The 43,079-nt window shown below is 66.1% G+C and carries 34 protein-coding genes and 1 riboswitch; of the genes, 16 read left to right on the forward strand and 18 right to left on the reverse strand.

The annotated features are described in order from the left end of the window. Window positions 1-331: 331 nt before the first annotated feature. Window positions 332-1,444, forward strand: a complete 1,113-nt coding sequence (gene gcvT / locus AB4Y98_RS18505) for a glycine cleavage system aminomethyltransferase GcvT (RefSeq protein ID WP_025877786.1) — start codon at window positions 332-334, stop codon at window positions 1,442-1,444. 94 nt (window positions 1,445-1,538) lie between these two features. Then, window positions 1,539-1,934 (forward strand): glycine cleavage system protein GcvH, encoded by a 396-nt coding sequence (gene gcvH / locus AB4Y98_RS18510; RefSeq protein ID WP_025877788.1) that lies wholly within the window; start codon window positions 1,539-1,541, stop codon window positions 1,932-1,934. A gap of 283 nt (window positions 1,935-2,217) precedes the next feature. Here the strand turns inward: gcvH and AB4Y98_RS18515 are convergent, their stop codons facing one another. After that, a complete protein-coding gene (locus tag AB4Y98_RS18515) occupies window positions 2,218-2,598 on the reverse strand; it encodes a hypothetical protein (RefSeq protein ID WP_363732084.1) in 381 nt (126 codons plus the stop codon). A 112-nt stretch (window positions 2,599-2,710) separates the two neighbouring features. Here AB4Y98_RS18515 and AB4Y98_RS18520 point away from each other — a divergent pair, with 112 nt between their 5' ends. After that, on the forward strand, window positions 2,711-3,238 hold the full coding sequence (locus tag AB4Y98_RS18520) for a hypothetical protein (protein ID WP_025877789.1): 528 nt from the start codon (window positions 2,711-2,713) through the stop codon (window positions 3,236-3,238). 63 nt (window positions 3,239-3,301) lie between these two features. Here the strand turns inward: AB4Y98_RS18520 and AB4Y98_RS18525 are convergent, their stop codons facing one another. Next, window positions 3,302-4,222, reverse strand: a complete 921-nt coding sequence (locus AB4Y98_RS18525; RefSeq protein WP_442244895.1) for a LysR family transcriptional regulator — start codon at window positions 4,220-4,222, stop codon at window positions 3,302-3,304. A gap of 112 nt (window positions 4,223-4,334) precedes the next feature. Between AB4Y98_RS18525 and AB4Y98_RS18530 the strand changes: the two genes are divergently transcribed. Further along, window positions 4,335-5,093, forward strand: a complete 759-nt coding sequence (locus tag AB4Y98_RS18530) for an SDR family NAD(P)-dependent oxidoreductase (RefSeq protein WP_442244896.1) — start codon at window positions 4,335-4,337, stop codon at window positions 5,091-5,093. A 106-nt stretch (window positions 5,094-5,199) separates the two neighbouring features. Here the strand turns inward: AB4Y98_RS18530 and AB4Y98_RS18535 are convergent, their stop codons facing one another. Beyond that, window positions 5,200-6,600, reverse strand: coding sequence for a serine hydrolase domain-containing protein (locus tag AB4Y98_RS18535; RefSeq protein ID WP_223496209.1), 1,401 nt, complete (start codon window positions 6,598-6,600; stop codon window positions 5,200-5,202). Between the two features lie 287 nt (window positions 6,601-6,887). Between AB4Y98_RS18535 and AB4Y98_RS18540 the strand changes: the two genes are divergently transcribed. Continuing rightward, on the forward strand, window positions 6,888-8,216 hold the full coding sequence (locus AB4Y98_RS18540; RefSeq protein ID WP_442244897.1) for an NTP/NDP exchange transporter: 1,329 nt from the start codon (window positions 6,888-6,890) through the stop codon (window positions 8,214-8,216). A gap of 76 nt (window positions 8,217-8,292) precedes the next feature. Further along, the gene (locus AB4Y98_RS18545) at window positions 8,293-8,643 is read left to right on the forward strand and encodes a DUF1304 domain-containing protein (protein ID WP_223496205.1); all 351 of its coding nucleotides are present in this window, start codon (window positions 8,293-8,295) and stop codon (window positions 8,641-8,643) included. Window positions 8,644-8,896: 253 nt separating this feature from the next. Here AB4Y98_RS18545 and AB4Y98_RS18550 read toward each other — a convergent pair whose 3' ends face one another. The 3 genes from AB4Y98_RS18550 to AB4Y98_RS18560 form a co-directional block, all read right to left on the reverse strand. Further along, window positions 8,897-9,364 carry a hotdog fold domain-containing protein gene (locus AB4Y98_RS18550; protein ID WP_394198017.1) on the reverse strand — a complete coding sequence of 156 codons (468 nt, stop codon included), beginning with the start codon at window positions 9,362-9,364 and terminating at the stop codon, window positions 8,897-8,899. A 64-nt stretch (window positions 9,365-9,428) separates the two neighbouring features. Continuing rightward, window positions 9,429-11,906: an acyl-CoA dehydrogenase gene (locus tag AB4Y98_RS18555; RefSeq protein WP_089236501.1), complete on the reverse strand. Its 2,478-nt coding sequence runs from the start codon at window positions 11,904-11,906 to the stop codon at window positions 9,429-9,431. Further along, window positions 11,903-12,820, reverse strand: coding sequence for an alpha/beta fold hydrolase (locus tag AB4Y98_RS18560; RefSeq protein ID WP_033831779.1), 918 nt, complete (start codon window positions 12,818-12,820; stop codon window positions 11,903-11,905). Before AB4Y98_RS18560 ends, AB4Y98_RS18555 begins: the two co-directional genes overlap by 4 nt. Before the next feature lie 142 nt (window positions 12,821-12,962). Between AB4Y98_RS18560 and AB4Y98_RS18565 the strand changes: the two genes are divergently transcribed. Further along, window positions 12,963-13,565, forward strand: coding sequence for a TetR/AcrR family transcriptional regulator (locus AB4Y98_RS18565; RefSeq protein ID WP_025877807.1), 603 nt, complete (start codon window positions 12,963-12,965; stop codon window positions 13,563-13,565). A gap of 138 nt (window positions 13,566-13,703) precedes the next feature. On the opposite strand, the gene AB4Y98_RS18570 is transcribed toward AB4Y98_RS18565, so the two are convergent. The 3 genes from AB4Y98_RS18570 to hslO all read right to left on the reverse strand — a co-directional run bounded on the left by AB4Y98_RS18570 (window position 13,704) and on the right by hslO (window position 18,704). Further along, the gene (locus AB4Y98_RS18570; RefSeq protein WP_363732100.1) at window positions 13,704-16,460 is read right to left on the reverse strand and encodes a TonB-dependent receptor plug domain-containing protein; all 2,757 of its coding nucleotides are present in this window, start codon (window positions 16,458-16,460) and stop codon (window positions 13,704-13,706) included. 375 nt (window positions 16,461-16,835) lie between these two features. Beyond that, a complete protein-coding gene (locus AB4Y98_RS18575; protein WP_230113202.1) occupies window positions 16,836-17,690 on the reverse strand; it encodes an XOO1806 family protein in 855 nt (284 codons plus the stop codon). 120 nt (window positions 17,691-17,810) lie between these two features. After that, the gene (gene hslO / locus AB4Y98_RS18580; protein ID WP_442244898.1) at window positions 17,811-18,704 is read right to left on the reverse strand and encodes an Hsp33 family molecular chaperone HslO; all 894 of its coding nucleotides are present in this window, start codon (window positions 18,702-18,704) and stop codon (window positions 17,811-17,813) included. Between the two features lie 77 nt (window positions 18,705-18,781). Here hslO and mtgA point away from each other — a divergent pair, with 77 nt between their 5' ends. The 3 genes from mtgA to AB4Y98_RS18595 all read left to right on the forward strand — a co-directional run bounded on the left by mtgA (window position 18,782) and on the right by AB4Y98_RS18595 (window position 21,047). Further along, the gene (gene mtgA, locus AB4Y98_RS18585; RefSeq protein ID WP_223496198.1) at window positions 18,782-19,531 is read left to right on the forward strand and encodes a monofunctional biosynthetic peptidoglycan transglycosylase; all 750 of its coding nucleotides are present in this window, start codon (window positions 18,782-18,784) and stop codon (window positions 19,529-19,531) included. A gap of 105 nt (window positions 19,532-19,636) precedes the next feature. Beyond that, window positions 19,637-20,656, forward strand: a complete 1,020-nt coding sequence (locus tag AB4Y98_RS18590; RefSeq protein WP_223496197.1) for a glycosyltransferase family 2 protein — start codon at window positions 19,637-19,639, stop codon at window positions 20,654-20,656. Further along, window positions 20,616-21,047, forward strand: coding sequence for a CBS domain-containing protein (locus tag AB4Y98_RS18595; protein WP_223496196.1), 432 nt, complete (start codon window positions 20,616-20,618; stop codon window positions 21,045-21,047). Before AB4Y98_RS18590 ends, AB4Y98_RS18595 begins: the two co-directional genes overlap by 41 nt. A 656-nt stretch (window positions 21,048-21,703) precedes the next feature. Here the strand turns inward: AB4Y98_RS18595 and AB4Y98_RS18600 are convergent. The 4 genes from AB4Y98_RS18600 to AB4Y98_RS18615 form a co-directional block, all read right to left on the reverse strand. After that, window positions 21,704-23,677: an AsmA family protein gene (locus AB4Y98_RS18600; RefSeq protein ID WP_442244899.1), complete on the reverse strand. Its 1,974-nt coding sequence runs from the start codon at window positions 23,675-23,677 to the stop codon at window positions 21,704-21,706. A 113-nt stretch (window positions 23,678-23,790) separates the two neighbouring features. Beyond that, window positions 23,791-24,429, reverse strand: a complete 639-nt coding sequence (gene trhA, locus AB4Y98_RS18605) for a PAQR family membrane homeostasis protein TrhA (RefSeq protein ID WP_312107132.1) — start codon at window positions 24,427-24,429, stop codon at window positions 23,791-23,793. Between the two features lie 96 nt (window positions 24,430-24,525). After that, a complete protein-coding gene (locus tag AB4Y98_RS18610) occupies window positions 24,526-26,130 on the reverse strand; it encodes a peptide chain release factor 3 (protein WP_089236493.1) in 1,605 nt (534 codons plus the stop codon). 74 nt (window positions 26,131-26,204) lie between these two features. Further along, a complete protein-coding gene (locus AB4Y98_RS18615) occupies window positions 26,205-27,089 on the reverse strand; it encodes a M23 family metallopeptidase (RefSeq protein ID WP_363732110.1) in 885 nt (294 codons plus the stop codon). Between the two features lie 137 nt (window positions 27,090-27,226). Beyond that, window positions 27,227-27,345, forward strand: a riboswitch (SAM riboswitch). Between the two features lie 76 nt (window positions 27,346-27,421). Here AB4Y98_RS18615 and metX point away from each other — a divergent pair. From metX to AB4Y98_RS18630, 3 genes are read left to right on the forward strand one after another with little or no spacing between them, the layout of a single operon-like run. Continuing rightward, complete coding sequence (gene metX, locus AB4Y98_RS18620) at window positions 27,422-28,453, forward strand: homoserine O-succinyltransferase MetX (RefSeq protein WP_312787834.1); 1,032 nt, start codon at window positions 27,422-27,424, stop codon at window positions 28,451-28,453. After that, complete coding sequence (locus tag AB4Y98_RS18625) at window positions 28,450-29,685, forward strand: O-succinylhomoserine (thiol)-lyase (RefSeq protein WP_442244900.1); 1,236 nt, start codon at window positions 28,450-28,452, stop codon at window positions 29,683-29,685. The genes metX and AB4Y98_RS18625 overlap by 4 nt, the downstream gene beginning before the upstream one ends. Then, window positions 29,682-30,749 (forward strand): homoserine dehydrogenase, encoded by a 1,068-nt coding sequence (locus AB4Y98_RS18630; RefSeq protein WP_442244901.1) that lies wholly within the window; start codon window positions 29,682-29,684, stop codon window positions 30,747-30,749. The genes AB4Y98_RS18625 and AB4Y98_RS18630 overlap by 4 nt, the downstream gene beginning before the upstream one ends. Window positions 30,750-30,837: 88 nt before the next feature. On the opposite strand, the gene AB4Y98_RS18635 is transcribed toward AB4Y98_RS18630, so the two are convergent. Together AB4Y98_RS18635 and AB4Y98_RS18640 are read right to left on the reverse strand one after the other, a co-directional pair. Further along, window positions 30,838-31,833, reverse strand: coding sequence for an alpha/beta fold hydrolase (locus AB4Y98_RS18635; RefSeq protein ID WP_442244902.1), 996 nt, complete (start codon window positions 31,831-31,833; stop codon window positions 30,838-30,840). Between the two features lie 137 nt (window positions 31,834-31,970). Further along, entirely contained in the window at window positions 31,971-33,353 is a 1,383-nt protein-coding gene (locus tag AB4Y98_RS18640) for an L-serine ammonia-lyase (RefSeq protein ID WP_100460060.1), read from the reverse strand. A 101-nt stretch (window positions 33,354-33,454) separates the two neighbouring features. On the opposite strand from AB4Y98_RS18640, the gene AB4Y98_RS18645 reads away from it, so the two are divergent. Continuing rightward, window positions 33,455-33,685, forward strand: a complete 231-nt coding sequence (locus AB4Y98_RS18645; RefSeq protein ID WP_312108388.1) for a glutaredoxin family protein — start codon at window positions 33,455-33,457, stop codon at window positions 33,683-33,685. 98 nt (window positions 33,686-33,783) lie between these two features. Here AB4Y98_RS18645 and AB4Y98_RS18650 read toward each other — a convergent pair whose 3' ends face one another. Genes AB4Y98_RS18650 through AB4Y98_RS18660 form a run of 3 tightly spaced genes read right to left on the reverse strand, consistent with a single transcriptional unit; the run spans window position 33,784 to window position 35,573 of the window. Beyond that, window positions 33,784-34,356 carry a YceI family protein gene (locus AB4Y98_RS18650; protein WP_223496185.1) on the reverse strand — a complete coding sequence of 191 codons (573 nt, stop codon included), beginning with the start codon at window positions 34,354-34,356 and terminating at the stop codon, window positions 33,784-33,786. Window positions 34,357-34,359: 3 nt separating this feature from the next. After that, window positions 34,360-34,932 carry a cytochrome b gene (locus AB4Y98_RS18655; RefSeq protein WP_312108391.1) on the reverse strand — a complete coding sequence of 191 codons (573 nt, stop codon included), beginning with the start codon at window positions 34,930-34,932 and terminating at the stop codon, window positions 34,360-34,362. Beyond that, the gene (locus tag AB4Y98_RS18660; RefSeq protein ID WP_394198030.1) at window positions 34,929-35,573 is read right to left on the reverse strand and encodes a YceI family protein; all 645 of its coding nucleotides are present in this window, start codon (window positions 35,571-35,573) and stop codon (window positions 34,929-34,931) included. The genes AB4Y98_RS18655 and AB4Y98_RS18660 overlap by 4 nt, the downstream gene beginning before the upstream one ends. Before the next feature lie 164 nt (window positions 35,574-35,737). On the opposite strand from AB4Y98_RS18660, the gene AB4Y98_RS18665 reads away from it, so the two are divergent. Both AB4Y98_RS18665 and AB4Y98_RS18670 read left to right on the forward strand, forming a co-directional pair. Beyond that, window positions 35,738-39,283 (forward strand): ATP-binding protein, encoded by a 3,546-nt coding sequence (locus AB4Y98_RS18665; protein WP_442244903.1) that lies wholly within the window; start codon window positions 35,738-35,740, stop codon window positions 39,281-39,283. Window positions 39,284-39,379: 96 nt separating this feature from the next. Next, window positions 39,380-42,910: a two-component regulator propeller domain-containing protein gene (locus tag AB4Y98_RS18670; protein WP_442244904.1), complete on the forward strand. Its 3,531-nt coding sequence runs from the start codon at window positions 39,380-39,382 to the stop codon at window positions 42,908-42,910. Window positions 42,911-43,079: the final 169 nt, after the last annotated feature.

The following is a 43,079-nucleotide window of genomic DNA, read 5'->3' on the forward strand; positions in this document are numbered from 1 at the left end:
ACATCCACAACCGCTCTTGCCTTCCGTCCCGTCACCGGGAACTCCGGAAGGGAGGGGCAGCGTGGGCGCGCGGGGGTGTCCGCCGCATGGATGCGGCGGCCAAGCCCCCAGGGATGGGTTTACGGCGTCCCCCGCGTGCCCACGCTGCTCCGACCAAGCCGAGAGAACCCAGAGCCGACACGCTTCGGCTTTGCGCTTTGCGCCCTGGCTTGTAGAAAGCGCCCGCCGGCCGCAGGCCGGCCAACATCCCCCCGCTGCGCTGCGGCGCGACCTGCGGCCGACCGATCTGGGATAATGCGCGTTCTTGTTTCCTCTGCTGCCGGACCCGGTCATGACCCAGAAGACGCTGCTCAACGATACCCACCGCGCCCTTGGCGCCAAGATGGTCGATTTCGGGGGTTGGGACATGCCCATCCACTACGGCTCGCAGCTGGACGAGCACCACCTGGTGCGTCGTGAGTCGGGCGTGTTCGACGTCAGCCACATGACCGTGGTCGACCTGCGCGGCGACCAGGTCAAGCCGTTCCTGCGCCGCCTGCTGGCCAACTCGGTCGACAAGCTCAAGGCCACCGGCAAGGCGTTGTACTCGTGCATGCTGAATCCGCAGGGCGGCGTCATCGACGACCTGATCGTCTATTACCTGGGCGAGGACTTCTTCCGCATGGTGGTCAACGCCTCCACCCGCGAGAAGGATCTGGCGTGGCTGCGCGAGCAGGCTGCGCCGTTCAACGTCTCGGTCGAGCAGCGTCCGGACCTGGCGATCCTCGCCGTGCAGGGGCCGCAGGCGCGCGACATCGTCATCGGCCTGGCCCGCGAAGCCGACCGTGAGTCGCTTGGCAAGCTCGGCCGTTTCGCCGCGCTGCAGGTGCAGTCCGACGACGGCGTTGAACTGTTCGTCGCCCGCACCGGCTACACCGGCGAAGACGGTTTCGAGATCCTGCTGCCGCAGGATGCCGTGGTCGCGTTCTGGAACCGCCTGCTTGCTGCCGGCGTGAAGCCGGCCGGTCTTGGCGCGCGCGATACCCTGCGCCTGGAAGCCGGCATGAATCTGTACGGCCAGGACATGGACGAAGCGATCAGCCCCTACGAAGCGGCGCTGGCCTGGACGGTGTCGCTGGACGAAGGTCGCGACTTCATCGGCCGCGACGTGCTGGAGGCGCAGAAGGCGGCTGGCAACGCGCGTCAGATGATCGGCCTGGTGATGGATGAGAAGGGCGTGCTGCGCCATGGCCAGGCGGTCACCACTGCCGGCGGCCAGGGCGAGATCCTGTCCGGCACCTTCTCGCCGACCCTGGCCAAGGGCATCGCATTCGCGCGCGTGCCGGCCGGTGAACTCGGTCAGGTCACCGTCGACATCCGCGGACGTCAGGTGCCGGTGCGGGTGGTCAAGTTCCCGTTCGTGCGCGAAGGCCAGGCCCAGCCCGGCGTGCTTGGCGACGCCTGATCCAATCATGCCGGTCGTCACTGCCAGCAGTGGCGGCCGGTTGGTTACACTAGCCCCGTTTTTTCCACCCCCTGCATATCTCTGGAGCAGTCCCATGAGCGAGATCCCCGGCGACCTCAAGTTCCTCAAGTCCCATGAGTGGGCCCGTGTCGAAGGCAATGGCCGCGTGACCGTCGGTATTTCCGACCACGCCCAGGGCCTGCTGGGTGACCTGGTCTACGTCGAGCTGCCCGAAGTCGGCGCGACCGCCAAGGCCAACGAGCAGATCGCGGTCGTCGAGTCGGTGAAGGCCGCCTCCGACGTCTACAGCCCGATCAGCGGCACCATCGTCGAGGTCAACTCGGCACTGGCCGACAAGCCGGAAACCATCAACGAAGACGCCTACGGCGATGGCTGGATGTTCGTCGTCGAAGTGTCCAACAGCGACGAGCTCAACGAGCTGCTGGACCCGGACGCGTACGCCGAAGGCCTGGAAGACGAAGAGCACTGAGTCGTCGTTTCCCCAAAACGAAAACGGCCACCCTCGGGTGGCCGTTTTCGTTTTGGGGGAGGCTTCGAACTTATGCCGGCCGGTTCGCCGCATGCCATCGCCATGGCATCAGTCGGTGTTGAGCGCGGCCAAAAGGCGTGCGCAGTTTTGCGCAAATCCGCGTTTCCACCCCCGCGGCGGCGCGCCCGGATGTGAAAAGTTTTTGGCCTTGTTGCAGGTCCGTTGTGCTGGCGTTGGCGCGTGCGTTGCCATGCATGGCTGCGTCGCCGGGTGGCGTTCCGCTTCAGACCCCTACATGACGCAGAGTGCTTATTTCAAGTGTTTTTTCTTCGCTGTTCGCGCGCAGTTGATGGCAGCGACGATGCGCGATGCAGTGTTTGCCGGCGCTCGCGGAGGAACATCGGCAGGCGCGGGAAGGGCTTCCGGGACGCGGCGGATGTGAAAATTTTTCGCGGGGGTTGTTGACAGTAAAAAAAACCGTGATTAGGTTTCGCCTCAGCAGACCTTGCCTGCCAAACCGAGTGCGCAGAATCAATCGTCCGATGCGAAGCAGCCCCTCGAAGACCACCGCGATCCTCAAGACGGTGGACATGGCCCCGCTTCCCCCGGAGAAATGCAAGGCGACCCCTGTTCCGATGCCTGCTCCGCCGATCGTGGCGGGCATCACCGCATCCGTAACGGCGCGCCCGACGCGCCGGCGGTCCCCGCACGCAGCATGGGCGGGTTTGATCCACCTGGGCGTTTCAACTCCCTATCACTGACGAGGAGCCATCACCATGGCAACCAAGAAAGCTGCGAAGAAAAAGCCCGCCGCCAAGAAAGCGGTGAAGAAAGTCGCCAAGAAGGCCGCTGCCAAGAAGGCAGTGAAGAAGGTCGCGAAGAAGGCGACCGCCAAGAAGGCAGTGAAGAAGGCTGCCAAGAAGGTCGCCAAGAAGGCCACGGCGAAGAAGACAGTGAAGAAGGCGGCCAAGAAGGTAGCCAAGAAGTCCGCTGCCAAGAAGGCCGTCAAGAAGACCGCGAAGAAGGCCGTCAAGAAGGTAGCCAAGAAGGCCACCAAGAAGACTGCCAAGAAAGCCGCCAAGAAGACCACTGCCCGCAAGCCGGCCAAGAAGGTCGCCAAGAAGGCAGTGAAGAAGGCGACAAAGAAGACCGCCAAGAAGGCAGTGAAGAAGACTGCGAAGAAGGCGACCAAGAAGGCTGCCCCGAAGAAGGCTGCCAAGAAGGTTGCCAAGCGCAAGCCGGCCGCCCGCAAGAAGAAGGCCGCTCCGGTGGCCCTTCCGGCAACTCCGGCACCGCTGATCTAAGTACTTCCCGATAGCCGCACCCTGAGACCCCTTCCCCGACTGCCCAGCGGGGAGGGGGTTTTTTTATGGGCCGTCTGCGCCTGGCCAGCTGCGATGGTCAGCTGCTTCACAGGGAAACCGCTCGACCAGGAAATCCACGAAGCTGCGCAGCCGGGTCGAGTGATAGCGGTCGTGCGCATAGACCACGTGCATGGGCCGACCGTGCCGGCCATGTTCCGGCAGCAACGGGACCAGGCTACCCGCATCGATGTCTGCTGCCAGCAGCAGGCTCGACTGCAGGATGATGCCCTGGCCTTGCAGCGCGGCCAGTCGCAACGCTTCGCCGTTGTTGATCTGCAACCGTCCCGAAGGCGGCGCTGGCAATGCCGCTTCGTTGCCCAGCCAGTGCGACAGCGCAGCCGGATCCAGCGACAGGCATTGATGCTGCTGCAGCTCCTGCGCGTTGTGCGGCGTGCCATGCCGTGTGAGATAGGCCGGTGATGCACACAGGGTCAGCCGGTAGGCGCTGAGCGGACGCGCTACGAGATGCGTGGCGTCGGCCAGCGTGCCGATGCGGATGGCGGCCTCGAATCCTTCATCGGCCAGTTCGACCACGCGATCGGTCAGGACCAGTTCGACACTGACCTCGGGGTAGCGGTCCATGTAGGTCGACAGTGCCGGCACCAGCGCATGCGTGCCGAAGATCACCGGTGCACTGATCCGCAGCTTGCCCGCCGGTGCCAGATGGTGATGCTGTGCCTGCGCATCGGTTTCCTCCACCAGACGCAGGATCTCTTTGCAGCGACCGTAGTAGGCCTCACCGAAAGCGGTCATGTGCTGCCGACGGGTCGTGCGGCTCAACAGCTGCATGCCCAGCCGTCCCTCCAGGGCGCGCAAGTGCTTGCCGGCCATCGTTGCGGAGATGTCCAGCGCCGATGCCGCGGCACTGAGGCTGCCCTTTTCCACGGCCAGCACATAGACCTGCATGCTCTCCAACAGGTTCATCTGACACCCCGGGTTCTGAATGTTGAAACCTCGCCGGAGTTTATCAATCGAGGGTGTTCAAAGAGCATGTCCGCACGGCCAGATGGGCCGGCAGAACCTGGCAGGGCAACACATGAAACTGGATCTTGAAGGACGTACCGCGCTGGTCACCGGCGCAGGCAGTGGCATCGGCGCAGGTGTTGCGCGGTTACTGGCGACGCAGGGTGTGCGCGTGGCGATCACCGCGCGGCGGCAGGCGCCGTTGAAATCGGTGGCGGCCGCAATCGAGGCGGCGGGTGGACCGGTACCCGTCGTGTTGATGGGCGATCTGACCGACGCCGACGATGTGCAGCGCATCGCCAGCGCTTCGCTGCAGGCGCTGCAGCACGTGGACATCCTGGTCAACGCGGCTGGTGGCGCACGGTTGGCCGGGGTGGCCGCAGCAGACGAGGTGTGGGACGAGGCGATGGCACTGAACTTCTCGGCGGCACGACGGCTGACGCAGGCGTTGCTGCCGTCGATGCGGGCCAATGGCTGGGGGCGTGTGATCAACCTCAGCGGGTCGATGGAGCCGCGTGCGGTGAATGCCGCGAGCCCGGCGAAGGCGGCGCTGCATCTGTGGAGCAAGGGATTATCCTGCGACGTAGCGGGCGAGGGCATCACCGTCAATTCGATCGCGCCGGGGCGGATCAACAGCGCGCAGATCCGGGATCGGCTGCATCCCACCGAAGAGAGCCGACGTGAGTTCATCGCCCGCAACATCCCGATGGGGCGTTTCGGCGAACCGGAGGAGGTGGCGCACCTGGTTGCCTTCCTGGCGTCGCCGTTGGCGGGGTACATCACCGGGGCGGTGATTCCGGTGGATGGGGGAATGCACTACTTCGCCCACTAGCCTCCGGCACGATCGGTCAGGGCGTGGCGCCACGTGGAGGACGCGCAGGCGCATACGAAAAGGGCGACCCCAGGGCCGCCCTTCCGCTCACGTCGAGCTCGCCAGCTCAGCGCGGCGAGGCCACCGCGCGGTTGCCCGAGGCACCCTTGCCCTTGCGCTTGTCCTGCTGCGCCGGGGCGGCGCCCTCGGCCATCAGGTTGTCGCTGCCGAAGTCGGTGTCCACGTCCAGCCAACGCTGCGACGGCAGGCCGAGGGCTGCGTCGAGCACGGTCGGCAGCAGGCCGCTGGGCAGGCCGCTTTCGCCGTTCCACATGATGGCGATGCCGAGGTCGCGCTCAGGCACCAGTGCAACAAGGCCACGGTAGCCCTGCACCGCGCCGGCATGGAACACGACATCGTGACCGGCGTAGTCGAAGGTGCGCCAGCCCAGCGCGTAGCCGGCCGAGTGCAGGCGTTCGCGGCGCCAGCCCGAACGCATCTCGCCCGGTGTGTTGATCAGGCTGGAGTGCAGCGTGGCCAGCAGCGGCGCCGGCAGCACGTCCGGACGGTGGCCGGTATGGGCCAGCAACCACTGCGCCATGTCACTGGCACTGGCGTTGACGCCTGCAGCCGGGGCCACGCGGTAATAGGTCGGCTTCGGCGTCAGCGACACCCAGCCGTTGCGGCTGCGCACGTGAGGGCGCGCCCAGCGCGAGCTGGCCTGGATACCGGCCAGACCGAGGCTGGCATCGTTCATGCCCAGCGGCTTGAAGATGCGGCGTTCGACCGACTGCTCGTAGAAGCTGCCGGAGGCGGCATACACGACGTCGCCGATCAGGCTGAAGGCCACGTTCTGGTAGGCGTAGCAGTCGCCCGGCAGGCACTTCAGGCCGGTGTTGGCCAATTTCTGGGTCAGCGCGTAGTACTCGGCGTTGCCTTCGATGTCGCGGTCGTAGGCGTTGTACGGCAGACCGACGCGGTGGCTGAGTACATCGGCCACGGTCAGGCGGTCGGTGGCCTCCGGCGAGTTCAGGCGGAAGCCCGGCACATAGTCGGTGACCTTGCTGTCCCAGCGCAGGGTGCCATCGTTGACCAGCAGGCCGGCCATGGTGCCGGCGAAGGCCTTGGACAGCGACGCCAGGCGAAACACGGTGTGGGCATCGACCGGCAACGGGTTGTTGACGTCGGTGACACCGTAGCCGCGCGCGCTGAGCACGCGGCCGCCCTGCACGATGGCCACTGCCATGCCCGGCACGCGCTCGCCATAGGTGAGCTGCTGCGCCATCGACTCGATGTTGGCGACGTTGAAACCGGCAGCGGGCAACTGCACCTGCGGCACCAGCCCGGTTCGGTAGGCCGCAGGCTGGGTGTGGGCGACGGCGCCACCGGCGGCGGTTTCGATGTTGGTCGGCATCGGCGGCAACGCCGGCGGGGTCTGCGCGGTGGTGGACAAGGCAAGGGGCATCAACATGCCCAGCAAACCGGTGGCCGCCGAACGGATCGGACGACGCAGGCTGTTCTTTTTCATCGGTTGGAACCCGTGCGCGACTGCTGGGGATGATTCTAGCGCCGCTTTTCGCCTGTGCACAAACAAAGCGAAGATGAATGCGCATCTCGTTGAAAAAGTTGGATTTTTGACGCCAGAAAAGCGTGTATCACAAGGTGTCTGCCGGGCCGGTCCGTGACACTGCGTTGCAGCCATCGGCGCCGCCTGCGCTGGCGATGTTGCAGTGCATTGGATAACGTACGCGCTTCACTGCCCCCGGAGCTTGCCATGCCGCTGTCCAACCGCCGTTTGCGGGCGAGGGGAGCCGCGTGAGCGCGGCGCGTGAAAGCGGGGCATTGAAGGGCCTGGTGGCCGCGCTGCGGGAGTCGCCGGCGCTGTGGTGGTCGTTCCTGTACTTCTTCTGCCTGCTCAGCGGCTACTACGTGCTGCGCCCGGTGCGCGAGGCGATGGCCGCTTCGGCCGACCTGGAGACGGTGTTCCCGGCGGCGTTGATCGCCTGGTTCGCCAGCCATGGCATCGCCCTGAAGGACTTCGTCCTGCAGTTCCTGTTCTCCTGCGTGTTCGTGATCATGCTGGTGCTGCAACCGGTCTATGGATGGCTGGTCAGCCGCTTCCCGCGGCGGGTGTTCCTGCCGGCGGTGTACGGCTTCTTCATCGCCACCCTGCTGGGCTTCTACGCGTTGTTCGACAGCGGCGTACCCGGGCGGGGCATGGCGTTCTTCTTCTGGATCACCGTGTTCAATCTGTTTGCGGTCGCGGTGTTCTGGAGCTTCATGGCGGATGTGTTCTCCAATGCGCAGGCGCGGGCCTACTACGGCTACATCGGTGCGGCCGGCACTGTTGGCGCCTTCCTCGGCCCGATCATCACCAGTGCGCTGGTGCAGCGGGTGGGCATCGCCAACCTGATGCTGGTTTCGGCCGGCTTCCTGGTCGTGTGCCTGTTGTGCATCTGGCGCCTGCGGCACTGGGCGGTGCTGCGCGAGCGTGAGCAGCAGCTGGTGTCGGGCGAGCAGCCGATGGGTGGCAGCGTGCTCGATGGCGTGAAGCTGATCGTGCGCGAGCCCCTGCTGGGCTGGCTGGCGATCATGGTGGTGTTCGGCGTGGGTGTCGGCACCTTGCTGTACAACCAGCAGGCCAGCATCGTACGTGCCTCGTTCAACGATGCAGGCGCTGCCACAGCCTTCTTCTCGCGCATCGACCTGGTGGTGAACGCGCTGGCGCTGTTGATGCAGCTCGGGCTGACCCGCTGGTTGCTGTCGCGCCACGGCATCGCCCCGGCGTTGCTGATTCCCGGTTTTGCGATCCTGATCGGCTTCTCGGTGCTGGCCGCATCGCCGATGCCGCTGATGGTGGCGGTGGTGCAGGTGATGACCCGCGCCAGCGAGTTCGCCCTGGCCAAGCCGGCCCGCGAAACCATCTACACCCGCGTGGACCGGCAGTGGCGCTACAAGGCCGGCGCAGCGATCGACACGGTGGTGTACCGCGGCGCCGACCTGACCTTCGCCTGGCTGCACAAGGGGCTGTCCTTGTTCGGTTCGCACGTGGTGTTCATCGGTGGTGTAGCCGTCGCCGGGTTGATGACCCTGGCGGCGTTCGGCGTGCTGCGCGAAGAGAAGAAGCTGCCGCGCGACCGTTGATTTTCCAGGGGCGGATCCCTGTCCCGCAGGGGAAGGGATCCGACCCCATTCTCCATCCTTGTCCAAGGAACTGCCCATGTACTGGATCGCGCTCGTCCTGACCCTGCTGGTCGCCCTGCTGCACGTTTATTTCCTGGTGCTGGAGATGTTCCTGTGGACCCGGCCGCTGGGCCTGAAGACGTTCCGCAATTCACCGGAGAAGGCGGAGACCACGCGCGTGCTGGCGGCCAACCAGGGCCTGTATAACGGCTTCCTGGCGGCGGGCATCGTGGTGGGGCTGATGCTGGCGCAGCCGGTGCTGGTGACGTTCTCGCTGGTGTGCGTGGTGGTGGCGGGGTGCTATGGCGCCTACAGCGTGAGCCGGCGCATTTTCATGATCCAGGCGGTGCCGGCGATCCTGGCGTTGGTGTTTCGCGCACTGGCGTGATTTCCGGCCAACGGCGCAGCCCCTCGTGGGTTGGTCGCGTAGAGCTTGTCATGGGGTTGGTCGGGCGGGTTGGGTTCGCGGGGGACGCCGCAAGTACGTCCCTGTAGGCTTGGCCGCGGCATCCATGCCGCGGACACCCCCGCGAACCCCACCACGTACTTGCGGCGTCCCCGCCTGGCCCCAGCCCTCCGGCCCAACCCATGACCCGCATCCAGCGACCAACCCACGAGGGGCTGCGCCGTTCGCGGGAACACTACTTCGCCGGCGACACCCACATGTCGATGACCGCGCTGAACACCTCCGTTCCCGCGCGGTCGCGGACACTCACCGTCACCGGCAACGCATAGCCTTCGGTCGCCACCACGATCGGCTGCGCCGGCAATGCCGTCGCCTGCAGCGTGCCGCGCGCCTTGGCCAGGTACTGCACCTGCATGCCCTTAGGGATCCAGCGCATGCCCTTCGGCAGCGACGCGTCGACCATCAGCCCGGCGGTCAGCTCGGCCAGGTTGCACATCGCGATCGCGTGCACCGTGCCGATGTGGTTGCGCACCCTGCGGCGGTCGGCCAGCGTGCCCTCGCAACGGCCGTTCTCCAGGCGCGTGATGCGCGGGGCGATGCTGGCGAAGTAGGGTGCCTTGAAGCACACCGCGCGCGAGAACAACCAGTTGCCGGCAGGCCAGCGCTGCAGGCGGTGGTAAAGCGTAAGCAGTGGAGCAGACATCGGGTGTCTCCCTAAAGAAACGGCGGACCGAAGTCCGCCGTTGTCGTTCACATGGTGGCTGTGATCACGCGGCCTGCGACTGCGCGCCCTTCTGTTCGCGCTTGTAGTAGCCCGCCGAGCGCAGCTCTTCCGGATCGAAGTCGTCCACGGTGATGGTTTCCAGGGTGAGCGTGCGCAGCTCCTCGAGCAGGGTGCGTTCGTCCTGGGTGATCACGCCTTCGGCCACGGCCTCGTCCAACTGGGTGACGAAATCCAGCGCTTCGATGCCCTTGGTCTTGAGCGCCTTGATGAACTTGCGCTCCACCGGCTCGGCCATGATCGCCTTGCTCAGGTAGCTGTTGATGCGGCCACCCGGGTTGTTCTCGCACGGGGTGAGGAACACGCCGCTGGCGAGGCGGTCGCGGGCTTCGTTCGGTGCCATCAGCAGCGCAGCCACGCGACGGCTCAGGCGGTCGCCCGGGGCCTCGGCACGACGGCCCAGCGGGAAGATCAGCGCCCACATCAGCCAGCCGATCGGACGGATCGGGAAGTTGCGCAGGGCCGCCGACAGCGATTCCTCGATCTTGTGCACGCTGTCATGGAAGGCCCAGGCCAGCAGCGGCTGGTCGGCCTGCGGCGCACCTTCGTCGTGGTAGCGCTTGAGCATGGCGCTGGTCATGTAGACGTGGCTCAGCACGTCGCCCAGGCGACCAGACAGCGATTCCTTGAACTTCAGCTTGCCGCCCAGCGTCATCATCGAGATGTCGGCCATCAGCGCCAGGTTGGCCGAGTAGCGGTCCAGCTTGCGGAAGTAGCGGCGGGTGTAGGCATCGCCCGGGGCAGCGCCGAAGCGCGCGCCGGTCAGGCCGAACCAGAACGAACGCACGGCGTTTGAGATGCCGTAGCGGATGTGGCCGAACAGGCTGCGGTCGAAGTCCTGCAGGCCGGCACGGGTGTCCGGATCCTGCGCAGCCTTCATTTCCTTCAGCACCCACGGGTGGCAGAGGATCGCACCCTGGCCGAAGATCAGCAGGCTGCGGGTCATGATGTTGGCGCCTTCCACCGTGATGGCGATCGGCGCGGCCTGCCAGCTGCGGCCGGCGAAGTTGCGCGGCCCCAGGATGATGCCCTTGCCGCCGATCACGTCCATCACGTCCGAGATCACTTCACGGCTCATGTTGGTGCAGTGGTACTTGGCGATCGCCGACGGCACCGACGGCACGTCACCGCGGTCCACAGCGGCAGCGGTGGCCTGCGACAGCGCGCTGATCTTGTACGCCTTGCCACCAATGCGGGCCAGCGCTTCTTCCACGCCTTCGAAGCGGCCGACCGAGAGGCCGAACTGCTTGCGGATACGCGCGTAGGCACCGGTCACCACCGCGCCGGCCTTGGCACCGCCACTGGCGGTGGAGGGCAGGGTGATCGAGCGGCCGACGGCCAGGCACTCGTTGAGCATGTTCCAGCCCTTGCCGGCCTTCTCGGCGCCGCCGATCAGCTGGGTCAGCGGGATGAAGACATCCTTGCCACGGATCGGGCCGTTCTGGAAGGTCGAGTTGAGCGGGAAATGGCGACGGCCGATTTCCACACCGGCGGTGTCACGCGGCAACAGGGCCAAGGTGATGCCGATATCGCGGGTGGTGCCGATCAAGCCATCCGGGTCGTACATGCGGAAGGCCAGGCCGATCAGCGTGGCCACCGGGGCCAGCGTGATGTAGCGCTTGTCGAAGGTGAGCTTGACGCCGAGGACCTGCTCGCCGTTCCACTCGCCCTTGCAGACGATGCCGTAATCGGGGATCGAGGTGGCGTCCGAGCCGGCGAACGGGCCGGTCAGGCCGAAGCAGGGCACTTCGCGGCCATCGGCCAGGCGCGGCAGGTACTGGTCTTTCTGTTCCTGGGTGCCGTAATGGTTGAGCAGCTCACCCGGGCCCAACGAGTTCGGTACGCCAACGGTGGAGCTGACCACGCTCGACACTGATGCCAGCTTCTGGATCACCTTGTGGTGGGCCAGCGCGCTGAAGCCCAGGCCGCCGTATTCCTTCGGAATGATCATGCCGAAGAACTTGTTCTTCTTGATGAAGCTCCACAGCTCCGGCGGCAGGTCGGCATGGACGTGGGTGATCTCCCAGTCGTTGACCATTTTGCACAGCTCTTCGACCGGGCCATCGAGGAAGGCCTGCTCTTCAGCAGTCAGCTGCGGCTTGGGGTAGTTCAGCAGGATGTTCCAGTCCGGGTCACCGGTGAACAGTTCGCCTTCGAAGCCGACCGAGCCGGTTTCCAGGGCGATCCGCTCGGTCTGCGACAGCGGCGGCAGCACTTTGCGGAACACCTTCATCATCGGGCCGGTCAGCAGCGGCTTGCGGATGAACGGCAGCAGCAGCGGCACGACGATCACGGCCAGTACGGCGGCAGCGACGATCGTGGCGGTCTGGTTGACGTAAGGAATGAACCAGCAGGCGACCAACAGGGCCACGCTGATCAGCGTCCAGGTCAGCAGGCGCATGCGGTGGTAGGCAACGAACGCGCCTGCCAGCAGCAGGGCGAGGAAGGGAATGACGAGGCTCATGAGCGTGCTCCGGTGACGTGCTCGTTTATGGCGGACGAAGCTGCAGCATCCGCTGCGGGCAACACGTCCAGATAGTCCAACACAGTAGCGGTAAAGGCGTCGTTGTCATCACCGGCGACCATGTGCGTGGCCTGCGGCAACTGTACGTGGCGTGCGTGTGGCGCCAATGCCAGGAATTCGGCCACCGTCTGCGGGGTGACCAGGTCGCTGCGGCCACCGCTGACCAGCAGCAGGGGGCACTTCACCTGGCGCGCGGCCTCGGCCAGTGCATCCTGGTGCTGCTCGCTGTCGCGGGCCAGCTCGGCCACCAGGCGGGGGTCCCAATGCCAGCGCCAGCGGCCATGGCCATCTTCGCGCAGCAGGGCGCGCAGTGAATCCTCGGATTTGCGCGGGCGGTGCGGCACATAGGCCGAAATCACATCGGCAGCCTGCGACAGCGAGGCGAATCCTTCCGGGTGCGCGGTCATGAAGGCGAGGATGCGTTCGACGCCAGCGGTATCCCAGCGCGGGGTGATGTCCACCAGCACCATGGCCGAGAACAGCCCGGGCCAGCGCGATTCGGCCAACAGGCCGAACAGGCCCCCCATCGAGGCCGCCACCAGCACCGGCGGTCGCGGCTGCTCGCCGGCAAGCACGATCAGGTCATCGGCGAACTGCTCGCCGTGATAGGCCAGATCGGCTGCATTCCAATCGGAATCGCCATGACCGCGGGCGTCGTAGGCCAGCGTCTGCAGGCCAGCGGCCGACAGTGCTTTGGCCGTGGTTGTCCAAGCATGGCGGGTCTGGCCAAAGCCGTGTGCGAACAGCACGCGCCCGCGACGGCCGGAGGTGCTGGCAGTTGCAGCCAGCGAGGCGCCGTGGGCAGCCTCCAGGCGCAGGTCATGGAATGCAGCGGGAGTAGGGGACATAACCATACTCGTTAGTATGGATTGCTTCTGCAGGAAGTCAATACTGCACGGTATGGTGCGCTGCAGGAATCCCTTCTGGCCCGGTTGTCGACGGTTTCGGCCGCAACCGCGTACTGCAACGAACCCCGGCGTATGGTTAAATCAGCAAATGAATCAACCTGACGCTTCCGCCGGCGAACCGCGTGCCGGCCGCAACAGCCGCCTGAGTGCCGAAGACTGGGCCCAGGCGGCCCTCGATTTGATTGCCGAGCAAGGTGTCAGCGCCGTCGCGGTGGAGCCGCTGGCGCGCCGCCTTGGCGTGACCAAAGGCAGTTTCTACTGGCACTTCCCCTCGCGTGATGCGCTGCTGCAGGCCGCGCTGGAACGCTGGGAACTGTTCGAGCAGGAACAGGTGTTCGGCAGCCTGGAAGACGTGCCGGACCCGCGCGTGCGCCTGCGCCAGCTGTTCCAGATGGTGGCGCACGAAGTACAGCCGCACATCATCTACAGCGAGTTGCTGAAGGCGCTGGACCATCCGATGGTGCGGCCGGTGATCGACCGCGTGTCGCAGCGGCGGCTCGATTACCTGATCGCCTCGTTCCGCCAGGCGGGCCTGAGCTCGACCGATGCACGCCATCGCGCACGCCTGGCCTATGCGGCGTATGTGGGCTTCCTGCAGTTGTCGTTGCAGCTGCAGCAGCCCAAGCAGGCGCGCGAGGACTTCGAAGCGTATGTCGAACACCTGATCGACACGCTGATTCCGAACGGCTGAGGCGTTCTTCATCGCTGGATGCAGAAAGGCCGCGGCAATGCCGCGGCCTTCTTCTTTGGTGTTGACGCCAGCAACGTACGTACAAAAAACAACGGCCCCTTTCGGGGCCGTTGCTGCATCAGCTGATCACTGGATCGATCAGAACTTCTGCTTGTACTGCATGTACATGTAGCGGCCCGGCAGGTCGTACTGCGGGTCGAACATGTTGTACGAGGTCGAGTACGAGACCGGCGGCTGCTTGTCCCATGCGTTGTTCAGACCCAGCATGATCGTGCCCTTCCACGGGGTGTTGTAGCGCACCTGGATGTCGTGGTAGGTGGTCGATGCCATGTGGTTCTTGCCGTTCTGGCCGTCGGAGCAGTAGCCCACCAGGTCGGAGTCGCGCACCGGATCGAACGGACATTCTTCGGTCATGCCCGACTTGTAGCGCAGACCGTAGTTCACGCCGAAATCACCGTAGGACCAGTCGACGTACAGGTTGGAACGGATGCGCCAGTACGGATCCTGGTCGAGGTAGCGACCGGCACGGCCGTCGACCGGAGCATCTTCGGTGGACTTGGTGTCCCACTTGGACAGATAGGTGCTGTCCCAGCTGACGGTGAACTGGCCGAACGAGGTTTCCGGCAGCTTGTACAGGACGCCCACATCCCAGCCTTCCACCTTGTACGAGGACAGGTTCTGCAGCGGCATGTCGACGTTGGTGATGGTATAGCGCTGGGTCGCGGTGCCGTAGGTCGGGTCGCGGGTGATCAGGCCGCAGTAGGCTGCCTGTTCCTGCGGTGAACCACCGTAGCAGCGATCCATGATGTCGCCGATCGCCGGACGGGTGATGGCGTCTTCGACCTCGATCTGCCACCAGTCCACGGTTACGTTCAGGCCGGTAACGAAGCTCGGGCTCCACACCAGGCCCAGCGTCTTGCTGGTCGAGGTTTCCGGCTTCAGATCAGGGTTGGACTTCCAGGTGAACGCTTCCGGCGTCTGCTTGTTGGCGCCGCTGCCGGCACCCGGCTGCTGGAAGTTCGCCGGTACGCCTTCAGCAGCGCACTGCGCAGCCACCGCACCGGTGCGACGACCGCTGGAGGCCGAGCACGGATCGGCATAGGTTTCGAACGAATCGGCGTCGCCGCGATACAGGTTGTTGATGCTCGGCGCACGGAAGCCTTCGGAGTAGTTACCACGCACCATCAGGTCATCGATCGGCTTCCAGCGGAAACCGAACTTGTTGTTGGTGGTGTTGCCGAAGTTGCTGTACTTCGAGTAGCGCGAAGCCACGCTGAAGTCGAGCAGCTTGGCACCCGGCAGGTCAGCCAGCACCGGGATCGACAATTCCAGGAAGAACTCGTCCAGGTCGTAGGCGCCCTTGGTCGGTGCCGCGCCGTTGCCGGTGCTCAGGCCAGCGGCAATGAACGCGTCCGGATCGAACTGGCCACTTTCCTTACGGCCTTCATAACCTGCTGCGAAGCCCAGCGCACCTGCCGGCAACTGCACGATTTCACCGGAGATGTTGGCGTAGTAGCTCTTGGAAACCAGGCTGGCCGAGTCATGCGCGGTGAAGGAGGCGTAGTCCAGTGCTTCCTGCGAGATCGAGCCCAGCCCGCCCAGCGGATTCATCGGCACACAGCCCGGAATGACAGCGCCGGCTGCGGTCAGACAGACGGCCTGGCCACCCTGCATTGCCGACGGGCCATAGGCTTCGTTCAAGCGCTGGACGTTGAACAGGCCGTAGGTCAGGTCGTTCTGGTCGGTCTTGTCGTAACGGTAGCCGACGTCCCAGTCGAAGTTGCGGTCGGCGAATTCGAAGAAGCCCTCGAAACCACCGTAGAAGTGCCAGTTCTTGACGTTCTGGTTGAACGAACGGCCGCCGGTTTCATTGAAGCGGCGATTCACGCCGGTCAGGTCCTCGCCGAACGGGTTGTACATGCTGCTGGCGCTCAGGCGACGGCCGGTCACCGGCATCGCCGCGAGCAGCTGCTCGGACTTGCGCTCGTTGTACATCGCCTCGGTACGGAAGGTGATGTTGTCGGTGACGTTGTAGGAACCGGTGGCGAACAGCGAGGTGCGTTCCTGCGGGGTCAGCAGGTAGTTGTCCGGCGAGGTGTTGTAACCATGCACGTCGCTGTCGAACGGGGTCTGCACGCCGTTGATGAGTACATAGCGCTCGTCATCGCGGATGTAGGAGCCCGGGATACCGGTGCTGCTCTGGCCGCCGAAGAACGGCGGGCCACCGGCTGAGATCTTGCGATCACCAGCCATCACGGTGCCTTCCTTCACGTAGGACACGCCGAGCACCAGCGACGCGCGGTCGGTGGTGGTGCCGATGGTGAAGTCGGCCGCTTCGCGCTCGCCGTCGCCCTGGCTGTACTGGCCCTTGTAGAAGTTCGCTTCGGCGCCGTCGAAGTTCTGCTTGGTGATGATGTTCACCACGCCGGCGATGGCATCCGAACCGTAGATGGTCGAAGCGCCGTCCTTCAGGACGTCGATCCGCTCGATCATCGCAACCGGGATGGTGTTGAGGTCGACGCTGCCATCCAGGCCGGTGGTCCAGCGACGGCCGTTGACCAGCACCAGGGTGCGTTCGGCACCGAGGTTGCGCAGGCTGATGCCGGACGTACCGTCGCCGCCATTGTTGAAGGTACGGTTCAGTGCGGCACCGTTGGCGGCAACGCGCTGCAGGATGTCGGCGACCGAGGTCACGCCCTGCTTCTCGATGTCGGCGCGGGTCAGGCTCAGGACCGGCTGCGAGGTTTCGATATCGGTGCTCTTGATGCGCGAACCGGTTACCGAAATGCGATCCAGGTTGGTCGCTTCCTGCGCCTGGGCTGTTACGGACGTCGCCGCACCGGCGATCAGCGCGACGACGACAGCGTCACGCAGCTTGTTGGACTGGAAATTCATTGGCTCTCTCTCTCCAAGAAATCTTGGCTGGGGTAGTGCCTGCGCGGCGGGGCCAAAAAAGAAGGCTCCAAAATCGCGAGGCTGAATCGATAGTAACGGCCCTTCGCCAAAAATTAAAGCTGTGTTAATTCACACTGTGGTTACACATGAATGCGCCTTGATTTCTTTTATTTCAACGAGTTATCGGGATGTGCGAAGAGGCGCAACCGCGCCTGCCTGCCCTTGAAGCACAAAAAAGTTTCAGTTGATGCATGTCGTGATGTATCCGTTTGTAACGGATGAGTGCTTTTCGCACTTGACAGATGCGTCCAGAAACAATTCGGGCGCCCCAGGGCGCCCGATGTTGAACACTGCTTGTTACCAGTCGATGAGCGGCTACAGATCCTGCTCGTAGCGCACGTACGGCACGGTGCCGTCATCGTTGCTTTCGTTGCGCGGGGAGAACGGGTTCTTGCCGCGGCTGATGACGTTCTCCGCGCCGACGGTGAGCTGGCCGGACCACGGGGTGCGCCAGGTCAGGCCGATGCCCAGGCCTTCCCATTTGCCGGGCTTGCCGGGAACGTCAACCACGCGACCGATGATGCTGCCACTGAAATTGCCGTAGCCGGCGCCCAGGCTCAGGCTCTTGCTGTCCCAGCGGTCGACGATGGCCGGCGAGGCGTCAGCCAGGGGTACCAGGCGTGCCTTGGCATACGTGCCGGCGATGGAGACAAAGCCTTCGCGACCGATGTTCTTCTGTGCGAACACCGTCAGGTCATTCTGTTCGGCGCGCAGCGAGGGAGTCTTGCTGGGCGTCGCCAGCCAGGCGGGCAGGGTCTCGCGGCCAGTGCCGGCAGTGATTCCCAGGCGGCCGGTGCCACGGTTGAGCGCGGCGGTGCCGGTCAGGCGCCGGTTGGAGCCGATGGCGTCGTCCTCGTCGCCCAGGCTGGCCAGCATGCAATGGCTGGCCAAGCCGCTGATGCTGGAGCCGCTGCTGCTGTTGCACAGCAGGCCCAGCGAGTCGCCCGAGGAAAGGCCGAACGCAGCATCGAGCGAATTGCGGCCGAAATGCCAGCGTGCGCCGACGGCCTGTTCACCGGTCGGTTCCAGATACAGCAGGGCCTCGACCTTGCCACTGCCCTTGTTCCAGACCGGAATCACGGTGCGGGTGTCCTTGCTCTGCGCATGCACGCCCGTGATCGCGCCAAGGGCGATCAGCAGGGCCAGCGGTAGACGCAGGAAGGTACGCATCGGACCAGTTCAGACAGGGACGGACAGTGAAAGTTCCCGCTGGGGCGGGAACTCGATCCTAGGGTGTTTATGAATTCTTAACAAGCCTTGTTCCTCCCCAGATACAAGACTCATTCGTTTTTACTGAAGACGTTCAGGTGCCGGTACAGCCCCCTGGGCACCGTGGAACAGTATGCCGAACTCCGTCAACGGAAAGTGATACTCCTGTCCGCAGAATTCGCAACGTACGTCCACCGCGCCGGTGTCTTCGGCAGCGGCACGGGCCTCTTCCTCGCCCAGCGAGAACAGCATCGAGGCGACCCGTTCACGCGAGCAGGAGCAGGCGAAGGACAGGGCCTTGTCACCCACCAGCTCTGCCTTCTCCTCGTGGAACAGGCGGTGCAGCAGTTCCTCGGCAGGGGTGGCCAGCAGCTCGGCCTTGCCCAGGGTGTCGAACAGTGCGCTGGCGCGGGCCCAACCGTCGTCGTCGCCCTCGTCGCCAGGCAGCTTCTGCAGCAGCAGGCCGGCAGCGCCGTCGCGGCCGGCGGCCAGCAGCAGCCGCGTCGGCAACTGCTCGGACTGGCGGAAGTAGTCCTCGAACGCTTCATCCAGTTCCGGTGCGGTCAGTGCGACCAGGCTCTGGTAGCGCTGCGGTTCACGCGGATCCAGGCCGGGATTCTCGATGGTGATGGCCAGCAGGGCATCCTGGCCCAGGTCGGTCAGGTCGCGGGGGGCGTCGCCGCCTTCAGCCAGCTGGACGATGCCGCGCAGGGTGCCGGCGGCGGTGCATTCGGCGAACAGGGTGCGCAGGGCGGTATTGCTGCGCAGCTGGATCGACAGGCGGCCGTCCACCTTGGTGTGGCCGGTGAACAACGCCGACGCCACGCAGGCCTCGCCGAGCAGCTCGGTTGCACTGTCCGGATACTCGCCGTGGGACTGGATGTCCTGCCAGGTGGTCTGCAGGCGCACGTGGACGCCACGGACACCGGCGTCGGGGAGCAGGAAACGGATAAGGGAATCGGATTGGGCGGTCATCGGCTCACATCGCGCGGAAACAGGGATGGTTGCCGGATAATGCGCCGACAACCAGGCATAAGAAGGATGCACCAGTAATGGGGGCAGGGGGAGAGCAGGACAAGGTAGTGGCCGCCGCCGACACGGCGCCGCGCAGGCGCTGGCGCTGGAAGCGGCTGCTGTGGCTGCCGGTGCTGTTCGTGGCTTTCAGCTGCCTGCAGGTGCTGGTGCTGCGTTTCATCGATCCGCCGCTGTCCACGGTGATGGTCTGGCGTTTCGGCGAGGCACTGGGTGAAGGTGACTGGTCCTACCGGCTGCACTACCAGTGGCGGGACCTTGACCAGATGGCGCCGAGCCTGCCCATCTCGCTGGTGGCCGCCGAGGACCAGCGCTTCCCTGACCATAGCGGATTCGACCTGCAGGCCATTGAAAAGGCGCGCGACCACAACGCGCGGGGCGGACGCCTGCGCGGGGCCAGCACGATCAGCCAGCAGGTGGCCAAGAACCTGTTCCTGTGGCAGGGCCGCAGCTGGATCCGCAAGGGCCTGGAGGTCTGGTACACGGTGCTGATCGAAGCCTTCTGGCCGAAGCAGCGGATCCTGGAGATGTACGCCAACATCGCCGAGTTCGGCGACGGCGTGTATGGCGCACAGGCGGCGGCGCAGACATTCTGGGGCAAGGACGCCGCGCGGCTGAGCCCTGCGGAGAGTGCACGTCTGGCGGCCGTGCTGCCGGCGCCGCGCCGCTACAACGCGGCCAAGCCAGGCCCCTACGTGCAGCGGCGTGCGTCGTGGATCCAGCGCCAGGCAAGGCAGCTGGGTGGAGCGGGGTATCTGGCGGAAGACTGAGGGGCACGAGCGGTGCTGGTGGTACCTCGGTATTCGTACGGCAAGCAGGTGCCTGGAACCGTTGACTGACGGGCTGCGCGCCCGTCAACCACGTACAATCGCGCGATGACTCGCGAACGCCTTACTTTCGTCATCGCCGCGCACAACGAGGAACTGGCACTGCCCCAGCTGCATCCGCGGCTGTGCGCGGTACTGGATGGCCTGGTCGGAATCGATGGGCACATCCTGTACGTGGATGATGGCAGCAGTGACACGACCTGGTCGTTGATCACGTCGCTGGCCCAGACTGACCCGCGGGTATCGGCCCTGAAGCTGTCGCGCAACTTCGGCAAGGAGGCCGCGCTGACCGCCGGCCTGGACCAGGTTCGCGAAGGCGCGGCGATGATCCTCGACGCCGATGGCCAGGACCCGCCGGAACTGGTGCCGCAGTTCGTCGAGCGTTGGCGGGAGGGCTACGACAACGTCTACGGCACCCGCCTGGTGCGCGACGGTGAAAGCTGGAGCAAGCGTGCGACCGCGTCGATGTTCTACCGGGTGATAGGCCGCCTTTCGCGCACGCCCATTCCGGCCGATACCGGCGATTTCCGTTTGTTGTCGCCGCGCGCGCTGAGCGCACTGCGCGAGATGCGCGAACGCCACCGGTTCATGAAGGGGCTCTTCAGCTGGGTTGGTTTCCGCCGCGTGGCGGTGCCGTATCACCGGCACGCCCGCTTGGCCGGCACCAGCAAGTTCAGCCTGTGGCGGCTGTGGAACTTCGCACTGGAAGGCATTACCGGTTTTTCGACGGTCCCGCTGCGGGCGGCCACCTACATGGGGCTGGCCACAGCGGGCGTTGCCTTCGTATTTGCCATCTGGGTGATCGCCAAGGCGGCGATGTACGGCGACCGTGTGGCCGGGTGGCCGACCATGATGGCGGTGATCCTGTTCCTGGGGGGCGTGCAGTTGATCGCGCTGGGGCTGATCGGTGAGTACCTGGGGCGTCTCTACGAGGAATCCAAGCAACGGCCGTTGTACCTGGTTGACGCATGGTTGGCCCCTTCCGTGGCAGACTCGGACCTGCAACCCACCCTGGGAGGGCAGGCAGATGACGTCGGTACGGCAACTGTTGGACGGCAAGTCCCCTGAAGTGCATGCGGTCGCACCTGGCGCGGCGGTGATCGATGCGATCCGGCTGATGGCGCAGAAGGGCATCGGTGCGGTGCTGGTGATGGACGGACCCCGGCTGGTCGGGATCCTGTCCGAGCGTGATTACGCACGCAAGATCGTGCTACACGATCGTTCGTCGCGCGATACCGCTGTGTCGGAGATCATGACCGCGAAAGTAGTGACAGTGAGTCCCGCTGAGCAGGTGGAACACTGCCTGCAACTGGTGACCGATTACCGCATCCGCCATCTGCCGGTGGTCGAGGGCGGGCAGGTACTGGGGGTGATTTCCATCGGTGACCTGGTGAAGTCGGTGATCGATGCGCAGCGGCGCGAGCTGGATCAGCTGCAGCAGTACATCGTGGCGGGGTGAGTTCTGTCGCTGGCGGGCCTGCGGCCCGCCGGCCCGCTTTTCGAAGCCGGAGCAACGGCAAGTGCAAAAGCAAAGCGGCGCCTGCCTGATGTGCGGGGAGGCGGAGGGTATCGCCGTGCAGGACACGCCGTAAACCCATCCCTGGGGGCTCGATGGCGCCTTGCTCGTGTGCGCTGTCCTGCGCACACGGCAAGACCGGGGTTTGGCGTCCTGCCCAACCCGCCCGGCGCATGCGCCGGGCCCATGGCGCCAACGGTCCTGCACGGCCATACCCTCCGCCTCAGGACACGTTCCTGCGAGCGCGGTGGCTTTCATCCCGACAATCCGCCGTTGGTAGATGCCAACCTCGGTTGGCACAGCTTTGGATTCTGCTTTTTTCTTTTCTTTTGACTTTGAATTCCTGCTCTCGTTTCGCGCGCGCGGGAAACTGTCCGAAGCCGGAGCAAGGCGGCAGGCAGGACCGTGAGGCGCATGGATGCGCCGACCGAGCCCCCATGGGTGAGGGCGCTTTGCTTGCGAAGCACTGCTTCGCAAGCGGCCGAACGCACAGCCGCCAGCGGCTGGGCCGGACCGCGGAGCGGGGTTTACGGCGTGTCCTGCCTGTCGCCTTGCTTCGGCTCTCCGCACGGAAAACAAAGGCGCCGCGAACGCCCGCTCTACTTCGCGTAGTGCCCACCGCAGTCGGCATCCTTGCCCGGCCCCAGTTCGATGGTGGCCAGCAGTGCCGCCGGCGGCGCGATGCTGCCCAGCGTCAACGCCACCGCACCCCGGATACCCAGCGCCTTGAAGTCCGGGCGGAACGACGGGTCCTTGAAGGTGCCGCCGATGCGCAGCGGCGAGCGCAGCACCAGGATGCTCCTGTCCTTCGGCCGTGGCTTCAGCAGCAGGTCCAGTGTTTCATCGCGCAGGCTGACATCGCCCTCGCCGAGGATGATCGTATCGGTGGTGTCCACTGCCATCGACCGGGTATGCATCAAGCCCTCGCGCACGCCGAAATCGGCGAAGGCGCAGCGCAGGGGAATCTGTTTGTCGCCGGTGAACAGGAATTTCAGCGACTCGGTGATGTCCAGCCCCGCCACTTCCATCAGCAGGTTGCCGACATGGCCGCGGCCCATGCCCAACGCCACGTTGCCGCTGCTGCTGCCGAGCATCGCCGCGATCGAGTTGCCGTTGCCGGTCAGATCAATGGCGCCGCTGATCCCCCCCTTGGCCTGCTCGGCCAGCTTGGCATCGGGGAACAACTGGCCCAGCTGCACGCCGCGCACGCTGGCTTTCAACGAGGTTGCGATCTGCGGGCGACGTGCGTCCATGCGGATCGTGCTGCGGATGTCGCCGCCAGCAACGCCGAAGTTCAGCGGGTCCAGCCGCAGTACACCATCATCCAACAGCAGGTGTGCATCCATGTCGTCCAGCGGCAGCTTCGGCGCATTGATGCGCTGGGCCTTCCAGCGTACGTCGGCATCCATCGCGCGAAGCTTGCCGAGGTTATACGGCGTGGCCGGCAACACCTTTGCGCTGGCGGCCACACGTGCGGCCTCGGCCCGCTGTTCTGCATTGGCGGTCTCGCCGCCACCGGTCTTCGGGGGGGCACCGACGAAGCCTGCAAGGTCATCGAAATCGAGGCGGCGCGACACCAGGTTCGCGGTCATCCGGGGGCGTTCCCTGGAGACATCGAACTGCACATCGCCGCCCAGGTCGCTGTCGCCGACTTTTCCGGTGAAGCGCTCGTAACGCCACACCTGGTGATCACGCTTCAGCCGGCCATCCAGTGCGTAGGGCGGGGAGGGCGGAATGGCGATGCCCAGTAATGGATACAGATCGGCCAGGTCTTGCCCGCTCAGCGCGAACTGCAGGTCGAACACCTGCAGCTGGAACGGGTTGGTCAGGGTGCCAGTGGCGACGGCATGGGTCGCGCCAGCGCGGCCATCCAGATGGATGCGGAAAGGATGGGCGCTGTCGGTCAGCTCCAGCGGCGATTCGGTGCCGCCGCTCAGGATGAAGGGATTGCCCCGCCAGCGGCCCTTGCCGGCCACCAGCAACGGTGGTGCAGCGTCGGCCTGTTTCGGTTGCCCGCTACGCACGTTCACCAGGATGTCGGTGCGGCCGAGTGCGTCGAGGAACTGCAGGCGACCATCGTCGATGTGCAGGCGCTTGAGCTGCGGTGTGGTGCCGCCCCTGCTCTCGCCGAGGAAGCTCCAGTTGCCCGGGTCGCCCTTGCGTGGAGCCGTCTCGAGCAGCACGTCAGGGCGGGTCAGGCGGATCTCGGGCAGTTGCACGTTGCCGCGCAGCAGGGGCCACACCCGCACGTCGATCTCAACCCGGTCTGCGCTGGCCATGTTCGGCTGTTTCGCCCAAGGCGCATTGGCGAAGGTGAGGGTATCGGCGCGCACGGTGGTGGTACGGCCGAGTTCGACATCCAGGTTGCCGATGTGCAGGGCGCGCCCGGTACGCGCCTGCACCGCACGTTCGACCGGGCCTTTGAACCAGTTCCAGTCCCACAGGGCGATGAGGACCAGCAGTGCTGCGAACAGGAACACCAGCACGGCGAGCCAGCGCTGCCCGCGGGGACCGGGGCGACGCAGGCGCCAGCGCGGCGCCTTGGAATCAGCAGGAGCAGAGGCAGCATTCACACCGCCATGGTTGCCCCGTCGGGGTGGACGGGGCGCGAAGCGATCATATGCATCGTGTGCAGAGCCGGTGCCTGCTCGCCGGCCAGGGGCCTGGCGTTACCCTCAATACGGGATCACAGCACCTGTCGGGTCACGGCGACGAAGTGGCAGACGCTGCCACCGATCACGAACAGATGCCAGATCGCGTGCGAATAGGGGATGGATTCGCGGTGGTAGAAGTACGTGCCCAGCGTATAGGACAGGCCGCCGCCGAACAGCCAAGCCAGGGTGCCACCATCGATCGAGGCCCACATCGGCTTGATGGCCACCACCACCAGCCAGCCCATGGCGATGTAGATCACCGTGGACAACAGCTTGAAGCGGCCGGTGTAGAACAGCTTGAACACCACGCCGCCGAGCGCCAGCGCCCAGATCGCGGTGAACATGCCCCAACCCCAGGGGCCGCGCAGGCCGATCAGGGTGAACGGGGTATAGGTACCGGCGATCAGCACATAGATCGCGCAATGGTCGAACACCTTCAGGCGGCCTTTGGCCTGCGGGTGCTGGATGGCGTGGTATAGCGTGGAGGCGGTGTACAGCAGCAGCAGGGCGATGCCGAACACGATCGCGCTGGCCAGCTGCCAGCCATCGCCGTAGATCGCAGCCAGGGTGATCAGTACCGCGCTGGCGGCCAGGGCAAGCACCGCGCCCAGCCCGTGGGTCAGGGCGCTGGCAATTTCTTCACGGATCGAAACAGCGGAAGTCGTGGACATGGCATGGGCATCGTCTGCAGGGAGGGGGACCTGCACCCCCCTATCATCGCCGCGATGGCGGGCGCGTGCACCCCCGCCACCGTATGGTCGCTGCAATCAGTTGCCGGTGACCGTATGCGCGGCTTCGCGGGTTGCCGAGAAACGCACGTCCGGCGCACGTTCCTGCGCCAGCTGCAGGTTGACCCGGGTCGGCGCCAGGTAGACCAGGTGGCCGGCCGCGTCGAGGGCCAGGTTCAGCGCGTTCTTCTCGCGGAACTCCTCCAGCTTCTTCTCGTTGCTGCAGTGGACCCAGCGCGCCGTGGTCACGCTGACCTGCTCGAAGGTGGCTTCCACGCCGTATTCGTCCTTCAGGCGGTAAGCGGCCACATCGAACTGCAGCACGCCCACCGCACCCAGGATCAGGTCATTGCTGGTCAGCGGACGGAAGAACTGGGTGGCGCCTTCCTCGGACAGCTGTGCCAGGCCCTTCTGCAGCTGCTTGAGCTTGAGCGGATCGCGCAGGCGGGCGCGACGGAACAGTTCCGGGGCGAAGTTGGGGATGCCGGTGAAGGTGATCGCCTCGCCTTCGGTGAAGGTGTCGCCGATGGAAATGGTGCCGTGGTTGTGGATGCCGATGACATCGCCCGGCCACGCCTCGGCGGCGATTTCACGGTCGCTGGCCATGAAGGTCAGCGCATTGGCCAGCTTCATGTCCTTGCCGGTGCGAACGTGCAGGGTCTTCATGCCGGCAGTGAACCGGCCCGAGCAGACGCGCATGAAGGCCACGCGGTCACGGTGCTGCGGATCCATGTTGGCCTGGATCTTGAACACGAAGCCGGTCAGCTTCGGCTCCTGCGGGGCGACTTCGCGGCCGGTGGTGGAGCGCGCCTGCGGCGACGGTGCGTGCTCGACGAAGAAGTCCAGCAGCGGCTGCACGCCGAAGTTGTTCACGCCCGAACCGAAGAATACCGGGGTCTGCTTGCCGGCCCGGTAGGCCTGCAGGTCGAACGGGTGGCTGGCACCCTGCACCAGTTCCAGTTCGTCGCGCAGGTCGGCCAGCATGCGCTCGCCGATCTTCTCGGCCAACCCGGGCGAATCGATCGACGGGAAGATGGTCGAATCCTGACGGGTGAAGTTGCGGCCCTGCTCGTACAGATGCACTTCGCCGGTGATCAGGTGGACCACGCCCTTCAGGCGCTGGCCCATGCCGATCGGCCAGGTGACCGGTGCGCACTGGATGCCGAGTACGCTTTCAACCTCATCCAGCAGGTCGATCGGCTCCTTGCCCTCGCGATCGAGCTTGTTGATGAAGGTCATGATCGGGGTGTCGCGCAGGCGGCACACTTCCATCAGCTTGATGGTGCGCTCTTCCACGCCCTTGGCCACGTCGATCACCATCAGCGCCGAGTCCACCGCGGTTAGCACGCGGTAGGTGTCCTCGCCGAAGTCGGCGTGGCCCGGGGTGTCGAGCAGGTTGATGATCTTGCCTTCGTACGGGAACTGCATCACCGAGGAGGTGACGGAGATGCCGCGCTCCTTTTCCAGCGCCATCCAGTCCGAGGTGGCGTGGCGGGCAGCCTTGCGGCCCTTCACCGAGCCGGCCATCTGGATCGCGCCGCCGAACAGCAGCAGCTTTTCGGTCAGCGTGGTCTTGCCGGCGTCAGGGTGGGAAATGATGGCGAACGTGCGGCGACGCGACGCTTCGGTGGCGACTTCGGACATGGCAGTGGCGCCCGCACGGGGCGCTTTTCAAAGAGATAAGCGCCCGATTATACCGGCCTGCCGGCGTCGGCGGGTCAGCGCCCGGCGCTGGCGTCGCCGCTGCCCTCACGGGCGAAGTGCAATTCGCCCTGCGGGGCGAGGATGCGCACCGGCACCGAACGCAGGCCCATGCCCCGGTTGAGCTGCACCACGAAGTGCAGGTGCGGGGCGGTGCTGTAGCCGCTGTTGCCGGACAGGCCGATCGGCTGCCCAGCCTGCACGGCCTGGCCGGGACGCACGCGCATGCCGCCGGCCTGCAGGTGGGCGTACATCGCCATGCTGCCGTCGCTATGCAGGATACGAACGAAGTTGGCGCGTCCGGCATCGCGTTCACGGTCCAGGCCATTGCCGCGGAAACCGTCCTGTACCTGCATCACCGTACCCTCGCGGGCGGCCAGGACCTGCGTTGCTTCGGACAGGGCAAAGTCGATGGCGTCGCGGTTCTCCTCGTCATCGTGGCTGAACCGGCCCTGCGGCGCCTGGTCCACGCGCAGCTGGGCAGCCTCGAACGGCAGGCGATAGGCGACGTCTTCGGCGCGCGCGGCCGGATTGCCCGGCACCGACTGCAGACGAAGATCCAGTGCCTTGCCGTTGGCAGGAGAGGGAAGATGGCCCACTACCAGGCTGCCGGTGGCCTGCACCAGTGACTGCAGCGGCAGGCCCTCGACCTGTGTGCCGGGGGCCGCGCGCAGCTCGATCTGCACCGGGCCGGACAGCGGATTATCGATCCGCGCCTGCCACTGGTCGCCCAGCGACTGCAGGCGGAGATGGGCCATCGGCGCCGCTTGCGGCGCCGCCTCGGCACTGGGCGCAGCTGCAGTCGTTGGCACCAGTCCCCAGCCCTGGCGCCAGTCGGCGGCGTTCGCGGGGGCGCTCGCCAACAGGGGCAGCAGGAGGCAGGACAGGGGCAGGCGGCGCATCGGAGGCTCCAGCGACATGGACCGACGGGACTCTACGCAAGCTGTCGGGACGGGGGAAGCGTGGGGGCTTCGCATTCATCCATCTCTTTATCCGTATGAAGGGATTGACATGCCCGAAAAGGACTGGCATCGTGGCTCCACCATCGAGACCGGCAGAGGGACAGGCCCTTTGAAGCCGGGGCAGCCCGCAGACGCGAAAGCGCCTGCGTAGGTGCCAAATCCTGCGGGGACCGTGGCGTCCACCGAAAGATGGTTCGAACCTGCACCCAACGTGCACTTCGAACGCGAGCCCCGCGAAGGCTCGATGGCCGATTTCCCTACCGGAACCAGCCATGAGCTTCGCCACCAGCACCGTGCTTCGCCCCGAACCCTTTGTCCCCGTCAGCGTGCCGGTCGATGACCGCGTGCACGCCGAGCGCGGCGAGTTCGCCGCCGTGCTGTCGATGCGTCATGCCGGCCCTTGCCCGGTACGCCTGCGCTACGAGTGGGTCGGTCCCGTCAACGCACCGGTGGTGGTGCTGGCCGGCGGCATTTCCGCGCACCGCCATGTGGCCTCCAATGCGCAGTTCACCGAGAAGGGCTGGGCCGAAGGCCTGGTCGGCAGTGGCCGCGCACTGGATCCGCAGCAGCTGCGTGTGCTCGCGTTCGATTTCATCGGTGCCGACGGCGCGCTGGATGTGCCGATCGATACCGCAGACCAGGCCGATGCGTTGGCACTGCTGCTGGACCACCTCGGCATTCGCGCGCTGAAGGCATTCGTCGGCTATTCSTATGGTGCGCTGGTCGGCCAGCAGTTCGCGATCCGGCATCGTGCCCGGGTACGCCAGCTGGTGCTGGCCAGCGGTGCGCACCGCCCGCACCCGTATGCCGCCGCCTGGCGTGCGCTGCAGCGCCGTGCCGTGGCGCTGGGCCAGTTGCAGTGTGGCGAAGACCACGGCCTGGCGCTGGCCCGCCAGTTCGCGATGCTCAGCTACCGCACGCCGGAAGAATTCGGCGAGCGCTTCGACGCAGCACCGGAAGTGGTCAATGGCCGCGTCCGTGTCGCCGCCGAAGATTACCTCGACGCCGCTGGCGCGCAGTACGTGGCGCGCACGCCGGTCAATGCCTACCTGCGCCTGTCCGAGTCGATCGACCTGCACCGCGTGGACCCGAGCGCGATCCTGCCGCCGACCGTGGTGGTTGCCGTTGAAGGCGACCGCCTGGTTCCGCTTGCCGACCTGGTCGGCCTGGTCGAGGGACTGGGCCCACGCGGCAGCCTGCGCGTGCTGCGCTCGCCCTACGGTCACGACGCCTTCCTGAAAGAAACCGATCGCATCGACGCGATCCTCGCCACCGCCTTCCGCACTTCTGGAGAGTCCGCATGAGCCTGCACGCCGCTGAACCGTCCTGTTGTCGCACCACCGCCGCCGTCCGCGCCGGCATCGATCGGGATACCGCCCATGGCGCGGTCACTCCGCCGATCGTGCTGTCGTCGAACTTCAGCTTTGAAGGCTTCGGCAACAAGCGCCAGTACGACTACACCCGCAGTGGCAATCCCACACGCGACCTGCTGGGTGAAGCGCTGGCCGAACTGGAAGGCGGCGCCGGCGGTGTGGTGACCGCCACCGGCATGGGCGCGATCAACCTGGTGCTGAACGCACTGCTGCAGCCCGGCGACACCCTGGTGGTGCCACACGATGCGTACGGCGGCAGCTGGCGCCTGTTCAACGCGCTGGCGAAGAAAGGCCATTTCGAACTGGTCACTGCCGACCTGACCGACCCGCGCGCGCTGGCCCAGGCCCTGGCCACGCAGCCGAAGCTGGTGCTGGTGGAAACCCCGTCCAACCCGCTGCTGCGCATCACCGACCTGCGCTTCGTGATCGACGCGGCGCACAAAGCCGGTGCGCTGGTGGTGGTCGACAACACGTTCCTGTCGCCGGCATTGCAGCAACCGCTGTCGTTCGGCGCGGACCTGGTGCTGCACTCCACCACCAAGTACATCAACGGCCACAGCGACGTGGTCGGTGGTGCGGTGATTGCCCGCGATCCCGCCGTGCATGAACAGCTGGTGTGGTGGGGTAATGCCCTGGGCCTTACCGGCTCACCGTTCGATGCGTTCCTGACCCTGCGCGGCCTGCGTACGCTGGATGCACGCCTGCGCGCGCACCAGGAAAACACCGCCGCGATCGTGGCGCTGCTTGATGCGCATCCTGCGGTGGCCAAGGTCTACTACCCGGGCCTGGCCGATCATCCGGGCCACGCCGTTGCCGCGCGTCAGCAGAGTGGTTTCGGCGCGATGCTGTCCTTCGAACTGGCCAGCTGTGCCGGCGATGATCCGCATGCTGCTGTACGTGCGTTCGTCGATGGCCTGCGTTACTTCACGCTGGCCGAGTCGCTGGGAGGCGTGGAAAGCCTGATCGCACACCCGGCGACCATGACCCACGCCGCAATGACTGCCGAAGCACGCGCGGCTGCGGGCATCAGTGAAGGCCTGCTGCGTCTGTCGGTCGGTATCGAGGGCGAGCGCGACCTGCTGGCTGATCTGGGCAGCGCTCTGGCGCGCGCCGAGGCGGTGATCGATACGGTGGCACGCGGCAAACAGGTGGCAGACGCATGAGCGCTTTGCCTGTCGAGATTCCGCTGCTGGGTACTGGCCGCCTGGCGCTGCTCGGAACCGGCACCGTCGGTTCGGCCTTCGTGCAGCGCTACCAGGCGTTGCAGGCGCGTGGGCTGGAACTGCCCAGCGTGCAGTGGCTGGCCAATTCACGCACCGCGCTGGCGATCGACCGCGATCTGGCGTTGCCGCTGGAACTGGCACGGCGTGCGCCGCGTGATGGGCAGAGTTCGCCGCCGTGGGCCAGCGCAGAAGGGCTGGAGCGTGGCGACGTGGTGGTCGATGCCACCGCCAGCGAAGATGTAGCGGCGCGCCACGTGCAGTGGTTGGCGCGCGGTGTGCACGTGGTGACCGCCAACAAGCTTGGCTGCGGTGCGCAGCTGTCGCGCGCGCAGGCCATCGCCGATCGTTGCGCCGACAGTGGTGCGCGTTACGGCGACAGCGCCACCGTCGGCGCCGGCCTGCCGTTGCTCAGCAGCCTGCGCGCGCTGGTTGCCGGTGGCGACCACATCCATGCCATCGAGGGCGTGCTTTCCGGTTCGCTGGCGTGGCTGTTCAATCGTTATGACGGCCAGTCGCCGTTCTCGGCGGCGGTGCGTGAAGCGCTGGCGGCCGGCTACACCGAGCCGGACCCGCGGCTGGATCTTTCCGGCGAGGATGTGCGCCGCAAGCTGTTGATCCTGGCCCGCAGCAGCGGATTGGCGCTGGACGCGTCGCAGGTGCAGGTCGACTCACTGGTGCCGGATGCGCTGGCTGCGCTGCCGCTGGAAGATGCAGTGAATGCGCTGGAGCAGCTGGATGCACCGCTGCAGGCACGTTGGCAGCGGGCGCGCCACAACGGCCGGGTGCTGCGTTTTGTCGGGCGCGTCGATGGCGAGGGTGCGCAGGTGGGCCTGCGTGAGCTGGCTGCCGACCATCCGCTGGCGCAGGGCGCGGGCACCGACAACCGCGTGGCCATCCACAGCGATCGCTATCGCTCACAGCCGCTGTTGATCCAGGGACCGGGCGCTGGCGCGGAAGTGACCGCAGCCGCGCTGCTGGATGACGTGCTGCGGATCGTGGGGTAAGCGGCTGATCGACGCACTGCAGCCAGGCATGGCCTGGCTCTACCGAGGGCGTGTGTAGCGCCGGACCACGCCCGGCGGTTATGGAACCTCAACGCGCTTTGAGCACCTTCAACAACGCCGCATTGAACTGCTTCGGGTCCTGCACCTGCGGCGAATGGCCCAGTGCTGCGAACTCGACCAGGGTTGAGCCGGGTATCGCCGCCGCTGCCGATTTGCCCAGTGCCGGGTAGTTGCCCAGCGTCGCCTTCAGTTCGGGCGATGCCTGGTCACGGCCGATCGCCGTGCGGTCCTTCTGGCCGATGAACAAGGTGGTCGGCACCTGCAGGTTCTTCAGTTCGTAGACGACGGGTTGGTTGAACACCATGTCCGACGTCAGCGCCTGGCTCCAGGCCACCTGCTGCTTGCCCGCGCCTTCGTACATGCCCGACTGCATGCGCGCCCACGGTTCATACGCCGGCTTCCACTTGCCGTCGTAGTACACCTCCAGCTGGTAGCGGCGGATGCTGTCATAGCTGATGTTCATTTCGCCGGCATACCACGCGTCCACGCTGCGCCAGGGCACGCCCAGCGCCTTCCAGTCTTCCAGCCCGATCGGATTGACCAGCGAAAGACTGCGCATGTCCTGCGGATACATCAGCGCATAGCGGATGGCCAGCATGCCACCCATCGAATGCCCGACTACGTGCACCGGCACGTCACCCAGTTGCAGCTGCTGCAGCAGCGCATGGGTATTATCGGCCAGCTGCCCGAAGGAATACTGGTAGCGCTCGGGCTTGCTGGATTTGCAGAAGCCCACCTGGTCCGGCGCGATCACCCGGTAGCCTGCCGCCACCAGCGGTTTGATCGCCTCCTTCCAGGTCGCTGCGCAGAAGTTCTTGCCATGCAGCAGCACCACCACGCCGATCGGCTTCTTCTTCGGCGCGACATCCAGATAGGCCATTTCCAACGCCTGGCGCTGCGACTCCAGCGCAAAGGTCTTCACCGGATAGCCGTAATCGAACCCCTCCAGCCGCGGCCCGTAGGCTGGCGCAGCGAGAGCGGACAACGGAACGCAGGCAAGCAAGGCAGCAGCAATCACGCGCATGGGACATTCCGGGGCAGGGGATGTCTGAGCCTAACCGGAAAGCGGGGACGGTGTTGTCCGACAAGGAAGCACTCTGCAGAGCCAGGTCGATGCCCGGCCCTGCAGTGGAGCCAGGCCATGCATGGCTGCGCCAATCATCAGCACTCGATGACGTTCACCGCCAGCCCGCCGCGGCTGGTTTCCTTGTACTTGTCCTGCATGTCGCGGCCGGTATCGCGCATGGTCTTGATGACCTTGTCCAGCGACACCTTGTGCTTGCCGTCGCCGCGCATGGCCATGCGCGAGGCATTGATCGCCTTCACCGCACCCATCGCGTTGCGCTCGATGCACGGAATCTGCACCAGGCCGCCGATCGGATCGCAGGTCAGGCCCAGGTTGTGCTCCATGCCGATTTCCGCCGCGTTCTCGATCTGGCTAGGGTTGCCGCCCAGCGCCGCGACCAGGCCACCGGCGGCCATCGAACAGGCCACGCCGACCTCGCCCTGGCAGCCCACTTCGGCGCCGGAGATCGAGGCGTTTTCCTTGTACAGGATGCCGATCGCCGCCGAGGTCAGCAGGAAGTCGAACACCCGCTGTTCGTTCGCGCCCGGGCAGAAGCGGTCGAAGTAGTGCAGCACCGCCGGCAGTACGCCCGCCGCGCCGTTGGTGGGTGCGGTGACCACGCGGCCACCGGCGGCGTTTTCTTCGTTCACGGCCAGCGCGTACAGGTTGACCCAGTCCAGCGTGGTCAGCGGGTCGCGCATCGCCGCTTCCGGCTTCGACGACAACTCGCGGTACAGCGCCGGTGCGCGGCGGCCCACTTTCAGGCCACCCGGCAGCACGCCTTCCTCACGGATGCCGCGCGCCACGCAGGCCTGCATCGCGCTCCAGATCTCGCGCAGGTTGTCGCGGATCTCGTCTTCGCTGCGCCAGCATTTCTCGTTCTCGAACATCAACTGGGCGATGCTCAGGCCGCTGCGGGCGGTCTGCGCCAGCAGCTCGTCGCCGCTCTTGAACGGGTAGGGCAACGGCGTTTCATCAGGCACGATACGGTCATCGGCCGCGTCGTCCTGGTTGACCACGAAGCCACCGCCGACCGAATAGTAGTCGCGGGTGGCCAGCACTTCGTCATCGGCGTTGTACGCGGTGAAGCGCATGCCGTTGGTGTGGTAGGGCAGCTTCTGCCGCTTGTTCAGGCCGAGGTCGCGCTTTTCGTCGAAGGCGATCTCGTGCTGGCCCATCAGCATGATCCGCTTGCTGCTGCGGATGCGTTCCAGCGTGGACGGGATGATGTCCGGGTCGATCAGGTTCGGGCGCTGCCCTTCCAGTCCAAGCAGGATCGCCTTGTCGGTGCCGTGGCCGCGACCGGTCAGCGCCAGCGAGCCGTACACATCGGCACGGATGCGCGCGACCTCTCCAAGCTTGCCCGGGTCGAGCAGCCAGCGATGGATGAAGCGCTCGGCGGCCCTCATCGGCCCGACGGTGTGCGAGGAGCTCGGGCCAATGCCGATCTTGAAAACGTCGAACGTGCTGACAGCCATGGTTGCCGTACTGCGGGTACCGGGAGAGACCGCTATTCTAGCGGTTCACGCCGCACTTCCATGACTGCGGCGCAGCATTTCCGCCAAGGGAGCAAACCCCGGTGTTGACCCTGTTCCAGCGTGACGACTGCCATCTGTGTGACATGGCCCTGGCCGAACTGGCCAAGGCACGGGCGCCAGAGTTCGAATCGGTGTTCCTCGATGACCAGCCGGCGCTGGAGGCGCGCTATGGGGCGCGGGTGCCGGTGCTGCGCGATGAGCGCGGTGGGTGGGAGCTGGACTGGCCATTCGATGCGGCCACGGTGCAGGCCTGGCTGGCCACCGAGCGGTAGTGCCGGCCGCTGGCCAGCGGCTGCCTGGGTCCATGTAGTTGCCGGCCAGCGGCCGGCACACTACAGGAGGTGGCCGGGGCCGTGCCCCGGCCCGTTGCTCATTTCGCGTCGAACTTCACGATCGTGCTGATCGCGGTTTCGTCCGGGATGGTCTTGGTATCGGCCCAGTCGCCGCCGCCGACACCGAAGTCCAGGCGCTTGACCGTGGCTTTGCCGGTCAACACAGGCTGCGCGCCGGGCTTCCAGGTGAAGGTGAAGGTGACCGGCTTGCTCACGCCGCGCAGTTCCAGCGTGCCATCGGCGGCGAACTGGTCGTTGCCGAGCGCGCGGAAGCCCTTTGCGGTGTAGCGCGCGGTAGCGAACTTGCCGACGTTGAAGAAGTCCGCTTCCTTCAGGGTCGAGTCGCGGTCGCTGTTGCCGCTCTTGGCGCCGGCCAGGGGAATAACCACGTCCAGCGAACCTGCGGAGGGATTGGCCGGGTCGAAGCTGAGCTTGGTGGCAAAGCCCGGGAAGCTGCCGGTGAACACTTCACCATCGTATTTGGTGGCAAAGGCGAGGAACGAACCGGCACCAGGTGCCTGGGTGTAATCGGCGGCGAGCACCGGTGCGGTGGCGAGCATGCCGGCAAGGGCGGCAGCCACGGCGGCCGGGGTGGTCAGTTTCAGGTTCATTGGTCAGTCCTTCTGGGGAGGGGCAAGCCAGCCACGCGGCAGCATCCGGGACAGGGTGGCATCGCGCTGGAACATGTGGTGGTAGAAGGCAGCGCCGGCATGGGCCAGCACCACCGCGATCAACAGCCAGAAGCCGTATTCGTGCAGGGTATGGGAAACCGCCACGACCTGCGGGTCCGGTCCGCTCAGCTTGGGCACGTCGACCAGCCCGAACCAGCGGAACGGGCGCAGGCCGCTGGCCGAGTCGTACAGCCAGCCCGACAACGGGATGGCGAACATCAGCACGTACAGCAGCACGTGGGTGGCGCTGGCGATGCGCTCCTGCCAGCTGGGCACGCCGGGTACCGGCTTGGGGGCACCGGCATACAGGCGCCAGCCCAGGCGCAGCACCACCAGTGCCAGCACGGTGATGCCGATCGACTTGTGCGCGGTATAGACCCAGAAATACTTGGGCGTCTTGGGCAGCTCGCCCATGGTCAGGCCGACGATGCCCAGGGCGAGGATCAGCAGTGCGATCAGCCAGTGCAGGGTCTGGCTGACACTCCCCCAGGCGGCGGGGGTGTTCTTGGCGGTCATGAAGGGTCCTTGGTGGCCGTCTGGCTGTCGGAGTAGGGTTGAGGCATGGGAGTTCCCGGAGCGTCGCTGCGGTCGAGGGTGGCTTCAGCCTCGATCCGCACCTGCACCGCATCGCCGATCACGCCAGGCCAGGCGGTGATGCCGAAGGCGCGCCGGCTCAGCGTCGTCGTAGCGGAAAACCCCGCAGTACGCCGGAACGGTGGCAGCGGGTAGCGTTTGATCTGGTTCAACGTCACTTCCAGCGCGACCTCCTGGCTGACCCCGCGCAGGGTCAGGGTGCCCAGTACGCGTGCATGGCGGGCGTCGATCGGTTCGACATGGCGGGAGACGAAGCGTGCGGTGGGGAAGCGGTCGCCATCGAGCAGGCTGCGCGCCAGCGTGGCCTGGTTCCACTTGGCATCGCCAAGGTCCAATCGCGCTACCGGAATCTCGACGTCCAGCGTCGCCTCGCGCCAGTTGTCGCTATCGAAGTGCAGTTGGCCCTGGCTTCCGGAGATCGTGCCCAGCGCCTGCGAGTAGCCGGCATGGTCGATCGCGAACAGCACCCGGGTGTGCACCGGATCGATGCGGTAGGCATCGTTGCCCGCCCAGGCGGGGGCGATGGCAAGTAGCATCGGCAGCAGGGCCAGGCAGTGGCGCATCGGCGGGGGCTCCGGGAAAAAGACCGTTCGATCATACCCACAGCCCCTGCGCAACGCTGTGTGCACGGCTGCAACAGTTCGTGGTGCCGATGTGGCCGGAAACAGGCTGTTGCAGCGATGGCTGCAGCCCTGTGTGACAATCGGCACAGGACAGGGGGTTCAGGATGACGAGCGGCTGGCGCCGGTGGTGCCAAGGCATTGCAGGAGCAGGTCTGGTGCTGTTGGCGCTTTCGGCTGCAGCGGCGACCTTGGACATGGCCGGTGAAACACCGCGCCTGCGCCGTTTCGGCGCGGCCGAGGGATTGCCCTCGCGCATGGTGGTGGCGCTGGCCGAAGACCGACAGGGCCGCGTGTGGGCCGCCACCGACGGCGGCCTGGCCCGCTATGACGGTGGGGAGCTGCGGGTCTGGCAGCACGACCCGGCACAACCGGATTCACTGCCCGGCAACGAGATCGAAACCCTGCTGATCGACCCGCTCGACCGGGTGTGGGTTGGCATCAACGGCAAGGGGCTGGCCCGCCTGGATGCCGACCGCGAGCGCTTCAAGACCTTCGAGTCCGTCACCGAAGGCTGCCAAGGGCAGTTCTGGACCTTGGCCTATGCCGAGAACGCGCTGTGGATCGGCAGCAGCAGCCATGGGGTCTGCCGCTTCGGCGAAGACGGCTCGTTGCGCCATTTCCAGCATGATCCGGCACAGCCCGGCGGACTGCCAAGCAACACGATCTTCAGCAGCCTGGTCGACGCGCAGGGACGGCTGTGGGTGGGAACCGAAGCCGGTGTGGCGCGTTGGAACGGCCACCTCTTCGAGGCCGTGGCACCGCGGGAACTGAAAGCGGTCAGTGTGCTGCGGCTGAGCCGCGATGCCGATGGCGCGATCTGGGTCGGTACACAGAACGACGGCCTGTACCGCATCGACGCGCAGGATCGGGTGACGCGACCGGCCTGGTCCGACAGTGCCCGCCTGCGCTCGGCACTGGTCCTGGCCGACAGCCACGGAGGCTACTGGGCGGGAACCTCCGATGGCCTGCTGCGTGGTGACGGCGAGGTGTTGCGCAGGCTGGAAGGGGACCGTGGCAGTGGCTTCCTGACCGGCCATAGTGGCGTGCTCGACCTGCTGCAGGACCATGAGGGCGGGCTCTGGGTAGCACTGTTGACCCAGGGTCTGGCTTACCTGCCGCCCGACTGGCGACGCTTTTCGACCTGGTACCAGTTCGACGGCAAGCCGCTGGACAGCCAGTACCTGTTGAGTGCTGCCAGCGACGGTCGCAGCTACTACGTCGGATCTGCCCATGGCGTTTACCAGATCGATGCACAGGGGACGTTGAGCCTGCTGGCCAGCGACCGCGAACTGGGTAGCGGCGCGGTGTGGTCGGTACTGCCGCGTCCCGATGGCAGGCTCTGGCTCGGCCGCGCGGGGCGCATCAGCGTCTACGATCCGGCCACCGGTGTGCTGCGCGACTGGCGCATTGGCGGCGGCGCCGATCTTCGGCAGCGGATCGACCTGATGCGGCAGGCGCCCGATGGCACGGTATGGGTCTCGGTAATGAACCTGGGCCTGCAACAGCGAAGTGCCGATGGCCGCCTGTTGCGCAGTTTCGACGGGGCTACGCTGCGAGGCAGCACCGATGCGCCGGTCGAGCAGATCCGCTTCGATGCTGCCGGGCGGGCCTGGGTGGTCGGGGAGATGGGCATCTGGCGCGAACAGGGGGAGCGCTTCGAAGCAGTACCTGGCGTTTCCAAGGGGCCCATCTACGATCTGGTATGGATCGATCCCCGGCAGATGTGGATCGCACGCCAGGGCGCGTTTGAGCGTTACCAGTGGGATGGCCTCAGCCTGCGCCTTATCCAGCGCGTCGATGCCAGTGCCGGCGTGCCGCCGGTCAGCATGGGAGGGCTGGCCCTGGCCGGCAACGGGCAGTTGTGGGCGACAACGCCCCGTGGCCTGCTGCGCTGGGATCCGAAACACCGTCGCCTGCAGATCTTCAACGAGCGCGACGGCCTGCTCGATGCCGAGTTCACCGGACGCCCGCCGGCGATCGCTGCCGATGGCCGGGTACTGGCCGTTACCCAGACCGGTATGGTGGGCTTCGATCCGAATGCCGCCGATGCCGAACTGCCACCGTCGCAACTGGTGATCGCGCAGGTTCGCGTCCGTCGCGATGATGCGCGCGGCTGGCAGCCCCTGCCGACCTCCGGTCTGCTGTTGCTGGGGCCCGATGACCGTGATCTGCAGATCGATGCGCGGCTGCTGTCCTACGCCAGCCCGCAGGGCAACCGCTATCGGTTCCGGGTGGAGGGATACGACCAGAACTGGGTCGAACAGGGCGGGGRTGGCCAACGCACGTTGTCGCGGCTGCCACCCGGGGCCTATTCGATCGAGGTGCAGGCCGCATCGGCCAGTGGCCCGTGGACGCCCTCGCAGCAGCTGCACATAAAGGTATTGCCCCCCTGGTGGCGCAGCAGCATGGCGATCTTCGGCTATGTGATGCTTGGCTTGCTGTTGCTGTTGGCACTGCTGTGGTTGATCCGCAGGCGGTTGCGGCGGCGGCAGCAGTGGCAGTTGACGGTGCACAAGCAGCAGATCGCCGAGCAGGCATCGCAGGCCAAGAGCCGCTTCCTGGCGACCCTTGGCCATGAGGTTCGCACGCCGATGACCGGCGTACTGGGCATGAGCGAACTGCTGCTTGCCACCGAACTTGACCCGGTGCAGCGCAGCTATGCCGGCTCGATCCAGCAGGCCGGCAGCCATCTGCTGCGCCTGGTCAACGACGCGTTGGACCTGGCACGGATCGAGGCCGGCCGACTGGAACTGGACATCCGGCCGTTCGACCTGGGCGGACTGCTGGACCAGGTGCAGGCGCTGATGCAGCCGATGGCGCAGCAGCGCAGGCTGGCCTTCCAGCGTGAGGGGGACCTGCCAGGCCCGATCTGCATCAGTGGCGATGAGATGCGCGTCCGCCAGATCCTCCTGAACCTGCTGGGCAATGCGATCAAGTTCACCGAGCGCGGCCATGTCGGTCTGGCGGCGCGCCTGGACGAGAACGGCGGCATGGTGACCTTCGAGGTCAGCGACAGTGGGCCGGGCATCAATGCCGAGCAGCAGCAGCGCCTGTTCCACCGCTTCGAACAGGCCGATGGTCCGCGTACCGCCTCGCGCTATGGCGGCAGTGGGCTGGGCCTGGCGATCTGCCAGGAGCTGGCGGTGGCGATGGGCGGCCGCATCGATGTCGACAGCCAGCCGGGACGTGGTGCACGTTTCGCCGTGCGGCTGCCGCTGCCATGGAGCAGGCAGCAGGCCTCCAGCGATGGCGAGGTGGCGTTGCCGACGCTGCCTGCACTGCGGATCCTGCTGGTCGAGGATGATGCAACCGTTGCCGAGGTCATTGCCGGCCTGCTGCGCAGCCGGGGCCATGAGGTGGTGCACGTGCTGCATGGCCTGGGCGCGCTGTCGGAGATTTCCACCGAGGGCTTCGATGTCGGGCTGCTCGACCTCGACCTGCCTGCACTCGACGGCACCGCCATCGCCCGCCAGCTGCGCGCGCTGGGCTACGAGTTGCCGTTGGTGGCCGTTACTGCGCGCTCGGACACCTATGCCGAGACGCAGGTGCTTGCGGCCGGATTCGATGGTTTCCTGCGCAAGCCAGTGACCGGCGATCTGCTGGTTGCGGCGATCGCCCAGGCGCGCAGTAAACGCCAGATCATCAGCTGAGTACGGCATCCTGCGGCGTGAATCCCGCAACTTTCGGTTTACCATGCCGACGCCCACGGCGTGGGCATCATCAACAGCAGCGTGAGGAGGCCATCGGTGGTGTATCTGCGGGCAGTGACGCTGCTGATGCTGCTGCTGTGCTGCCTGGCGCCCGCTGCCGCGCAGCCGGTGCCGCCTTCGCCGCGGCAGGTCACCGTGTTCGATGGGTTGCCATCCAACACCGTCAACCGCATGGCCGAAGACCGCTACGGCTACCTGTGGATTGCCACCAACGATGGCCTGGCCCGCTACGACGGGCGCAACTACCGCATCTGGCGTTCCGAGGACGGCCTGCGCGACAACCGCATCTGGAGCGTGCTGGTCGATGCCCGCAACGAGCTGTGGATCGGCACTGAAAATGCCGGCCTGGTGCGGATGTCGGCCGACCGCCGACAGCTGCGCTTCTATGACCGCAGCAGCCAGCCGCTGATGGGCAGCAACACGATCTGGAGCCTCGCTGCGACGCCGGATGGCGCGATCTGGTTTGGCACCCACGAGGGCGGCCTGTATCGACTGGACAACAATGATCGTCTGCAGCGGTTCCTGCCCGAAGCGAACAACCCGCGCAGCGTACCGGCCGCATCGGTACCCTACCTGGCCACGCTTGCCGACGGCAGCCTGTGGGTCGGCACCAAGCATGGCGTGGCGCGCTGGACCGGCACCGATTTCGAACGCATCGGCGGCGATCTGGTGCCCAGCCTGCTGATCAATGGACTGACCGCCGAACCGGATGGCAGCCTCTGGATCAGCACGCTGGCCGGGGCCACCGTGCGGCGCCCGGATGGCCGTTTCGAATCCGTGCCCTGGACATTGCCGGCCGGCGACCAGGTGCTGGGCATGATGCTGCGCGACGAGCAGGGCGGGCACTGGCTGGATACGCGCAGCGGCCTGGGCCGAGGCATCGATGGCCGGTACCAGACAGTCCCGCTGTACAGCGCCATCGCCCGCGGCCTGGTGCGGCCGAACTGGACCGGCGCCTATGAGGACCGCGAAGGCGGCATCTGGCTGGCCAGTACCAATGCCGGCCTGTGGCACCTGCTTCCGCGCTGGTGGCAGTTCTCGGTGTTCTCGCGGCTGGAGGATGATCCGTCCTCGCTGCGCAATTCCTATGTGCTCGGTACCAGCCCCTCCAGCAATGGCGGGGTGTGGACCGTCGGCAGCCATGGCGCGCTGGACCGCTTCAATCCGCGCACGGGCGTGATCGAGCAGCACCGCACCTTCGTCAACGGCATGCACTGGCTGACCTCGGTGCGCGAAGACCGGCAGGGCCAGGTGTGGGTGGGCTCGACCGACGCCCTGATGCGCTACGCCCCGCGTCGTGGCGAGCTGAGGCGCTGGGGGCGGGACTCGGGCGCGGACGCGACCATGGAAGGCAACATCGAGGCGATGATGACCTGCGATGGCGACAGCCTGTGGTTGATGCTGGCAGCGGGCCTGCAGCAGCGTGACCTGGATGGGCATGTGCGCCGGCAGCTGGAAAACGGCCGGGATGGTCTGCAGGCCGGTCAGCTCAATCTGGACGTGGAGTGCGGTCCGCAGGACCGGATCTGGCTGGCAAGCAGTCGCGGCCTGCTGCAATGGCAACCGGATGCGCAGCGCTTCCAGCCGGTGCCCGGTGCGCCGGCCACGGCGGTGTATGCCCTGCACGTCGGCAAGGACGGGCAGGTCTGGTTGTCCGAGGATGGTCGCCTGTCGCGGTATCTCTGGAGCCAGGGCCGGCTGGAAAGGCAGGCGGTGGTGGGCGCCGAGCAGGGCTATCCGGCGATTTCCGCTACCGGCCTGGTGGTCGACGCGCAGGGCGTGGCGTGGGCCACCAGTGCCCGTGGCCTGGTGCGGGTGAGTGCCGATGGCGAAAGCGTGCGTCTGTACGGGGTGCACGATGGGCTGCCCAGCCAGGAGTTCCGCGAGCACACCCTGATCGCCACCGCCGCTGGGCGCATGGTGGCGGGTACACCCGCCGGTGTGGTGGTGTTCGATCCCGAGCAGGTGCGGCCTTCCACCCGGCGCGCGCCGCTGGTGATCGAGCGGGTGGAAGTGCGCCGCAACGAGCAGCTGCTGGACCTGACCCATGACACGCCGCTGCAGATCGCCGATGGTGACCGCGACCTGCGTATCGTCGCGCGCTTGTTGTCCTTCGCCGATTCGGCTTCCAACACCTACCGCTACCGGTTGGCCGGCTACGACCCGGATTGGGTCGAGGTGGGCCCGGCAGGCGAGCGCCTGTTCTCGCGCCTGCCACCCGGCGCCTATCGGCTGGAAGTACAGGCGCGCTCGGCCGACCACGTATGGTCGCGGGTGCAGACCCTGGAATTCCACGTGCAGCCGCCATGGTGGCGCAGCTTGTCCGGCCTGCTGGTGCTGGCCTCCATCGCACTGCTGCTGACCAGCTGGTTCGCCTGGTTGTATCGGCGCCGGCTGCAGCGCCAGCACGCCTACCAGCTCGCCCTGCACAAGCAGGATCTGGCCGAACACGCGTCGGCGGCCAAGACACGCTTCCTTGCCAATCTCGGCCATGAAATCCGCACGCCGATGACCGGGGTGCTGGGCATGAGTGAACTGTTGCTGGCCTCGCCGCTGGATCCGCAGCAGCGCGGTTACACCCAGTCGATCCGGCATGCGGGTGAGCACCTGCTGCATCTGGTCAACGATGCGCTGGACCTGGCGCGGATCGAATCGGGGCGCCTGGAGCTGCAGTCCAATGCGTTCGCGCTCAATCGCCTGCTGCAGGATCTGGCCGCGCTGATGGGGCCGCTGGCTGCACAGAAGGGCCTGCGGTTCGTCCTCGACAACCAGTTGCCTGCAGGGCTGCAGGCGACCGGCGATGCGATGCGGGTGCGGCAGATCCTGCTCAACCTGCTGTCCAACGCGGTCAAGTTCACCAGCCGCGGCAGCATCACGCTGCACGCGCGTTGCGAGGAAGGGCCGCGTGGATTGCATTTCGAGGTGCGCGATACCGGTCCGGGCATCAGCCAGGAGCAGCAGCAACGGTTGTTCCGGCGCTTCGAGCAGGCTGACGGCGCGCGCACTGCCGCGCAGTACGGTGGCAGTGGCCTGGGCCTGGCGATCTGCCGCGAGCTGGCACTGGCCATGCAGGGCCGGATCCGGGTGGAAAGCCAGCTGGGCAGCGGTACCTGCTTCGGTGTCAGCCTGCCGTTGCCGCTGCAGCAGGTTGCCGCCGGCGAAGGTGGTGCCGACAGTGATGCCGCCGCTGCTGTGGTCAACATGCCGCCGCTGCGGGTGTTGCTGGTGGAGGACGATGCGACCGTGGCCGATGTGATGTGTGGCCTGCTCACCACCCGCGGCCATGAGGTGATCCACGCTGCCCATGCGCTGGCCGCACTGCGTGAAATCAGCGCGGGTGATTTCGACGTCGGTCTGCTCGATCTGGATCTACCGGGCCTGAGCGGTTTCGAACTGGCCCAGCATCTGCGCAACCAGGGTTACACGCTGCCGCTGCTGGCGGTGACCGCGCGCACCGACCCTGATCTGCAGCAACAGGTGGAAGCAGCCGGCATCGGGGGGTTCCTGCGCAAGCCGGTGACCGGTGAGCTGCTGGTGGAAGCGATCGCCCGCGTGCTGGGGAGGTAGGGGTTCGGCAGGGCTGCGCCCTGCACCTGCCGAATCAACATCAACGTCAACGTCAACGTCAAAAGCGGGCTATCCGTGGGATGGCGGGGTGGGTCCGGTTGCGGGGGACGCCGTAAATACGTCCCTGTAGGCTTGGCCGCGGCATCCATGCCGCGGACACCCCCGCAAC

Origin of the sequence: Stenotrophomonas sp. 2YAF26 (genome assembly GCF_052114625.1) — a bacterium.
In the GTDB taxonomy this organism is placed as follows: domain Bacteria; phylum Pseudomonadota; class Gammaproteobacteria; order Xanthomonadales; family Xanthomonadaceae; genus Stenotrophomonas; species Stenotrophomonas indicatrix.

Bases quoted from the DNA above. Each gene is read 5' to 3' on its own strand.
- AB4Y98_RS18550 (WP_394198017.1), bottom strand. From the start codon at position 9,364: ATGTCTGCTCCACTGCTTACGCTTTACCACCGCCTGCAGCGCTGGCCT.
- AB4Y98_RS18595 (WP_223496196.1), top strand. From the start codon at position 20,616: ATGACGTCGGTACGGCAACTGTTGGACGGCAAGTCCCCTGAAGTGCAT.
- AB4Y98_RS18530 (WP_442244896.1), top strand. From the start codon at position 4,335: ATGAAACTGGATCTTGAAGGACGTACCGCGCTGGTCACCGGCGCAGGC.
- AB4Y98_RS18640 (WP_100460060.1), bottom strand. From the start codon at position 33,353: ATGGCTGTCAGCACGTTCGACGTTTTCAAGATCGGCATTGGCCCGAGC.
- AB4Y98_RS18625 (WP_442244900.1), top strand. From the start codon at position 28,450: ATGAGCCTGCACGCCGCTGAACCGTCCTGTTGTCGCACCACCGCCGCC.
- AB4Y98_RS18555 (WP_089236501.1), bottom strand. From the start codon at position 11,906: ATGAGCCTCGTCATTCCCTTCCTCGCCCTGCTGCTGGCAGGCGCGTTC.
- AB4Y98_RS18635 (WP_442244902.1), bottom strand. From the start codon at position 31,833: ATGCGCGTGATTGCTGCTGCCTTGCTTGCCTGCGTTCCGTTGTCCGCT.
- AB4Y98_RS18650 (WP_223496185.1), bottom strand. From the start codon at position 34,356: ATGAACCTGAAACTGACCACCCCGGCCGCCGTGGCTGCCGCCCTTGCC.
- AB4Y98_RS18575 (WP_230113202.1), bottom strand. From the start codon at position 17,690: ATGCGTACCTTCCTGCGTCTACCGCTGGCCCTGCTGATCGCCCTTGGC.
- AB4Y98_RS18545 (WP_223496205.1), top strand. From the start codon at position 8,293: ATGTACTGGATCGCGCTCGTCCTGACCCTGCTGGTCGCCCTGCTGCAC.
- AB4Y98_RS18535 (WP_223496209.1), bottom strand. From the start codon at position 6,600: ATGAAAAAGAACAGCCTGCGTCGTCCGATCCGTTCGGCGGCCACCGGT.
- AB4Y98_RS18630 (WP_442244901.1), top strand. From the start codon at position 29,682: ATGAGCGCTTTGCCTGTCGAGATTCCGCTGCTGGGTACTGGCCGCCTG.
- gcvH (WP_025877788.1), top strand. From the start codon at position 1,539: ATGAGCGAGATCCCCGGCGACCTCAAGTTCCTCAAGTCCCATGAGTGG.
- AB4Y98_RS18590 (WP_223496197.1), top strand. From the start codon at position 19,637: ATGACTCGCGAACGCCTTACTTTCGTCATCGCCGCGCACAACGAGGAA.
- AB4Y98_RS18560 (WP_033831779.1), bottom strand. From the start codon at position 12,820: ATGGTTATGTCCCCTACTCCCGCTGCATTCCATGACCTGCGCCTGGAG.
- AB4Y98_RS18565 (WP_025877807.1), top strand. From the start codon at position 12,963: ATGAATCAACCTGACGCTTCCGCCGGCGAACCGCGTGCCGGCCGCAAC.
- AB4Y98_RS18610 (WP_089236493.1), bottom strand. From the start codon at position 26,130: ATGTCCGAAGTCGCCACCGAAGCGTCGCGTCGCCGCACGTTCGCCATC.
- AB4Y98_RS18615 (WP_363732110.1), bottom strand. From the start codon at position 27,089: ATGCGCCGCCTGCCCCTGTCCTGCCTCCTGCTGCCCCTGTTGGCGAGC.
- hslO (WP_442244898.1), bottom strand. From the start codon at position 18,704: ATGACCGCCCAATCCGATTCCCTTATCCGTTTCCTGCTCCCCGACGCC.
- AB4Y98_RS18525 (WP_442244895.1), bottom strand. From the start codon at position 4,222: ATGAACCTGTTGGAGAGCATGCAGGTCTATGTGCTGGCCGTGGAAAAG.
- trhA (WP_312107132.1), bottom strand. From the start codon at position 24,429: ATGTCCACGACTTCCGCTGTTTCGATCCGTGAAGAAATTGCCAGCGCC.
- AB4Y98_RS18570 (WP_363732100.1), bottom strand. From the start codon at position 16,460: ATGAATTTCCAGTCCAACAAGCTGCGTGACGCTGTCGTCGTCGCGCTG.
- AB4Y98_RS18515 (WP_363732084.1), bottom strand. From the start codon at position 2,598: ATGCCCGCCACGATCGGCGGAGCAGGCATCGGAACAGGGGTCGCCTTG.
- mtgA (WP_223496198.1), top strand. From the start codon at position 18,782: ATGGGGGCAGGGGGAGAGCAGGACAAGGTAGTGGCCGCCGCCGACACG.
- gcvT (WP_025877786.1), top strand. From the start codon at position 332: ATGACCCAGAAGACGCTGCTCAACGATACCCACCGCGCCCTTGGCGCC.
- AB4Y98_RS18655 (WP_312108391.1), bottom strand. From the start codon at position 34,932: ATGACCGCCAAGAACACCCCCGCCGCCTGGGGGAGTGTCAGCCAGACC.
- AB4Y98_RS18660 (WP_394198030.1), bottom strand. From the start codon at position 35,573: ATGCGCCACTGCCTGGCCCTGCTGCCGATGCTACTTGCCATCGCCCCC.
- AB4Y98_RS18520 (WP_025877789.1), top strand. From the start codon at position 2,711: ATGGCAACCAAGAAAGCTGCGAAGAAAAAGCCCGCCGCCAAGAAAGCG.